This is a genomic window from Brevibacterium renqingii, from assembly GCF_017808095.1.
Classification (GTDB): Bacteria; Actinomycetota; Actinomycetes; order Actinomycetales; family Brevibacteriaceae; genus Brevibacterium; species Brevibacterium renqingii.
Map to the genome: position 1 here is coordinate 1 of NZ_JADBHG010000010.1, position 57,671 is coordinate 57,671.

Below are 57,671 nucleotides of genomic sequence, written 5' to 3' on the forward strand. Positions count from 1 at the left end.
GATTCGTCCGTGGTCTTACCGGGCTTGTTGCCGGCGTCGATTTCGGCTTGGCGAATCCATTTCGCGATGGTGCCTTCGTGGATGCCGAAGTCCTTGGCGATCTGGGCGATCGTGGTGTCCTTGTCCCGGCCAGTGCGACGCGGACTACGTCATCGCGGAACTCTTTCGGGTAGGGCTGTGGCATGGTGTCTATCCTTCCAGACTTGCTTGAGAACAAGCCAGATCAGATGTCACCAAACCCTGCATCAGTCCCGGCGCCGTGAGAACCGAGTGCCACGGTTCTAGTGTTCCAAAACATGGGTTCCCGCCTTACCTGACTTCTCCCCCCAGTAGTAGAAGCCATATCTGGCTAGAGCCACAACCCCAACGAATACCCGTCATGCACGCTCGTTGGAGGCTGTGTCCGCAGCGCACGATACGCTCTTCCACATGAACGCTATGAATATGCCGCAGGAGCCTTATGCGTCGGCTCGCGATCTCCCATCATTCCGGGAGATGGAGCAGAACATTGAAGGGATGCAACTGCTTCTCTCCTTCGCTCCGGCCTCCGAGCGAGTTCAGCTCAAGAGCGACTTGCGAGAGCTCAGTGCGCAGAGCAAACACCTTGTGTCTCTAGTTGATGCGTTCTACGATAAACTTGGAAATCGGAATTGGATATTTTCAACTGATCTCAGCCTAAAGGTCGTTGAAACGATCGTTGCAATTGATGACCCGCTCGAGGCAGAAAAAGCGCTTATTGAATATTATCGGTCAAACGACGGCGTACATTTCGCCATAAAGCGTTTGGCCCGGCTCGAGGCAATGAGGCCACGCTTGCCGCTGCTCCGGGCGGCACTCGAGGATTACAAGCACGCACGAAACTACAGCGTCGTGTTGGTGCTTATCGCCGTAATGGACGGCTTCGTGAACGACTTCGACAAGCAATCCCGCAAGGGGCTGCACGCGAGAGAGGCAGCGGAGATGTTCGCTTGGGACAACATTGTCGGACACCACATGGGCCTGACCAACGCGCACAAGGCGTTTACTAAAACGTTCAAGAAGACGGTAACTGAAGAAGTGTACGATCTGCATCGGCACGGCATAGTGCACGGCATGATCACGAACTTCGACAACTATTTCGTTTCTACGAAAGCGTGGAATCATCTGTTCGCAATTGGCGACTGGGCAGATGCGCAATTGATGAAAACCGAGAAGTCAGGTGCGCCGCCCGAGCCCTCACTAGATGAAGTTGTACAGCAATACCGGCAGCTTCAGGACGACAAAGCAAGACGCGACCGGTTCCAGCCTTACGATTGCATTCCGGGCAATGTCGATTGCGATGCTCTTCGAGCGGCGGACGATTTCTTCGCCCGATGGAGCAAGAGACAATGGGGCCCGCTCGGAGCGCACTTCATGCAATGCGCCAATAACCATTCATCCGCTGGACAACTTGCTCGAGAAGCCAGAGAACTTTACGAAGACTATTCACTCAATAAATCATCCATCCAGAGGATCGAGCACTGCGGTTCGATGGTAGCGCACGTACATGCGTCACTATCCGTGAATGGCCAGACTCATACTGTCGAAATGCGCTGGGTGCATGTGGATGACGAATTCAACATGGTTGACGAATGGGAGCAGGGCCACTGGGTGTTAGTACCGTACGGGCCTTTAACGTTCATCAAGAATGAAGTCTAAAACGCGCGGGGTCATTTGATGACGACCTTCTTTCCCGCTTGAGCCGTCAGTTTTCAGATCGAATGTGCTGGAACATGCCGTCGTCCCATTCCGGAGCCCAGGAGATGGCTGTCAGATCTGCTACCGGAGGCCGAAGAGTTTGCCGAGCGGCTTCTCGGACGGCTGGGCCTGGGAGGGCTGCTCAACCGGCTTGTCGACGGGTTTGACCGGCGGCGGGGGAGGCAGCTCCTCGTCGGCGGTCTCAGGCGCGGCGGTGGGAGCCGCCTCGGTGGCGGGGGCCGGCGGGAAGGTGGAGGTCTCTTCCTGATCGGCGGCCTCGGGAGAATCTGTGGGGGCCTCCTCGTCGACCTTCTTGATGAGGGAGAGTTCGAACTCCAAGCTGATCTTGTCGCTGACGAGCACGCCGCCGGAGTCGAGCTTCGTATTCCAGGTCACGCCCCAGTCCTTGCGGTCGATGCGCCGGGAGCCCTCGAGGCCGGCGCGGAGGTTTCCGAAGGGATCGGTATCGATGCCGATGAGCTCGAGCGGGACCGAGACGGTCTTCGTCATATCGCGGATCGTCAGCTCACCGGTGACGATGAAGGAGCCTTCGTCCACCTCGTCGATGGCGGAGGAGACGAACCGCATTTCCGGGTAGGTCTCGACGTCGAAGAAGTCCGCCGAACGCAGGTGGTTGTCGCGGTCCTCACTGCGGGTGTCGACGCTCGCGGTCTCGATGACGACCGTGGCGGTCGACTGCGAGAGGTCCTCGGCGATGTCGGCCGATCCGGACACCGTGTTGAAAGCTCCGCGCACCCGCGAGACCATCGCGTGGCGAGTGGAGAATCCCAGTCGAGAGTGGGTGGGGTCGATGTCCCAATGGCCGGTGATCCCAGGCGCTTCTGTCATGGGGTCGCTCCTTCGGTTCCGCCGCGCTCCCCGGAAGAAGCGCCCTAACATGTGTGATCGTTGAAATGGCAATCGCCTTCGTAGTCTGACACGCGAGGTCGGGTGTGTGCCACCTCGGTGCGCGTCAGCGGTCAACGTTGCCGGTGAGAACGCCGACCAGAGTCAGGGCCATGGCGATGGCCAGAGCGACCGCTGAAGCGATGAAGGCCGCGGCGATGTGCTCACTCAGGGCCGCTGCGACGAGGGCAGGACCGACGATCTGGCCGATGCTGTACCAAGACGTCAGCTTCGCCGAAGCGTTCGTGACGCCCATCTGCGTGCCGACGCCGATCGTCATCATGACGACTCCGATGAACGTGAATCCGAAGAGGGCCGCAGCAATGAATAGGACGATCGGGGTCGAGCCGAAGACGGCGAGCAGAGCGCCGAACACCTGAAGGCAATAGCAGAGAGTCAGGGACTTGACCGTGCCGATGCGGGCAGCGACTGCCGACCAGGTCAGGGGAGAAGCCGCTGTGGCGATCCCAGCGATAAGCCATGTCGAGGCGGCGGCAGTCTCGCCGAAGACGGGCCCGGCGAGGACCACGAGATAGGTGCCGATGATGATGTAGCCGCCGCCTTGGAAGAAGTAGCCGGTGGAGAGGATGGCCATGGCTCGGCGGCGGTTGGCGTCGAAGGGGGAATCCGCCTCGGCGAGGGCGGTGGTGGGTTCGGTTGCTGCGCCGGTGTCGGGATCGGGGACCGACGGCTTTGCGGCAGGGGAGGCGGGGACACGGGTCGGGATCGGCCAGGTCCACGCGATGATCGAGAAGACTGCGGACACGGCCGCGCAGATGAGCCACAGCTGACGCCAGTCGGCGAAGCCGCCGGCGGCGAGCACGATGGCGCCGGAGACGAGAATGCCGAAGCCCACCCCGCCGTAGGAGATGCCGCCGTCGCGGGGCTTCCGGGAGTTGGCGGGAATGCGTTGGGTCACGCACACGAAGATCAGCCCCGAGGCGATTCCCGCGATCGTGCGGATGCTGCCCTGCCACAGCAGGTTCGGTATGAGGGCGACCGCAGCCAACCCCACGGTGGAGATGATGAGACTGAGGCGGTAGACGAACCGGTTGGGTTCGATCCAGCCTCGGGCGATGACGAGAGTGCCGATGAAGTAGCCGACGTAGTTCAACGTGGCGATCCACGCCCCCGGGGCCGAACTCCAGTGCAGTGCCGCGACCATGAGCGGCAGCGCCGGGGTGTAGAAGAACCGGCCCATGCCCATCGCCACCGACAGGCCCAACGCTCCGCGGACGGGAGTGAGGGAGGAACTGCCGGAGCTTTCGGGCACAATCGTTCCTCTCATCGGGTGGCGTGATCTCCACCCCTACGATGCCATGCCTGCGGGCCGGCCGCCTCGGCGGGAGGAGATGCGGACACGGGTCTCCATCTTGGTGGGGCGGACGGCGTCTCAATTGCGACTGTGGAAGTTGTTGATTCCGGGGGAAGAGGGCAAAGTTATTGCAGTGAACATCAGAAGGAGTGTCCAGGGCGGCGTCGTGGCGCTCGCTCTCGTTTTGTCGGGATGCTCGTGGTTCGATTCAGATGATTCATCGCCCTCTCCAGATCCGAGTCCCACGCCGACTGAATTCGAACAGGCGATTGTCGACACTGCCTCGGGCGAATCTGCAACTGTCACCGCGACGGCTGACCGGACCGGCCCCGGGTTCACAGCCGACAACATCGGGGTCTCCTTCGAAGCCACCGACCTTGCCGATCCCCGGCTCGATCCGTCGAAATCCAACCTCGATGAGCAGCTGAAGGCGCTCGGGTCTCCGGCGCTGCGGTTCGCCGGCAATGCCCTCGACCGGAGGACGTTCTGGACGTCCAAGGGAGAGAAGCCGAAGCACGGCGAAAAGGTCACCATCACTCCTGATGACTTCAAGAGGCTGAAGAAGCTCGTTGACGCTACCGGTTCTACGGTGACCATCGGCGTTCCCCTGGGCACCTTTGATCCGGCACGCGGAGCAGACATGGCCGCGTACGCGATCGACATCCTCGGCGATTCCCTTGTCGGTCTTGGGGTCGGAAACGAACCGAACGGGTATACCGTCGACGATGTTCCCGGTGGCGCTGTGCGTGGTGATAGTTGGAACGAGGACAAATACGTTAAGCAGCTCGAATCGTACGCCAAAGCGATTCATGCGAAACGTCCCGAAGCGCCGATCATCGGCCCCGACGTCTATGACGGAGCATGGATGACGGCCTTCGCAGACTCTGGTGTGAAGAACAAAGCCGCGATCGCGCAGCATTGGTATCAGCTCTACGACTGTGACGCCACCCAGGTGCCCGGTCGCGGCCCGCAGGCGGCGAACCTCATTGACCCGCTGGCGAAGCAGGCGGCGAAGAAGAACCTCGGCATCGGCAAGGACAAAGCTGACGCCGCAGGCCTGCCGCTGTGGCTAGAGGAGACCGGGCCGACGAGCTGCTCCGGCACGAACGACACTTCACTGACGAACGCTTCGGCGCTGTGGGCGGCCGACTACACAATGTACGCGGCCACCCTGGGTGTCGAACGCATGGCCATGCACTCGATGCTCGGAGCCTGCAACGGGGGAGCCCCAATGTCGCTCATCTGCGATCCGGCCGACCACGGGCAGCAGTCGAATGGGTTCCAGGTGCGTCCGAATATGCTCGGGCTGCGGCTGCTCGTGCCCAGCCTCGGCGGGCAGTTCACGCGGACGTCAGTCTCTGGGGGTGGGAACATGAGCGCCTACACCGTGGTCAAGAACGACGGCCGCACCCTGGTGACGACGGTGATCAACGCGAACGACGCCGCCTCGGTGGGTGGGAATCCGGTGACGCTGTCGATGCCTTCGGGGTTCGCTGTCGATTCGGCCTCGCAGGTTTATGGAGCCTCGAACGACGTGAAGAGCGCGACGCAGGTCGTCCCCAGGAACCCGCTGCCTGCCGATGTTCCGTTCAGTGGGGAGGAAGCGTCTGGGGCTTCGGAGCCGGCTGGGGTTTCGGGTTCGACGAGTGCGTCTGCTGCGAGTACCGAGGCGGGGGACGGATCGCTGCGGATCGACCTCGCCGGGAGCTCGGTGACGGTGTTCGTGATGAGTAAGAGAAGTGAGCGTCACTAGATATTGAGGGGCACGCGGGTGGATGGCGCTGCGATGAGGAAGGTGTCGCCGACGGCGTTGTTGTCGTTTGCGATGCGCACACAGCGTATGTTCAAAAATACGCTATGTTCAAGTATTCTGAACATGTGAATGATTTGAACGTTGGCCGCGGCTTTGGGGGCATGAGTGGTGAAGCCTTTGCCGAAAACGAACTAGTTGAGCGCATAGTTGAGCGCATCTTGGCGTTGCACCCGGACATCGTGGCGACCACGAACGTCGTGGGGGACGCTTTCGAGGCCGATGTGAAACTCACGGTCCCGACTCGGGAAGGGCCACGCGACGTTGTGGTGGACATTTCATGGGGCACGCAGGGTGGGCTGGCTCGCAAATACTGGCGCATGAGGAGCCGAGTGCGCGGACCTGTGATGTTGGGTCTCCCATACGTGAACACATCGACAGCGAGACGCCTGCGTGCCGAAGGGATCCCGTTTATCGACGCGAGCGGTAATGCCTGGATCGACCTGCCCGGGTTCTACGTCGAGGTCGAGGGACGAAGATCGGTGATGGAGACGCCGGACCGACGCCGCGCCGGGATCGGCGAGCTTTCGGCTGCAGCATTGCGGGTCGCGTTCGTCGTCCTCATCGATCCGAGCCTTCTCCATCAACCAGTCCGGACGATTGCGCAAGCGGCTCGGGTGTCGACCGGCAGCGCACAGACCGCCCTTGCGTCAATGGCAGACGACGGGCTGATAGTCCGCGGACAGGCCGGGCGGTTGAAGGATCCGGAGGTCCTTGCCCGTACGTGGCTTTCTGGGTACTGGTCCCGACTTCTGCCCAAGCTCGAGGAGGAAACAGTGTTCGGACCCGAACCGGCATGGTGGACCGAAGGGGACGACGACCCGACTGCGATCATGGGCCGAGTCAGCGGAGATGCGGCACTCGCTGCGCTGACCGACCGAATCGTACCCGCGACGACGATCGTGTACGGCGAGCCGTCGTGGCAGTCTGTGCGCCGACGAGCCCGACTGAGTGCGGCGGGGACGGGCAGCCGGGTCATCCTCCGGGAGCGATTCTGGGAACCTGAGGTGCTCGCGGAAGCACTCGGGGAATCTGCGACGGTTCCACCGCTGCTCGTCTATGCCGATTGCAGAGTGAGCGATGATCCTCGAGTCCGGGAGATCGCTGAGGAGCTCGACTACCTGCCTGTCGCACAAGGGGCACAGCGGTGACTAGGGGATTGCCCTGTGGCGACGCATCCGGAGGTGCCCGGTGACACACGACATGTCCGAGTTTCCACTGACCAACCGCGAGTGGAACGTCATGGACTTCGCTGTAAAGCGTTTTCCTGGCGCATTCCTCCTCGGCTCTTATGCGCGAGACCTTCACGCGCACGGTTTGGCGCGTCTGCGACGGGGGCGGCGAACGGTCGACGCCGATTTCGCTGTAGAAGTAGCGACTGAACACAACTTCTCTGAGCTCGTCGAGGGGCTCACGCCGTTGAGCGGCACCGGCCTGTGCTTCACAGTCGACGGCTTCCGGCTTGACCTCATCCCGTTCGGCGGAGTTGAGTCCGGGGGAATCATCGAGCCGCAAAAAGGTGTCACGCTCGACGTCACGGGAATGAGCGAGGCCCATGAACACACTGTGAGGTTCGCTCTGCGGGATGGGCTCGTCGTACGGTGCCCCGACCTCACTGCGCTCATCGTGCTCAAGGTCATTGCCTGGGACTATCGACAGACCAGCACCACCAAAGACGGGGAGGATCTCGATCTGCTCCTCCAAGCGACCTACTCGGGAGAATATGCCGGGGAAGTCTGGGATGACGAAGAATCAGGGGATCTGCTCGGGTGGCGCCCGGAACTCGTCGGGCCGTTCCGCGTCGGCAGACGCGTTCCTGAGCGGTATGCGCCGGACGTCGTCGCCCGCGTTCGGGAAGTGGTAGACGGAGACTCTGCGGACGATATTGTCGCCAGCCTGCAGATCCAGCCTCATTTCGAGGAGCTCGCGTGTGAACGGATTCGTGCATTCGCCTCGGGGATCGATCACGCACTCGGAGGTCAAGACAGCTAACGAACCCAGCTCGAGACGCGTCCACCCAAAATCAAGGATCCGGGTTGTGCCTGCGAACCCGTTGCCACAATCTGTTCCGTTCAGTGGGGAACAGCCGACGGACTCGGCGAGTGCGTCGGCTGCGAGTACCGAGGCGGGGGAGGGGAAGCTGAGGATCGACCTCGCCGGGAGCTCGGTGACGGTGTTCGTTATGTCCAAGGGGTGAGGCTCGTGCGGGGTGTCTTCGTTCCCCGCGCTGCGCATGATAAGAGGACCGCACGACCATCTCGGCACTGACGAACCACCACGGTCGCCAGCGTCCTCACGATGAGGACATCGGCACCCGTGGTGGTTGTGATGCGGGAACGATCGGAGGTCAGCTCGCGGCGGCGATCTTCTCCTTCTCGCTCACTTCGGGAACAGTCGCCTCGACGTCTTCGGCCACCTCGCTGTCGGAAGGCGCACCATGCGCATCCGGCTCGAGCGAGAGCTCGTCGAACGGACTCTGGCCGGCCAGCGTCGCGCGCGCCTGGTCGAGGTCGATCTCTCCGGTCCACTTGCCGATGAGCAGGGTGGCCACTGCATTGCCGGTGAAGTTCGTCAGCGCACGGCACTCGGACATGAACTTGTCGATGCCGACGATGACGCCCATACCGTCGAGCAGCTCGGGGCGGTGTGACTGCAGACCGGCGGCCAACGTGGCCAGGCCCGCACCGGTGACACCAGCGGCGCCCTTGGAAGCGATGATCATGAACACCAGCAGCGAGATCTGCTCGGGGATCGACATCGGCATGCCCATAGCCGAGGACACGAACAGCGAGGCCATGGTCAGGTAGATGGCGGTGCCGTCGAGGTTGAACGAGTAGCCGGTGGGCACGGTGATGCCGACGACCGGCTTCGAGACTCCGGCATGCTCCATCTTCGCGATCAGGCGCGGCAGGGCCGACTCCGAGGACGAGGTGGAGAAGATGAGCAGGAACTCACGGGCCAGGTACTTCAGCAGCAGGAAGATGTTGAGGCCCGTGACGACCTTGAGCAGCCCGCCGAGGACGATGACGATGAACAGGGCGCAGGTGAGGTAGAAGGCTCCCATGAGGGTGGCCATCGCACCGATCGCGGCCCAACCGGTGGCACCGACGACCGCGGCGATGGCACCGAAGGCACCGACGGGGGCGGCCCACATGATCATCATCATGAGTTTGAAGACGACCGCCTGGATGTGTTTGATGCCGTTCAGCACCGGTTCGCCGGCCTTGCCCATCGACTGGAGTGCGAACCCGACGAGGAGGGCGAGCACGAGGGTCGGCAGGACCGGGATGTCGCCGGGGATGAGGCTCATGAGGAACTCGACGGTGGCATTGTCGCCGCCGCCGGCGGACTCCTCATAGGGGGTGATGTGCAGGCCGGAGCCGGGGTGGATGAGGTTGCCGACGACGAGGCCGATGACCAGGGCGAAGGTCGCCATGACGAGGAAGTAGATGAGCGCGAGACCCCCGACCTTGCCGACGGTGGCCGCCCTCGCCACGGACCCGACGCCGAGGACGATGGTGCAGAAGATGACCGGGGCGATGATCATCTTGATGAGCGCGACGAATGCCGTGCCCAGAGGTTTGAGGGCGATGCCGGCTTCGGGGGCGATGAGGCCGATGGCGGCACCGGCGATGACCGCGACGATGACCATGATGTAGAGCCAGTGCGTACGATCCTTCTTCCGCGGCGGCGTGCTTACCGCGGGTGTTGCTTCTTCGTTGTGTGGCGACGTTGCCATCGTTCCTCCATGCGATGCTCTGTCCGCAACCGACGCCCTGCGGTGGGCGCCGATCGCGCGCGGCGCTGGGCCGCGGGGGTGATTTACCCGACAAGATTGGCAGGAACTGTGACCGGTGTCTCGGTTGCGTTCATAGTGTTCACGACATGGCCGTGTCCGCCTCTTCGAGGGCCTTGCGCGCGATGGGGCAGGTGATGGTGAGCTTCAGTCGGCGGCTGCGCACATCGTCGAGTGCCCGGCGCATGAGCTCCCTGCGGTGGTCGTCCGCCGCGGACGCTTCGATGGCTTCGCAGTAGATGAACATGACTTCGTTGTCATCGGGTTCGAGCTTGTAGTGCAGCGCGGCGACGAGCTTGCCGGGCAGGTAGAGATCGTATTTCGAGGACATCTGGTTGTTGAGCATCGTGTACACAGTCGTCTCCTTGGGTAGGGGTGGTTTTGGGTGCTGGGTGGTCGGGAGGGTGATGAGAGTTCAGGGCGGCGCGGTGCCGTCGGTCGGCCGGTGTCAGGTCGGTGCGGGTGCTGCTTCGCGCAGGTCGTGGAGGAAGGCTCTGGCCCAGTGGTGGACGTCGAAGGCGGCGACGGTGTCGGCCATCGCATCCATACGTGTCCGGGCATCCTCTTCGTCGAGTGAGGCGGCGTGATGGATCGCCTTCTTCAAGCCGACTCTGTCGTGCGGGTTGACGATGACGGCCTGGTCGAGCTCGTCGGCGGCCCCGGCGAACTCCGAGAGCACGAGCGCGCCTCCTCTGCCGCGGCGAGCGGTGACGAATTCCTTGGCCACGAGGTTCATGCCGTCCCGCAGCGAGGTGACGAGCAGGATGTCGGCAGCCAGATACAGGGCCACGGCCGCCTCCGTCGAATACGAGTGGTGGGAGTAGTGGATGACATGACGCCCGAGGCTGGAGAACCGGCCGTTGATGCGCCCGACCGTGTGCTCGACCTCGTCGCGCAGCTCCCGGTAGGCGCGGACGCCTTCGCGTGAGGGGACGGCGATCTGTGCGAGGCAGGTCCTCTCCGCATCGAGCCGGCCGTCATCGAGCAGCTCCTCGAAGGCCCACAGTCGGTGCAGGATGCCCTTCGAATAGTCGAGCCGGTCGGCGCCGATGATGAGCGTGTCCGGATCGCCCAGGTCGCGACGGAAGCATCGCGCCATCTCCTGCACGGTCGGGGACTCGGCCGCTGCCCGGATCTCCTCGACATCGATCGAGATCGGGTAGGTGCCGACCCGGCAGTTGAGCTCCTCGGGGTCCCTGCCCAGCAGCTTCTGCGCGGCATGGCGGAAGTTCACGGCATCGGCCTCACGCTGGAAGCCGATGACATCAGCGCCGAGGAGGCCGCGGAGGATCTCGTCGCGCCAGGGCAGCTGGGCGATCTGCTCGAGAGGAGGGAAGGGAATGTGTTCGAAGAATCCGATCCGGACGTCCGGGCGCTGAGCGCGGATCATCTCGGGCACGAGTTCGAGATGATAGTCGTGGACCCAGATCGTCGCACCGGGGGCGGCGGCATCGACAGCCGCCTGAGCGAATCTCGCGTTGACGCTGCGGTAGGCGCGCCACCACGAGCGGTGATACTGCGGAGCGACGATGAGGCCATGGTGCAGCGGCCACAGCGTGGCATTGCAGAAGCCTTCGTAGTAGCTCCGATGCTCCTCGGCGCTGAGGGAGACGGGCACGAGGCTCATCCCATCGAAGTCGAACGGTGCGAAGTCGTCGTCATAGGTTCCGGCCCAGCCGACCCAGGCGCCGCTATGCTCGCGCACGACGGGGGCCACGGCCGAGACCAGCCCACCGGGGGAGGCCTCCCAGACCCCATCGCTGCGGTCCACCGGGAGGCGGTTGGCCACCGCGACGAAAGCATGGCGCTCAGTTCCCATCATCTCTCTTCTTCTCTCGTCGGCTCACAGGCCAGGCGCGTTCGTATGGGATCTGAAAGCATGGCCGAAGGGCGGAGACGGATGGTGCCCCGCCCTTCAACCGCGTCCCTCAGTCCTCGGATGAGTCCTTCGGACCCTTGAGCGAGTCCTTGACGCCCTTCAGCGAGTCTTTGACGTCGTCGCCGAACTGCTTGCTCTTGCCCTTGGCGGCATCGGTCTTGCCTTCGGCTTCGAGGCCCTTGTCATCGGTGGCTTTGCCGGCAGCGGCCTTGGCCTTGCCCTTGAGCTCTTCTGCCTTGTCAGAGGCCTTATTGTGAGAATCCATGTTGGTTCCTTTCGCAATCGCACTTATTCAGGTTTCGCGGAGACGCTTGAAGCGGCTCCCGATCCGCAGATCAATCGGCAGTGAATCTCAATGTCTCTCCTTATCTGCAGCCAGAATGGGTAGACTTCTGAATTCATTGTTCGTCATTGGCGTTTACGTTGTAAGCAACTTAGCAGATGGCTCTGAACAGGCGCAATGACGTATGGGTCAGAAATTCGGCCCATGGCCCGCACTGTCCCATTGTTACCGTGGAGTTCGCTGAGGGGTCGCTCCGTGCACTGTAAGGGGAGTGGTAGCTTAGGACACCATGAGATGTTTACGGTGTAATCGTCCTTCAAGAACTCCTCTCAGCTCGTTGACCCGACCAAGTAGACTGGCGGGATGTGCCGCGCATATTGCGACATGTTCGACGAGGGAAAGAAGGTGCACGTGGTTCAGCAGCGACTCGACCGAGCTCAGATCGTCGAAGCTGCGATCGCCTTCGTCGACGGCTGCGGTCTCGACGAGCTCACTATGCGCCGGCTCGGCACGGCGCTGGAAGTAGAGGCGATGGCTCTGTACCGTCACATCTCCGGGCGGGCGGATCTCCTCGAAGCTATGGTCGACGAACTCATTGACGGGCTCTTCGATGACGAGCTCATGACAGAGGACTCGCGCTCATGGGAGGAATACTTGCAGCGGGTCGCCAACGCGACTCGCAAGCTGGCCGTCGCCCATCCTCGGATCTTCCCACTCATCGCCACGCAGCCGCCGCAGGCCCCCTGGCTCCGTCCTCCGTTGCGCAGCATTCGTTGGGTCGAGGACTTCCTTTCGTCTTTGCAGGCCTTCGGCTTCTCCGACACGGAGGCCGTGGGCGCCTACAAGGCCTTCACGAGCTTCCTCGTCGGAGCCCTTCTGCTCCAGGCCTCGTCGATGACTCCAGAGGCCTTGGGGGAGGAGGACGGAGCGTCCTCGCAGACGGATCTGTCCGAGTACCCCACGGTCGAGCGCCTGCAGGACCTGCTCATGGAAGACCATGCCCAGCGTGAGTTCGACGACGCCCTCGACGATCTCATCGAGCGCATCCGCACGAGCACGGAGAAATAGTTCGACTCCGGGCTGTGGCGCACCCGCTTCGCTCACGGCTAGTCTTGAGGCCAGCGACAACACCACTAAGAAGGAGCAGGATATGAAACTCAGTACAGCACTTCTGCGCGCAGTTCCCGGCGCTTTCATCCTCAACTCGGGCATCGGCAAGCTCGGTATGGACGAGGAGACCGCCGGAGGCCTCCAGCAGATGGCCGCCAACGGTGTGCCCATGGTCGAGAAGATGTCCTCAGAGCAGTTCGGGAAGTTCCTCAGCTACGGCGAGATCGCCGTCGGCTCGGCCCTGCTGCTGCCCTTCGTTCCCACGCGCATCGCCGGTGCCGCACTGACGACGTTCGCAGCCGGCCTCGTCGCGAACTACTTCTCCATCGACTCGATGACCGAAAAGGACGGCGTCCGCCCGTCCCAGGACGGCATCCCCCTGGCGAAGGACACCTGGCTGGCCGCGATCGGCCTCGCCCTCGTGATCTCCGGCGGCAGCAAGAAGTGACAATGACTCCGGTGTCGGCTGACCTGCCGTGCCGGTAGCACCTGCGATCGGCGATTCGGCGGCCCCACCTCGGCGGGGTCGCCGCTTCCGTCCCGGGGGCGGGCCACTGGCCAGGCGGCTCTTCCTCGTCCAGCTCGTCCTCATCGTCATCGTCTGCACCGCTCTGTCGGTGACCAGCTACGTCACGACGAAGAACAACATCCGCCAGGCCACCGCTGACCGGGTCCTCAGCATCGCCGAGACCATCGCGCACGATCCGTTCGTGACCTCTGCCGTGAGCGGCGACGATCCTTCGGCGAGGCTGCAGCCCTTTGCGCTGACCGTGATCAAGACCGCCGAGGTCGACTTCGTCACGATCATGGACCGCGACGGCACCCGCTACACCCACCCGGACGCCGATCAGCTGGGCAGGCACTACCTCGGAACCATCGACCGAGCACAGGCCGGGCACAGCCGGATCGAGGAGTACGTGGGCACCTTGGGGCCCTCGGTGCGGGCGATCGTGCCGGTCGAGGACGCCGACGGCGAGGTCACCGCGATGGTCGCCGTGGGCGTGACGCTCGAGACCCTGTCCGTGGCGCAGGCGGCCTCCCTGCCGCAGATCATCATCGTTGCACTCGCCGCGATCGCCCTCGGTGGGCTCGGCTCCTGGCTGCTCAGTCGCTACCTGCGCGAAGTGACTCTCGGCTACGGGCCCGAGGAGCTCAAGCGGCTCTTCGCGTTCTACGACTCGGCCTTGCATTCGCTGCGCGAGGGGCTCATCCTCGCCGATGACTCCGGGCGCCTCGTCCTCTACAACGACGAGGCCGCCGCCCTGCTCGGCCTGCCCGAGCCCGATGAGTCCACCCTCATCGCCCTCGCCGAGGTGGCCCTGCCCGAATCCGTCCGTGACCTTCTGTCGTCCGGTCGGGTCGCCGTCGACGAAATCCACCTCACCGAGGACCGCGTGCTCGTCATCAGCCAGAAGAAGGCGAGCCAGCCGCGCAGCGGGCGCGGATCCGGACGTGGATTCGAACGTGGGGGCGGCGGCAGCTCCTCCTCCGGCGGCGAATCCGGGCGCGGGGGCGGCACGGTGGCCACTCTGCGCGACCGCACGGACATCCAGGAGCTCACCGGAGAGCTGGCGACGATGACGACCCTGTCCGAGGCGCTGCGGGCGCAGACGCACGAGCACGCGAACCGTCTGCACACCGTCTCCACGCTCATCGAACTCGGCCGCAGCCAGGAGGCCCTCGACTTCGCGGTCAAGGACAAGCAGGAGGCTCAGAGCCTCACCGACTCCTTCGTCGGCTCCCTCGACGAACCCTTCATCACCGCGCTGATGATCGGCAAGGCCGCGCAGGCTCACGAGCGCGGCATCGAACTCACGGTCACCGCGACCGGCGAACTGCCGCCCGGTGCCCTCGATGCGCGCGATCTCGTCACCGTCGCCGGCAACCTCCTCGACAACGCCATCGACGCGGCAGCCGACTCGGAGGAGAAGCACGTCTGGGCGGACTTCGTCGCCGCCGACGGGGAGCTCATCATCACCATCGCGGATTCCGGGCCCGGGATCGACGAGGATGAGATCGATGCGATCTTCCACCTCGGCGCTTCGAAGAAGTCCGGGACCGTCGGGGTGGGCGGGCACGGTTTCGGGCTCGTGCTCGTCCGGCAGGCGGTCGGCCGCCTCGGCGGGGATCTCGAGGTCGAATCCGATGGTGGGGCGATCTTCACGGTCACACTCCCGCTCGGGGAAGGAGATGCTGATGAGCGATGACGCCGCACTGCGCGTGCTCATCGTTGAGGACGATGCGCTGACGGCGCAGGCGCACGCGGATTTCGTGGCCAGGGTGCCCGGGTTCGACGTGGTCGGAACCTGTCTGAGCGGGCACGAGGCCATCGAGCGCTTCGACGAACTCGACGCGGGCGGCACTCCCGTCGAGCTCGTCCTGCTCGACATGAACCTCACGGACTCGCACGGGCTCGAAGTCGCGCAGCGGCTGAACTCGCGCGGCAAGGACGTCGACATCATCGCGATCACCGCGGTGCGGCATCTGCAGGTGATCCGTTCGGCGATCGCGACGGGCATCACCCAGTACCTCATCAAACCCTTCACCTTCGCCGTGTTCAGGGAGAAACTGGAGAATCAGCGGGAGTTCCGGCGCGGACTCACCGGTTCCGGTTCGCTGGCGACTCAGGCCTCGGTCGACAATGCGCTGTCGGCGCTGCGGTCGGTCTCGGCGACTCGACTGCCCAAGGGGCTGATCGCCGAGACGCTCGAGGCGGTCTCGGCCGAGGTGCGCGAAGCCGCCGTTCCGGTCTCGGCGACCGAGGTCGGGCAGGCGCTCGAACTCTCACGCGTGACCGTGCGCCGCTACCTCGAGCATCTGGTCGCGACGAAGCAGGCGATCAAACAGCCTCGCCACGGAACGCCGGGCCGACCGGAATATGAGTACCGGTGGACGTAAAGCGGGCGAAGGAATCGCTTCCTTCGCCCGCTTATGCAGGTCACGCGTTGTTTCAGCGCGAGACCGGTGTCTGAGCCGTCTCAGTCGTTGAGGTGCTCGATCGCGTAGTCGGCTTCCGAAGAGGTGAACTGTTCGCCGTACTCACTCGTGAGCTGTTCATGGATGGCATTGGGTGACATCGCCATATCGTCCTGGTAGGTCTTCGCCGTTTCCAGCGCGTTCTGGTTCCAGTCCGCCTTGATGTTGTCGATGGCATACTGGGCTGCTTCTTCGGAGAACTGGTCGCCGTATTCGCTCGTCAGCTGTTCGAAGATGCCCTGCTTGCTCATGTGCATCATGTCCGAGTAGGTTTCGGCAGACGTCAGGGCTGAGGTGTACTCGGCGGGAACGCTCGAATCGTCCTCCTCGTCAGCCGGTTCTTCAGCGGGCTCTTCCTCCGCAGGCTCTTCGGCGACCGGTTCTTCGGCCGGTTCCGCGGCGGGTTCTTCTTCCGCCGCGGGCTCCGCCTCGGCGGGCTCGTCAGCAGGCTCCTCCGCCGGTTCGGCCATGGGTGCCTCGTCGGCTGCCTCTTCGGCCTCCGAGACGATCGACGAGTCGTCGGTCTGCGGTGCCGGAGCAGAGACTGCAGCGACTCCGCCGATGATGAGTCCCAGAACGAAGAAGATGCCGGTGACGATCCAGGCGATCTTCTTGTTCTGGTCATAGCCCTGGAGGGGCAGACCGTGCTTGTCCTTCCGCGCACCGGCCAGGGTGAGGATCAGGTCGATCAGGGACCACAGGCCGAAGCCGCCGAGGGTGATGAGCTTGAGGATGCCCGTTCCGATCTTGCCCAGATAGAAGCGATCGGCGCCGAGCCCGCCGAGCAGCCACGCCAGCAGCCACGTAGCGAGGAACGATTTCTGCCCGGCGAGGGGCTGGTACTGCCCATATGCGGGCGGCGCGGGGTTCCACTGGCCTGAGTGGTTCATCGGGGCAGGCGGCTGCTGGGTCATTATCACTTCCGGATTCTCGAAGAGGGGTGTTCCACCATCCAATGATAGGTTAAAAGTTAAACTAAAAACGTCAGATGTTGTCTCGGTTGTGTAACGATCGAACTCTGCCATACTGTGAAACGCACGTCCCCTATCCCCGCAGCTCCCCGGCTGCCACCTCGGCCTGCGCCGAGACGAGAGAGAAGATCCCCAATCGTGAAAGCCAGACCTTCGAACCTTCCCGAGAAACCGGACGAGTCGACTCCTCAGGCCCCGTCATTCGATGCGCAATTCGGACCTCGTGCCGCCTCGGCGGCGGAATTCGCTGCAGCGATCGACCTCGACGAATCCCTGGCCGAGGCCGACCTCGACCAGCTGTTCCGTGCAAGCGGCGGCCGCACGCGCATCGCCGGCGGGCTTGTGCGGGCGCGCGTCGACGCCGGTGTCCCGGCGACCGACACGGATCCGGACCGGACGGTGGCGATGCTCGCCCCCGCGCTGACTCCTACGGTGTCCGGCACCTCGCGCGAGGCCGGGGCGCTCTACCTGCTCGCTCTGTTCGCGTGGACCCCGCAGATCACCTCGAACATGGTCGACCTGGTCCATGCCGCTTTCACCGCCGCCGAGGTGACGACCCCGGCCACGCCCGAGGACCTCACCTCGCTACTGACCGCAGAGGGCCTGCTCACCGCATCCGCCGACACCGATGCGGTGTTCGCGGTTCCGGACCTCATCCGCGCACTCATGCGCCGCGTCACCTCCGTCGACACGAGCCTGGCCGCGAAGAGCCCGCACAATGCTCTCGGGGCGGCCATCTCCAATGCCGTGGGTCGGCAGCGTTCGGACAGTCGGGACGGGCTCGCCGAACTCCTCGACCTCGTCCTCGAGATCAGGGGCTGGCGTGTGCTTGAACGGGCGTGGGCGCGCCGTTCGGTCAACGTCTTCATCGATGCGCCCAGTTCCATCGAGGCCTATCTCAGCGTCCCCGAGGATGTGCTGGCGACGAATCCGATCCTCACCTTGGCCCGCAGCGCGGCCCGCCGGATCGACTCCACGCGAACGCGGCTCGGCACCGATGACGCGGCCGAACTGCTGGCCGCTACCGACTTCGACAGCATCGTCCTGCCCGAACTGCACGGTCGGCTGTTCGCCGAACCCGCACCGGCGCTGACCGCGGACGAGGTGACCGTGCTGACCATGCTCGAAGCGCGCACGCACCGACTGAACCGGGAGAACGAAGCGGCATTGGACGTGATCGAGGTCGGCCGGGCACGGCTGCGCAGCCTCGGCGCGGCGGCACCTGGGCCCACGCTCATGCTGCAGGCCGAGCTCAACCTCGAGCACGGGCGGAACCTGGTCATCGCCGGGCGCTTCCCCGAAGCGATGGGGGTGCTCCAGCGGGTCGTCCAGTTCGCCGAGATCTACGCTCCGAACTCGCCGCACCCGCTGCTCGGCGGGCTGGTGGAGACGGCTCTGGCGGGAATGGGGCACGGGTACGGATCGGACATGGATCGCAGTCTGGAGCGGGCGCGGGACAGTGCCCGGAGGTTCGGAATGGAGGCGCTGCCGGAAGAGCGCACGGCAGTGTGCATCGAGATGATGCGCAGTCTCGACCGGCTCGACCTCGAAGCCGCCGGTCGTTTCCTGGCCGAGCTCGACGCGGCGAGGCCCGCTCAGTTCCTCGGGCCGATTCCCGACATCGCCCGCAGTCTCTACTATGTGTGCCGAGGGCGGGCCTCGATCGCGGCGAAGCTGCTGACGGAGAACTCGCAGCTCGCGTTCACGCCGATGGCGGGTGTCCCGAGCTCGCGGCTGTCAGCCCTCATCAACATCGCCGGTTTCGTTCTCGTGGCGGCCGGGGAGGCGAAGACTCTGCAGGATCTGGGCGATCACATGGGACCGCAGAGCCCCGGTTACTCGATCGTCAAGGCCCGGCAGGCCCTGGCCTTCGGACAGCACGACCGGCTGTGGTCGGAGACCGCGCAGATCCTGAATGGAGATCAGGGGCCCAGGCTCAAGAGCTGCGCCGTGGCTCTGCGTGCCGACATCCTCCATCACGAAGGCCGCGGCGACGAGGCTGTCGAGGCCTTCGCCCATGTGCTCGACTACTGTGCGATCTCCTCGTCGGCGTTCGCCCTCGTCCAGCTGTCGAAGACGGCCAGGGAAGCGCTCATCTCGGCCTCGGCCGAGCACCCCGGTTGGGACGCGCTGGCCAGGTCCTTCAGCGCCGATGAGGTGACGGCGGCGGAGCTGCAGAGACGACTGCTCGAACTTCCCGAGACCTCCCCGGCGCCGCCGACCACCCCGACCGACCTCACCCCGGCCGAGATGTCGCTGCTCTTCGCGATCGACTCCCCGAAGCCCGTGGCGCAGATCGCCAGTGAGTTCGGAGTCGTGTCCGGGACGCTGAAGAACCGCCTGTCCGCGCTCTACCGCAAACTCGGTGTGCGCAGCCGCGCCGGGGCCGTGGCTCACGCCCACCGGATCCGGCAGGGCTGAGCGGTTCCAAGGGGCCGATGTGCCTGACTCTAAGGACGCAGCTCCTGAGGGCAAGCTCCTACGAACACAGCTCCTGAGGGCACAGCGTTCCTGCCAGACGCAGAACCTCGTGGAGGGCAGGCCGGTCATCGTCCCTGCGCCAGGCCATGAGGAGGGGATAGGGTCCCTGTTCATCGTCGAGGGGGACGAATCTGACCTTGGGGAAGGTGACATTGCGGGGAACCGATGACACGGTGACCGAGCAGCCGAACTCGGCTCCGACGAGGGAGAGGATCGTCCACGTGTCCGGAGCCGTCTGAGCGACTCTCGGGCTGAACCCCGCGGCATGGGCCAAGGAGTGGAGTCTCTCGATGGTCAGCGAACCCGGGTTGTGCGGCAGAGTGACGAAGTCTTCGGCTTCGAGGTCCGCCATGGACACGGACTCTCTGTCCGCCAGAGCATGTTCGTGGGGCAGGGCGACGACGAGGGTCTCCTCGGAGATGGTGCTCGTTGCGATCGACTGCGGAACGAACGGCCAAAGGCCGAATGCGAGGTCGAAGGACCCGTCGGTGATGTGATCGAGTACGGGCATCGCGAATGACGCACTCTGCAGAGACAGCTGGATGCCGGGGTGGGTCCGTCGCACCTCCTGCGAGAGGCTGCCGACGAGCTCATGCGTGGCGATGCCCGTGAACGCCAATCGCAGATGCCCGATCTCGCCCTGGCCGGCGGACTTCACAGCAGAGGCGGCGAGTTCGAAGCTCGTGACGATCGCCCGAGCGGGCTCGACCAGTGCCTCACCGGCGGCTGTGAGGGTCACCGCTCGCGTCGTGCGTTGGAAGAGCTGGGTGCCGAGTGAGGTCTCCAGGCTGCGGATGAGTCGGCTCAGCGGCGGTTGGGACATGTGCAGCCGCACGGCGGCACGACCGAAGTGGAGTTCTTCCGCCATGACGAGGAATGCCCGGATCTGCCTGAGGTCCATGTGCCTGCGCCTCTCCCTTCGGTCCGGCCGGCTGCGCTCCGTCAGCTGAGGCCATGAGGACTCTCATGCTGAAACGGGAACAATCGCTCCATAGTTTGGTATTGGACTAGCATAAATGATCTTGCGAAGATGAGGTGGATCACAGCGGATCGGCGTTCGAGGAGGACCATGGTCGATAAGACAGCGAGTCTGTCAGAGGCAGTCAGCACACATCTGAACGATGGGGACACCGTGGCACTCGAAGGGTTCGGCCACCTCGTTCCCGTGGCCGCCGCCCACGAGATCATTCGGCAGCGGTTCTCCGGTCTCACTCTCGCGAGGATGTCCTGCGATGTCATCGTCGACCAACTGCTCGGAGCCGGCTGCCTGCAGGGGCTCATCTCATCGTTCGTGGCCAACAGCTCCGCCGGGTCCCTCTACGAACTCCGTCGCCGCGTCGAACACTGCGACCCGGAGCCCCTGTGGTTCGACGAGTACAGCCATGGCGGCATGGTCGCCCGCTATCAGGCCGGGGCTGCGAAGCTGCCGTTCCAGCCGATCGCCTCCTACCGCGGCAGCGACCTGGCGAAGAAGAACCCGCGGATCAGAACGGTCGACGACCCGTACGGAGGACCGTCGATCCATGTCGTTCCCGCGCTCAACCCCGACCTCACGATCGTTCACGCTCAACGAGCCGACAGCCAGGGCAATGTTCAGGCGTGGGGGATGCTCGGCATCCAGACGGAAGCCGCATTCGCCGGTCGTCGCCTCGTCGTCACCGTGGAGGAGATCGTCGATGAGGACATCGTCCGCTCCGATCCGAATCGCACGATCATTCCCGCGCACATCGTCGACGCCGTCGTACCGGTTCCGCGCGGTTCGCACCCGCACGCGGTGCAGGGCTGCTACGACCGGGACGACGAGTTCTCCCGCGCATGGTCGACGCTCGCACGCGAGGCCTCTGCGGTGAGCGCGTGGCTCGAGGAGAACATCCACGGCACCGCCGACCACGAAGAGTTCCTCTCCCGGATCGGGCTCGACCGCTTCGACCGGCTGAGCATCCGCGACACCTTTTCGACACCAGTGAATTACGGAGGCCGAGTATGACTGCGACCGCTCGCACAGAGAGCACCGCCGAAGTCACCATCGCCGAGGCGGAGGGACCGGAGTCCGTGACGAGCAGCGAGCTGCTGACCATCCATTCGGCCAGGGCATTGGCCGCTCGCCGTGTCGTCTTCGCCGGCCACGGACTGCCGACTCTCGCCGTCTCGCTTGCCCAGCACACTGTGGCGCCGGAGATCGAGATCGTCTACGAGTCCGGGGTGACCGGGGCGCGGCCGCCGGCGCTGCCGCGCAGCATCTCCGATTCCATCCTCGTCCCCGGGGCCGCCTCGGTGATGCCGATGACCCACCTCTTCGCCTACGTCCTCCAGGGACAGCGCATCGACGTGGGATTCCTCGGCGCCGCCCAGGTCGACAGGTACGGCAGCCTCAACTCCACCCTCATCGGCTCGGATTGGGAGCACCCGGATTCGCGACTGCCCGGCTCGGGAGGTGCCATCGAAGTCATGGCCGGCGCCGCCGAAGTATTCCTCGTCATGCGCCGCCACACCCCGCGCACCTTCGTCGAGACCCTCGACTTCGTGACCTCCCCGAGTCCGCACCAGGCGAAGAGCGCCGAGGCGGGGACGCCCCCGGCAGGCGCTGGGGTGACTCACGTGATCACCGACCTCGGCATCATGACCAGATCCGAGCCCGATGAAGAACTGACGCTGACCTCGATCCACCCGGGAGTCGAGGCCGCCGAGGTGGTCGCCCGGACCGGATGGGACCTCAAGGTCTCCGAGACCCTCACGACGACCGAACCACCGAGCCGGGAAGAGCTGCGCCTCCTGCGCGAAGAGCTCGATCCCAGCCGCATCTACCTGCGCTGATCCCGATACATCCACTGCGGTGCCGCTGCCGCTTCCGGCACTGCTGCCCGTTCCACCCACCGAACACTTCAGAAGAGAGAGCCGATGTCAACGACGACACCTACCACCAGAACTCAGGATCCCGACGTCACACCGACCGAACTGCGACGCGCAGCATGGTCATCGTGGTTGGGCAGCTCCCTGGAGTACATGGACTTCACCCTCTACACCCTGGCCACCGCACTGGTCTTCGGGCCGTTGTTCTTCCCGAACGAAACGCCTGCGGTCGCACTCATCTCCAGCCTCGGCGTCTATGGTTCGGGCTTCCTCGTCCGCCCCATCGGCGGATACGTCTTCGGCAGGGTCGGGGACAAGCACGGACGTCGCCTCGTCCTCATCATCACGCTCACGATCATGGGCATCGGAACCACGGGCATCGGTCTGCTGCCGACGTACGCGCAGATCGGGGTCTGGGCGCCTGCCCTCCTCGTGCTGCTGCGTCTGGTGCAGGGATTCGGAGCCGGCGCGGAGCTCGCCGGTGCCTCGGTGCTCCTCGTCGAGTCCTCACCTGTGAAGAAGCGCGGACTCTTCGGCGCGATCGTGGCCATGGGCACCAACAGCGGCGTCTTCCTCGCCACTGCACTGTGGTCGCTGCTCACTCTCATGCCCGATGAGCAATTCCTCAGCTGGGGCTGGCGCATCCCCTTCCTGCTCAGCATCGTCACGACCTTCGTCGCCCTGATGATCCGCACCCGGGTTCGGGAGTCGCCGGTCTTCGAGGAGGCGAAACAGCGTCGGGAGCAGCAGGAGGCGAAGAGGCAGCAGCCGAGCATCTGGGCCGAGGCGGCGAAGTCGAAGAAGTCGTTCCTCATCGCACTCGGCATCCGGATGGGCGAGAACGCGTCCGTCTACCTCGTCAAGGGCTTCATGGTCGGATGGGTCGTGTCCACTATCGGCGTCGACTCGTCCGTGGTGACGACCGGGCTGATGATCGGCACCGTCATCGGCTTCGCGACTGTGCCCTGGGTCGGCACTCTCACCGATCGGTACGGCCGACGTGCAGTCTTCATCACCATCACCCTCGTCCAGATCGGATTCGCCGTCCCGGCGATGCTGCTCATCGAGACGGGCAACCCGATCGTCATCGCCGGCGTCTTCGCGTTCTTCATCGCCGGTCCCGTACCGAACCTGTACGGGGTGGAGTCAAGCTGGCTGGTCGAACTGTTCGGCTCGAAGCACCGGTATACCTTCATGACGACGATCAAAGAGATCGGTTCGACGGTCTCCGGTGGCCTCGCGCCTGTCATCGCCGCCTCGCTCGTCGCCGCGATCACGGGAACCTGGTGGCCCGTCGCCCTCGTTCTCATCCTGTTCGCCGCCTGCGGACTCGTCGGAGCACTCGCAGCTCCGGAGACCCGCGGCCGAGACCTCAACTCGGAGATCGATGCGATCGACGAGGTGGCCGCGGATTCTCCTTCAGAGGTCCGTGAACCAGTCGGCGAATCGCGAATCGGCTGAGTCGAGCGTCCTCCGGGTGACTCAGTGGCAGTACTCCCACCAGCCGAAGTCGTGGCAGTGGAATCCGTCGGCCCCGTCTTCGCCATCGGCATCCGAAGCGTTTACACCATCGGCATCCGAAGCGTCGATTCCTTCTGCTTCCGAAGTGCCGGCCCCTTCTACTTCCGCGTCGGAATCCGGTCCGGGGCCGGGTGAGGGCGTGCTGCTCGGCTCGGGACTGTGCTCGTCCGAGTCCGTCGGCTCCGGTTCGGGATCACTCTCAGCTGTCGGCTCCTCGGCCGGGGTGGGCTCGGCAGCCTCGGTGGTCCTCGCAGGCGAGGGCTCATCCGGTTCCTCAGGCGGAGCCTCGGCGGGCTGATTCTCGTCGCCCTCCTTCGGAGTCTCATCCCGGTCACCCGGGGCAGCCGGCTGGCTGTCCGCCTCAGAGACGGGCGCATGAGCGTCCTCTGTCTCGGGGGACGATTCCTCTGCCTCGGGCGACGGATCCTCACGTTGGTTCGGCGACGATTCCTCCGTCTCCCGGGACGGCTCCTCACGTTGGTCCGGCGTTCGAGCCTCGTCGCGCGGATTGGAGCGTTCGGGGTCTGCCTTCTCAGGGCCTTCCTCTGCGCCCGCGCTCTTCCCACTGCCGTCTTCCGGCGCTGTCGCTTCCGGTGAAGACGTCGGCCGAGGTGTCGGCGGTGTCGAGGCGGCAGGCGCCGAGGAGGTCTCCGCCGCAGCGGCGGTCTGCGGGGCAGAGTCGTTCTGAAGATTCACGAGTGTGACAGCACCGGCCGCGATCGCCGCGGTCGCGGCGATGCTTACGACTGCGACCTTGACCGCCGAGGCCCCCGCTGCGATGCCGGCCGTGCTGCCGCCGGAGCTTCCCGCGGCCGCTGTGCCCGCGCTGCTCTTCGAGCTGCCGACGAGTGTGCTCGAGTGGGGTTCGGGAACGGCAGAGCCCGAGTGTGCTGCGGATGCGACGCTGATCGTGCTTCCTTCGGACAGCAGCAATGCCCCTTCGGGGAAGTGGCCGATCTCGATGAGCGCGGCGGCGAGAGCGGCAGGCGTGATCCACGCCTGGAACGTCGTGTTGAGGCTGCGGAGTCTGAAGGACTGACGGCGACAGTGACTGCAGTGGCTGAGGTGCGCCTCGATCGCCTCGGCGCGTTTCGGGCTCAGCTGCTGGCGGACGAAGCGTGCGAGTTCGGCGGAGTATTCCGCGCACTCGGGCGGACTCGGTTCGACGTGCTCCTGCAGGTAGGCGGCCCGGAGTCCCTCTCGGGCGCGGCGGAGGAGCGAGCTGAACGAGTTCGGAGACAGGTCCATGGACTCGGCCGCATCGGCGGTCGGTCTCCCGTCGATGTCGATCAGTGTGAGCGCGCTCTGCCATGTGTCGGGGAGTCCTCTGAACGCTCGGCCGAGCTGATCTCGTTCAGCCACCTCGGCGGCGTGGTCGCTCGGTTCACTGTCGGCGAGGAACGTCAGCACCTCGGGCTCGACGACCGTGGTGGCGCGGTTCGTCGCAGTGCGCCGGTACGACTCGGAGCGCACAGCGGCCATGAGGTAGGGCTTGAATGACTCCTCGGGGCCCGCGTTCTGTCCCCACGCGCGCCAGATCTTGGCGAAAGCCTCGGCGACGGCGTCCTCGGCTCGACTGCGGTCGCGGTTGAGGCGCAGCGCGAGATGGAGTGCGGGCAGCCGATGCCTGGCATAGAGCTCGCCGAACGCCGACCGCCCGGCAGAGGAATCGGGCCGGTGGCGCCGGATGCGGGCACAGAGCTCGGAGTCGCTGAGCTCGCTGCTCGTGCGCGGAAGTCCGAATGGGGAATGGGAATCGTCGGCCGAAGAGGACCATGCCTCGGTCATCGGCTCAGCGCCTCGGGGGAGGGGCACGGACGTCGCTGTTGAATATGCATGATGGGGACCTCAACTGTGATTCGGGGAACAGTTCGGGGCATTTCGGGGAGTGCTGAAACTCTACAGGAGAAGTTCTCGGCGTCCCAAACACTCGCGGCTCGAGCGACTCGGTGTTTCCGTGCTGTGGAGAAAAACTTTCGGAACTCGCGAACGAAAGCAGCCGCGCGCGGGTCTCAGTCTGTGGAGAGGTCACGACCCAAGGCCGCTCCATGCCCGAGCCGGCGGTTGCACAGCCGTCGGTTCGGGTCCCCTCCGAGTCCCGGACTCATCCGAGGCGGCCCTGCGGAACCACGTGGCTGCAGGGCCGCCTCAACCCGCCATCGTCAGTGCATCCCCTCGCCTGTCGTTCGACGAACGTGCAGTCGGTGGGCCCTTTCTGAAGGAGCATCCCCTTGTCCCTACCGCGACATCCTCTGACGAAGCACGGGGCGGCGATCCTCGCATCGTCCGTCCTTGCCTCGTTCGCCTTCCTCGGCGCTGCCGTCGCACCTGCGCAGGCGGCGCCCGAACCCCAGCCGAACCCCTCATTGGCAGACAAGTGCGGCCTCGATATCGGCGTCGTCCTCGACCTGTCGAACTCCCTGTCCGATCGCGATGTCGCTGATTCGAAGGCGGCCGCGAAGGCCGTCGCCGGCGGTCTTGCCGGAACCCCCAGCAGGGTCTCGGTCAACTCCTTTGCAACCTTCGGCCCTGATGGCACCAACGAGCCGATCGCCGGTACGTCCGTCGCCACCACCGATTCCGTGAACGCGCTCACCGAGCGGATCGACTCGCTCCGGCGAGTTCCGCAGGACTCAGGCGGCACGAACTGGGACCGCGGACTCGGACAGCTCGACGGAGCGGACCACGATCTGGTCCTGTTCGTCACCGACGGCAAACCCACGGCTTACGGGGTGCCGGGGTCCGAGCGGGGCAACACGGACCGCGGTACGCGGACCGACCAGATCGACATCGACAAGGCCATCGAGTCGGCGAACGCGCTGAAGTCGCAGGGAACGAAGATCGTCGGCTTGGGGGTGGGCAGCGAGATCAACGAGGCCAACATCAAGCGGGTCTCCGGTCAGACCGCAGGCGAGGACTACTACGTGGTCTCCGACTACTCCGCGCTGACCGAACAGCTCCGCGAGATCGCCACGAAGAGCTGCCGCGGAACTCTCAACGTCACGAAACTCATCGACCCCGGAGTCGGGGAGCACGGAAAGACGACTGCGAAGTTCCCGGGTGAGGGCTGGACGATCTCGTCCCCGGACTCTGTGGACGGAGTCGAGAAGACCACCAGCGCTGACGGGACGGTGAGCTTCAAACTGAAGACGCCGGCCGAAGGCGTGCAGGCCACGGAGAAGCAGCAGGAAGGCTACCGGCTGCAGCAGCAGGCCGGATCGAACGCGGTGTGCACCGCGGATGGACGCAAAGTCGGCACCAGGAACATCGCCGATGGGTTCGAACTCACCGAGGCGGTCGACACCGACGCGATCATCGCCTGCCGGATCGTCAATGAGCAGATTCCTGGGGCGCTGAGCTGGAAGAAGGTCGACGAAGACGGGAAGGCGCTCGCCGGTGCGGAGTTCACGCTGACGGGGCCGGACGGCGAAGACTTCGTCGTGGCCGACAACGGAGAGCATGACGCCGATGAGGCTGCCGGCCGGTTCGAAGTCACGGATCTGGCCTGGGGCGATTACACCGTGAAGGAGACCAGCGCTCCCGATGGATACGTGCTCTCGGACGAGTCGCAGACCGTGACGATCAACGGTGAGAAGCGGAAGGCGACGTTCTCCGACGTGGTCAACAAGAAGGACGTCGGTGCAGGTGATCCGGATGGCGACGCCTCGGCGGATCCTGAGGGCGAAGATGATGCCTCGAAGGATTCCGAGGGCGACGACGACGCCTCGACCGATCCGAACGGCGAAGACGATGCTTCGAAGGATTCCGAGGGCAACGACGTCACGGCCGATCCGACTGGAGAGGACGACGCGTCGAAGGACTCGGACGTAGGCTCCTCGGCTGACCCTGACGCGGACTCTTCGAAGGATCCTGACGCGGACTCGTCGACGAATCCGGATGCCACTAGCTCAACCTCGGCGAACTTGAACGGCAATGACTCCGCGACCACGGATTCGGATGCTGATCACTCGAACGGGTCGGCTGCGACGAGCTCCGATGCGGATGATGCTGCGTCGGGCACGATCGATGCGAATGACGGCGCGTCAGGCACGATCGACGCGGATACTGCTGCGTCGAGCGCGACCGCCGGCGACGGCACCTCAGCCGCTGGATCTGCGAGCGACACCGACGGAAACGATCGCGGCAGTGACGGCGATCGACTGCCGAGGACAGGCGCCGCGGGGACGGTGACGTTCGGCCTCCTCGGCGTGGTCCTGATCATTGGTGGAATCGCTGCTGTCCTCGTGTCGCGGCGGCGGAAGACCGCCCAGATGTGATGATGCGCGAGCGTGAGACTTAAACAGAGGCGGAGCCGAACCATATCGACTCCGCCTCTGGCGTCTGTCGACAGTGGCGCCGAAAATCAACGACGCAGGTCGGCCAGGCGGATCGGCGAAGCAGGCTCACCGGTACGTGACGTCTGCCGGCGGAAGGTGCCCGTGGTCGTTGAAGGAGATGAGGCTGGTGCCGTTGCGCCCGGTGATGATCTTCGTGATGCCGGTGTTGATGGTCACCCGGTTGAACGCCATCCACTGGTCGAAGCCCCCGCCGAGCAGCCGAGCCGCCGTCCAGGAGATCGCTCCGGCGCTCGAGACGACGATCGTCGCCTCACCCGAGCTCATCGTCGAGAATGCCTTGTCGAGCGCGCCGTCGACTCGATCGGTGAACTCAGAGAACGTCTCCCCGTACTCCGTATCGAAGTCACCGCTGGCCCAACGGGCGCAGCCGCGCTCCAGCACGGTCTGGAAGATCTTCGAATCGTGCTTCGCACGAGGATCCGTCTCGCCCAGCGCGCCCGTGAGCTCCCAGGCGTTGAACTCGTTCCACCCGGGGTCGATATCGGTCTCCAGCTGAAGACCGAGGCCCTCGATGACGCCTGCAGCCGTCTGTCGTTGACGCAGCATCTGACCGTGGACGACGCGAACGGGATGCACACTCTGCGCGCCGAGGTGGCTGCCGGTGATGCGGCTCTGCTCTTTGCCGAGGTCGGACAGGCGGTCGTAGTCGTCGGTGCCGAATGAGGCCTGTCCGTGTCGGACCAGAAAGAGCACGCCCATATTCCACTCCTGCTGAGGAAAAACATAAGAGAAGGCGGGCTGCGCCCGCTCCATCAGCGAGCCTAACCCGTTTCGACGATCAGTGCTGGATTGTCCGGAGAACGTCGGGCGGCGGGAGAGGAAAGCGCGGTTTTCGGAGGGTTATGTGCTCCGGCAAGCGATGCACGGTCCGAGAAGGGGAAGGGCGGTCGGTCGGATTCGTATACGTGATCAGAACGGCGGGGGATCGACTTCGAGATCGCGATCCCAGTTCGCTTGGTTACCGGTGTAACGGGCGTCCCCGGGGATCAGTCGCTCCCGCGCCGATTTGCCTGCTAGTGCGGCGGGTATTGCCATCTTGATTCCCGGCTCTCCGCGAGTCACCTTGATGAGCGACCGACTATGCACCGGTCCAATAACGAATTGAGCACTAAGGAGGTAGTGCCACGCGGCAGCGGCTTGGGACGACATAAGATTCGATCATGCCGAAAACTTTCCTTGCCACACTTGCGTCCGCGACTCTCCTCATCACAGCATGCTCGCCGTCCGAATCGACCGAAGCAGATACCTCGCCAGCTGAAGAAACGACAGCACAATCAGCATCAGCCACATCGTCGCCTACGCCCACAAAAACAGTCCACCAGCTAGGCGACACAGTGGAGCGACCGCAAGATGGAAGCGTTACGGCCTACGAATACCGGGTAGTTGATGATGTTGCCGACCATCGGATCGGCGCTATCGACGTTGAAGTCTGCGTCGGCAACGGGGACCCTTCCACTGGCGCGTACGTGACCACTGAGTTCTGGTCAGCTGTGTCGGACGACCATCGCCGCTACGGCCCCGCAAGCACATTGTGGGGAAACGACGAGATCGCTCCGATTCTGAGTTCCGAAACCGACGTGTCTTGGGGCGACTGCATTCGAGGATGGGTAGTAACAGACGCTACCGACGATTCGAACGTCACCCAGGTTCGGTACTTCAATAGCCAGTCAGAGGACCCAAACGACGAGGAAATCATCTGGGAAGTGTCCTGACCTCACGGCCGCTTCCCCAGTCACACACATCGACGGACAACAACCAGGCCCCGATGGTCGAGCACCGCCGGTCGTGGCGCTGCACGGTGACACTGAGGATCGCGGAACCGTGACCGTAGCTGGCGCGAGATGAGTGTTTCCAGCCAATGTTCTTGACGAACTTATCGGGCATGGGTTCGCTCCTTTGAGTATGAGAAAGCACCCGGCAGGAGTCTCCCGTCGGGTTGGCTGGATGGGCGCAGATTTGGGATAGAGTCAGTGCATGGATGATGCAATGAAGCACAATGCCAGAGTTCAAATCGAGGTCGAGTTCGAAATCGTCGACCCGACGGCCCTACGAACTCACACCGTCACGGAAGACAGCGACGGCGAGCTCACGGTATGGAATCAGACCGACGAAGAAGCCGCCTTGCGAGTATTGACTGACCTTGCGGTGAAGGCGTGGACCTCAAGGGCCGGCGCGGTCGGCCTTGGGCACGGTTTTGGGCTCCAGACTCGAGTGCTCCCTTACGACGAGCACTGACACCGGTGCGTCATCAGGAAGTCGGGCTGCGCCCGCTCTGTCAGCGAGCCTAACCCGTTTCGGCGAAAAGCGCTGGAGTGTCCGGAGAGCGTCGGGCGGCGGGAGAGGAAAGCGCCGTTTTCGAAGGGTTATGTGGTCCAGGAAGCGATGCGCGGTCCGAGAAGAGGAAGAGCGGTCTGTCGGGTTCGTATACGTGATCAGAACGGCGGGGGATCGACTTCGAGGTCGCGGTCCCAGTTCACTTGGTTACCGGTGTAACGAGCGTCCCAGGGGTCGTTGGCTCCTGAGCCGACGCCTCGGCGGGAGCGGCTGTTGTCTCCTTCGCGAGCGCCGCCTTCACGGTCGGCGGTTGTGGGTTTGTCGGACGTGCCTGTGACAGTCGTGCTGCTGTCGGTTGAGAGGTCTCGGGCTGCGGACTTGGCAGACGCAGATATGCCAGTCTTGTTTCGGCTCTTGCGACGCATGCGTTCGGTGAACTCGGCGAAGTAGCGGTTGCCGGTCAGCTGTTTCATTGATGACGCATCGGAACCGGGTGGGAGGCAGGGCTGGAATACGGCATTCTCCCAATCGAGAGATCGCTGCACCATCCTCCGCTGTCGGGCTGCGCGCTGATCCTGGAGCGCCTGTGACAGTCGTCGATTCCGGGCTTCCCGTTCCTCCGCGAGGCGCTTGGCCTCGTCGCGCTGGCGAATCAACGATTCACCAGGCATGAGTTCGAGCACCATCGGGGGAGGCGGGGCCATCTGCTCGGGCAGCCGCCAACGCTCAGGGCGCATGTCGGCCAGGGCTGCGAATTCCAGAGCTTGAGCGATATTGATCGGCTGGTCGGGAGGCGACACTGTGGTGGAGATCCCGTGCCGGAAGTCGTAGTCGAGCTGCCAGGAATCGGGCATAGTGACCCCCAGACGCCCGGCAGTCTTGAGCGCATGATGCTTTTTGCACAGCGGGTGGAGGTTGCCGAACCGAGTGAGCCCTCCTTTGAGAGGGTCGAGGTGGAAGAACGGGATGACATGGTCCATCTCAGACTTCTCCGCTGTGCGCTGGCAACCGGGAACGGTGCAGTTGTTCCACTGCTCTACCAAAGTCTTCCGCAGATCTTTCGGAACCGGATAGCTCGTGGCCTTCGCATCGATCGGGGTTCCGGTGGCGGGATCGGTGAGGATCCTCTGGATGGTCTTCGAACGACCGGCGATCGTGCGGGCCACCTCGGCGGGAATCGGCGAGCCGTCGGCCAAAGTGCCCGGCAGCTCCGAGTCACCGGTCAGAGTGAGGAACGGAACGGTTGCGACGGTGGCGGCTTGCTGCGACAGCCACCACTGACTGGTCGGCATCCGCAGCTTCACCCAATACTCCACGGGACCGAGGTTGTCCTCGGAGTCCGGGCGGAACGCAGAGCCGGCAGCGCAGTCGTCGGACTGTTCGACGTCCGCCGGGTGCTGCCTGGGCATTCCGCCCGGACTCGTGGGTGCGACTGGGGGCGTTCCTGGACTCGTGGGTGCAACCCGAGGCGATCCTGAGCTCGTCGGCGAGCCACCAGCCGATCCCGAACTCGTTGATTTCCTTGCCACTGTTTCGGCGAAGTCCTCAAGACCGGCGTCGGAATCGACTCCGGGAACCATTTCCCCGTCGGCATCGAGCAGTGGAGCTTCGTGGGTGGTTCGGATGCCTGTGATCGGGTCGACCGAGAGGACTTTGACGCTCAGTTCGGGGACCGGCCTGATCAGCAGGTCGTACTGGAGCTGGTCGATGGTCCGATCGTCGTTCAGCTCCATCCCGGACGGCAGATTGAACGTCGTCGTGTTCTTCCCATGGACAGCGTGTGCCATGGCGCGGATGCGGTTGTAGCAGGAGTAGATCTCCGCCGAGGGGCCGCTTACGATGAGGCAGGCCGAGCCGTCTTTGCTGCCTTCGACATCGACCCGACGACGCTTCGTGGCGATCTCGGTCAGGTCGGTCGGAGGTACGAGCAGGCTGATCATCTTCTGCAGTGCCCTGCGCAGAGTCTCGCAGGTGATATCGGCCCGCTTAGTGGCCAGGAACGAGTCGACGTCGGGAAGGTGCTGGAACGCAAGATTGCGGCACAGTTGGGAGACGACGTCGATATGAGCCTGAGTGAATTGGCCACGACGGACACGGTCGGCGAAACGGGGGAGGCCGTAGAGGATCGTCATCGCCGCTGACAGCTGCCGATAGGTGCGAGGGGTGTTGGTGCCGAGCGCGGTCGAGATCTCGACCAGGTCTTCGGATTCGACGTTGTCGTAGACCCACGTCGCAAAACACGTGTGGGGATCGAACTCGGGAAACTCCGGAAGCAAGCGTCGAGCGGACTCTGCGGCCTCCTTCTTCTGGGCACGAGCGAACTCTTCGTCGTATGGCACGAGAGACGAGGAAGTCGTCTCGGCAGTCTGACTGACGGTTCGGCCGCTGCCGGCCGGACGGTCGCTGGCGGCTTGACGGTCGGTTCCGCTGCGACGGGCCTCGATGTCTCCCTCTGCTTCCCCGTCTCGACGGGCCAGAGTTCCTGCGATCGTCTCGCAACGGAAAGGTTCGGAGCCCTCGGGCACTGAGAACTCGAGGTTGAGGAAGATCTGCTCGAGCACCACTCCGGCAGCTGACTCGAGGACCGCGAAATGGGCACGATCCGAAGCTGTCGCGACCTCCGCGAATCGGGTCATGCTCGATTCGAAGCGGATGGCATAGCGCGGTGACGGCTTCGTCGCTCCCGGCTTGCCGGCCCGCGGCGGAGCCGACCGGGTAGTGGTGCCCTTCATGTTGTTCTCACCTGCCTCGGACCTCGTTGTCGGAGTAGTGTGGCTGATTTGAAAAGCTCTTAGCATCATGATACACGATCAAAACGCCAGTTGCCATAGGAAATATAAAATAGATTCGAATATTTCTCGATTTCGTATGAACTGTGCTTTCGTTCTCTGATCATCATCGCATCCGCCACTGACACAGGGACTGACTCAGGAACCGACGCCGGAACCGACACAAAGACCGACACGGGGAACTGCCACGGGGAACGGGAAAGGGGGAGCCGCCTCGGCGAAAGGTCTGCAGAACATGCCACCTCAGCGGACCTGAGGCCTCGATTTAAGCGAATTTTCGCGTGAAATGGGGGAGGTCATCGGTTATGCTGATCGGGTTGCCGGATGCGACCCATGAGGTCGGTACTCGCCCCATGCGAGCCGTATCCGCACAGCGCGCAACCGCGGCGCCCTTCACCTAGGGTCTGCACCACGGGACGCGCAGACGTCACCGATCATCCTTCACTGGTGACCAGTTCTTCGTTCCGACCGCCGTCGACGAACTCATTCCGGTTCGTCACCGTCGACGAGCTCATTCGAGTTCATTCGAGCTCATTCGAGCTCTGCTGTCGACGCACCCACACGGGCCTCGGCGCTTCGACGATCACTGCCGATGGCACCGGCACCGCCCTGCCGTCGCACAACCACGAGGATCAACCATGACGACCACCGCCCATAACTCCACCGCCTCCGATCAGAACTCGCAGTCTCCGATCACCGATGAGGAGATCTTCGCCGCGCACGAAGGTGGCAAGCTGTCCGCCGAGCTCACGAGCCCGCTGCAGACTCAGCGCGATCTCTCGATCGCCTATACGCCGGGCGTGGCCAAGGTCTGCACCGCGATCAAGGACGAGCCGCAGCTGGCACGCACCCATACCTGGACGGGCCGCCTCGTCGCGGTCATCTCCGACGGTTCGGCCGTGCTCGGCCTCGGCGACATCGGGCCGCAGGCGTCCCTGCCGGTGATGGAGGGCAAGTGCGCCCTGTTCAAGAGCTTCTCGGGTCTCAACGCGATCCCGATCGTGCTCGACACCAACGACACCGACGAGATCGTCGAGACCATCATTCGCATGGCCCCGACCTTCGGCGCGATCAATCTCGAGGACATCTCGGCCCCGCGCTGCTTCGAGATCGAGGATCGGGTCAAGGCCGCGCTCGACATCCCGGTCATGCATGATGACCAGCACGGCACCGCCGTCGTCGTCCTCGCGGCGCTGACGAACGCGCTGCGCGTGGTCGACAAGTCCTTCGACTCGATCAAGGTCGTCGTCTCCGGCGCAGGTGCCGCAGGCGTCGCAGTGGCGAAGATCCTCGCCGACGCCGGCGTCACCGATGTCGTCGTCCTCGACTCCAAGGGCATCGTCGAATCCGGCCGATCCGACCTGTCCGAGACCAAGCAGGCCATCGCCTCCGCCACGAACCCGCGCGGCATCTCCGGCGGGATCGGCGAGGCCCTCGACGGAGCCGATGCCTTCATCGGCGTCTCCGGCGGCACCATCGACGAGGCGCACCTGGCGAAGATGGCCGACGAAGCGATCATCTTCGGCCTGTCGAACCCCACCCCCGAGGTGGCCCCCGACATCGCCGCGAAGTATGCGACCGTGGTGGCCACCGGGCGCAGCGACTTCCCGAACCAGATCAACAATGTGCTCGCGTTCCCCGGGATCTTCCGCGGCGCTCTCGACGCCGATGCCGACGAGATCACCGATGACATGAAGCTCGTCGCGGCACGTGCGATCGCCGACCTCGTCGGTGATGACCTGGCTCCCGGCTACATCGTGCCCGGCGCGCTCGATTCCCGGGTGGCGCCGGCCGTCGCCGAGGCGGTCGAACGCTCCGCGCTGGAGGCGATGACCGAGCGCTGACGGTCAGTCAGTCCGCACACGGCTGAGGGGAGGGTGAAGAGAGTTCTTCACCCTCCCCTCAGCCGTGCTGTCTGCCGACCCTTCAGCTGCGGGGCCCGAGCTCAATCGTCGGTGACGTTGATGGTGACGTCGATGTTGCCGCGGGTGGCGTTGGAGTACGGGCATACCTTGTGGGCTTTGTCGGCCAATGCCTGAGCCTCGGCCTTGTCGAGGTGCGGGAGGGTGACCTCGAGCTCGACGGCGAGCTGGAAGCCGCCCTCGTTGTCCTTGCCGAGGCTCACGCGGGAGCCGACCGAAGAATCCTCGATATTCGCCTTGGTCTGGCCCGCCACGAGACGCAGCGCCGAGTGATAGCAGGCCGCGTAGCCGACCGCGAAGAGCTGCTCGGGATTCGTGCCGTTGCCGCTGCCGCCCATCTCCGTGGGGGTGGCGAGATCGACATCGACCTGTCCGTCGCTCGTGCGACCGTGGCCATCGCGGCCTTCGCCGGTGGCCAGTGCTTCTGCGGTGTAGAGGGCCCTCATGGTTTGTCCTTTCGTCGGTGGTGCGTTGCGGGGGCCGGGTGCTGGCCGGCGTTCGTCGGGCGACTGTCCGGCGTTCGTCCCGCGGCTGCCCCTCGGCTGTCTCGCGGCTGTCTCGCGACTGTTCCGCGGCTGACCCGCGATGCGGGCTCAGCGGTCGATCATTGCTGTGGATCCTGCGGAGGCCGCTGTGGGCTCGTCCACTGCTGGGCGATCGACTGTGCTCTCGACTTCAGCGACTGTGCACTCGGCTGATCGGCCCCGCCCGAGCTCGGCGGCGTCGTCGGCTGCGGCGGGACATCGTCGCGATCCGAGCGGTGACTAGAGGTATACCGGCTGCCCGGAGCACTCAGCGTGGCGCCGTCCTCGGCGGCGTTGGCGGCGAACAGGGCGTTGCGGATCTCCTGACCCATCTCGCCCAGACCGCCCGGGTTCGAGGGCATGAACAGCACGTTCGACCGCCCTTCCTGGGCCACGTTCTGCATGGTGTCGAAGTACTGGGTCATCATCAGCAGCTGCTCGGCGGTCTTGTCGATGCCGACCTCCTTGAGCTTGGCGTACTGCTCGGCGATGCCGTTCGCGATGGCCTTGCGCTGCGAGGCCACACCCTCACCGTGCAGGCGCATCGCCTCGGATTCGGCCTCCGCCTGGGTGACGCGCTTGATCTTGTCGGCCTCGGCCAGGGACTGTGCGGCGACCCGGTCGCGCTGAGCGGCGTTGATCGAGTTCATCGAGTCGCGCACCTTCGGATCCGGGGTGATGTCGGTGACGAGTGTGCTCACGATCTTGAAGCCGTAGCGCTTCATCGACTCCGAGAGCCGGCGCTCGACGTTCTCCGCGATGTCGTCCTTCGATTCGAATGCCGTATCGAGAGTCAGCCCCGACAGCGCAGAGCGGACGGTGTCGAAGACGTAGGATCGGATCTGCTCCTCCGAGTTCGCCAGCCGGTAGTAGGCGTCGGCGACGTTGTCCTCTTCGACGACGTACTGGACCGCGACCGGCACGGTGACGAAGACGTTGTCCTTGGTCTTCGACTCGATGTTGACCTCGAGCTGCTGGACGCGCAGAGAGATCGGCTTGCTAGTCGTCTCGACGAGCGGCATCTTGAAGTTCAGCCCCGGCTTCGCGACCTTCTTGAACTTCCCGAACCGTTCGACGATGACGTTCTCCTGCGTCTTCACCGTGAAGAACATGCTCGTGCGCAGCTTGCCGAACAGCAGAGCGGCGATGACGAGAATGACGATGACTACAACTATGGTGACCGCGAATCCAGTCATGATGCTCCAATGCGTCGTAATGTCGGCCGCGACGCGACCGCTGTTGCCTACCACCCTAGTAGTCGAACACCGCCGGAGCATATGACAAGGGCGCTTTTTCGACCGCGCGACCGGGCGGCGACCGAGCCGCGACTGAGCCGCGCCCCAGGTGAGCGAAGTTCGGAGCGCTTGGGTGAGGCGACGCGATCACGGCGCGGCGCACTCATACAATGGAACGCAGAACGGACGTCGAGGTGGAAGCCGACCAGGGCCGAGACGTCACCGTGCGGTCATCGGGCGTGGCACGGACGACGACGCCGAGGCAGTGCAGACGGGAGATCCCATGGAAGTTGTCATCGCCGATGACCAGACGCTGGCGATGCTGGCAGCCGACGCCATCGAACGGCTGCTGCGCACCGAGGCGGCCCCCGTCCTCGGGCTGGCGACCGGATCGAGCCCGCTGCGCATCTACGATGAGCTGACCCGCAGACACGAGCAGGACGGCCTGTCCTTCTCCCATGCGCAGGCCTTCATGCTCGACGAATACGTCGGACTGGCCGCCGATCATCCCGAGCGCTACCGCAATGTCATCGAGACGGAGATCGGCTCCCGCGTCGACTTCGGCCCCGGCGCCGTGCATGGCCCGGACGGCCTCGCCGAAGACCTTGACGCCGCGTCAGCAGACTACGAGCGAGCGATCGCCGAGGCGGGCGGAATCGACCTGCAGATCCTGGGCATCGGCACCGACGGGCACGTGGCCTTCAACGAGCCGGGGTCGTCCCTGTCCTCTCGCACGCGCGTGAAGACCCTGACCGAGCAGACCCGCGTCGACAACGCCCGCTTCTTCGACGGCGACCTCGAGCAGGTGCCGACGCTGTGCCTGACCCAGGGGATGGGCACGATCATGGAGGCCGGCCACCTCATGCTCGTGGCCACGGGTGCGAACAAGGCCGAGGCCGTGCACCAGATGGTCGAGGGACCGATCTCGGCGATGTGGCCGGCGACGGTGTTGCAGATGCACCGGCACGTCACCATCTTGGTCGACGATGCGGCGGCGTCGCGCCTGCAGCTCGGCGACTACTACCGGCACGCCTACGCGAACAAGCCGGAGTGGCAGAACCTCTGAGCGGGCGGCGTTCGAGCCGACCCCCGCGCACATGACTCACCTGGCCAACTGCACATGGCCAGCACTTTCAACCGGACACGTGACCCGCACCTTTGAGGAGAGACGATGGATGATCGGCAGCCGCTTGACGGAGTGACAGTGATCTCGCTGTCCGGCAATCTGCCCGGGCCGCTGGCCGCGGCGCGATTGACTGCCCTCGGGGCGCGTGTGATCAAGGTCGAGCCGCCGGCCGGCGATGCCCTCGCCGCTGCCGTCCCCGCCTATTACGAGGAGCTGACCGCAGGTCAGGAGATCCTCACGATCGACCTCAAGGACCCTGCGGGGCGCGGCCGGCTGAGCGAGCTCGCCGCGGACGCCGACATCCTGCTCACCGCCATGCGCCCGAAGGCCGCGGCCGCGCTGGGCGTGCCCGAACTCGTCGAGGAGAACGCTCTCGTCCACGTCGAGATCGTCGGTTTCGCAGGCGACCGCGCCGATGTCCCCGGACATGACCTCACCTATCAGGCCGCGCACGCCACTCTCGTGCCCGAAAGCATGCCGACAGTGCCCGTCGCCGACGTCCTCGGCGGTGAGCACGCCGCGCTCGAGGCCGTGGCCGGTCTGCGCCGGAAGGAACAGCGCGGAAGCGGGGAAACGGGCGGAATCGTCAGACGTGTCGTCCTCGACGAGGCGGCCGCCTGGGCGGCAGGACCGGCCCGGCACGGTCTGAGTTCACCGGGCAGCCACCTCGGCGGGGGTTCGCCCTTCTACCGCACCTACGCCACACAGGACGGGCACGTGGCCGTCGCCTGTCTCGAGCCGCACTTCGCGAAATCACTGGCCGCGAACCTCGGATCCGAGCACGAGGCGCTCGAACGCGCCTTCGCCGCCGAGCCCACCGCGCACTGGACCGAGTTCGCCCGCACGCACGATCTGCCGATCGAGGCCGTCGTCGCGGGCTGATCGGCCGCGAGGTCGTCGTCGTCACCTCGGACCGCAGATCGCCGACCGGCACCTCGAGTCCTCGCAGGTCGCCGACGCAGGTCGCCGACGCAGGCTCCACCAGGCTGTGTGACCCCTCAAGGCCGCGCCCGCGCACATGTGGGAAGATTGAAAGCGTGTCGAAAGCAATTGAGATCCTGACCCCGGAGGGCCTGCCGCCGCTGGCCGAGAGACCCGGAGTCTCCTACATCATGCCGGTGCTCAACGAGGCCGAGCACATCGAGCAGGCGATCACCACGATCCTCGCCCAGGACTACGACGGGGACAAGGAAGTCGTTCTCGCCCTCGGCCCCTCGACCGACGACACGAACCGCATCATCGCCGACATGGCGGCCGCCGATGCGCGGATCCAGACGGTCGACAACCCGGAGGCCGCGACCCCGATCGGGCTCAACCTCGCCTTCGCCGCGACCCGTCACCCGGTCATCATCCGCGTCGACGCCCACTCCGGACTCAACCCCGAATACACGCAGCAGGCCATCGACACCCTCCGCGAGACCAAGGCCGCGAACTGCGGGGGACTCATGCTCGCGAAGGGCAGGACCGCGTTCCAGAAGGCCGTCGCCCGCGCCTACATGTCCCCGGTCGGCCTCGGCGGCCCCGCCTATCACTCCGGCGACGAGGCGCAGGAAGCCGAATCGGCCTACCTCGGCGTCTACCGACGCGAGGTCTTCGAAACCCTCGACGGCTTCGACGAAGGCATCCGACGCGGACAGGACTGGGAGCTCAACCTGCGCATCCGCACCGCCGGCGGCCGCATCTGGTTCAACCCCGACATGGAGGTCACCTACTGGCCGCGCGGAACGTGGTCGAAGATCGCCCGCCAGTTCTGGGCGACCGGCATCTGGCGCGCCGAGCTCATCCGCCGCTACGGCGGGCAGAACTCCATCCGCTACTTCGCCCCACCGCTGCTCGTGCTCGGCATGAGCGCCGCCGTCATCGAGACCCTGCTGCAGCTGACGGGCCGGACGAAGACGTGGCCGAAGCTCCTCCGCCGATTCACCTCACTCGTCCACGTGCCCAGCTTCGGCTACATCGCCGGGATCCTCGCGACCGCCTCGGCGGCGAAGGACTGCGGGAGACGGGAACGGTTCTGGTTCGGCATCGTGCTGCCGACCATGCATCTGTGCTGGGGCGCCGGATTCCTCAGGGGCCTGGTGACCGGAGCGGGAACGACGAAGGACGGAAGCCGATGAGCAAGCGGAAGCCAGGCCGCGTCGACAGAGACCGCTATGGGCGCGGAGTCAACGACCCTCTGCCGGCGGTCGAACCCGAATCCCATGAGCGTCTCCCGGTGCCCGAGCGTCCGGAGCCGAAGAAGTTCAACGCACCCCTGTGGGCCGGTGCGATCGTCCTCGTCGCCCTCGTCGGCGTGCTGCTGTTCAACATCTTCGGCAGCAAGGACCAGCTGACCGTCGATTCGCTCAATCCGCCGGCCGTCGCCGCACTCGACGGCGGTTCCGCCGTGTACCCGGCCAATTCGAAGCTCGCCTTCACGGAGAACGTGAAGTTCGGCTACCTCCCGGCGCCCACCCTGAGCGCTCTGAAGGACGGCACGATCGTCGCCGCCGACCCCGAGACCGCGGCGAAGTCGATGGGCCTGAAGAAGGGCCTCGACGAGGTCACCGCCGACGAGTTCGACGACGCATCGATCTCGCCTCCGCGCAAGGACACGAAGGCCGGTGAGCCCATCACCTGGGACGAACTCGTCGACGAGCTCGGCGGCGACACCGTCTTCCTGCCCGAGATCGATTCCGCTAAGGTCGCCGGTCCCGCCCTGCAGACCATCACCGAGGCGGAGCTGACGGATTCGACGATCGTGCGCACCGCCGACGCCGAGGTGGCCCGTGCCGCCGCCGATGCCGGCGTCGACGCGATGTTCACCGGGGACTATGCGACGTCGTCTCCCGAGGACCTTGCACAGTCCGGCTACACCGCGGTGGCAGTGCGCGCTGACGCCGTGTCGACCTGGGCCGATTCGGACCTCGATGTGTGGGCCACCGGCGTCAAGGACGAGAAGCAGCTCGACAAGCTCGCCGATGCGGGCGCCTTCGGCGCACTGAGCACGAACCCGTATGAGGTGCTGCCCTCCGAAGTGAAGACCGATTGAACGTGACTCGGAGGCGGGGAGCCGCCTCGGCGAGCAGATGACGATACTGATCAGGAAGGAACTGATCAAGAAGGAGAAGCAATGACCCAGCCCATCGGCAGCCCATCGCACATCGGCGACCTGGACGCGAGCCAGCTCGGGCCGCAGCCGACCTACCTGCCCGACGACCACCCGGACGTGGAGGCCAAGACGCGCATCGACGCCGGCGAGGAGCCCGTCGACGTCGTCGCCGCCCTCCCCGCCTCGTCGCTGGCCTGGGCCGAGCTCGCCGATGAGGCGCACAAGGAGGGCCGTCTCGTCGACGCCTATGCCTACGCCCGCGTCGGCTACCACCGCGGTCTCGACGCTCTGCGCGCCGCCGGCTGGCGCGGGGCCGGGCCGATCCCGTACTCGCACGAGGTCAACCGCGGATTCCTCCGCGCCCTCTACGCGCTCGGCCGGGCCGCCGGCGCCATCGGCGAGGGTGAGGAAGCCGCCCGCATCGAGGAGTTCCTGCGCTCGTCGGACCCGACCGCCGCCGAGGCGATCGGCAAGGGGGAGTAGGCCCGCTCTGACGGGACGGCTTCCTTGCGGCCCTGTCTGCGACAGAAAGCACTGGTTGCGAACAGGGCTTTCTGTCGCAGACAGGGCCGTTTGCAGTTGATAAGGAGAAGCAGCCCTCGAGGTGCGTGAGCAATCGCACCACGGTCACCGATTGTGCTTGTGAGCGCGGGGGAGTAGAACAATACGAATGAGTGATACTTCCGAGACGGTCATGACCGCCGAGCAGCGCAAGATCCTTGCGGTGATGCTCGTCCCGATGTTCATGTCGCTGCTGAGCGTCTCGATCGTCAATGTCATCCTCCCTGACATGCAGCGCTCGATCGGGGCGTCGAACTCGGCGATCCAATGGGTGCTCTCGGGCTATACGCTCGCCTTCGGCGTGCTCCTCGTCGCAGCCGGGCGCGCCGGCGATCTCTTCGGTCGGGGCCGCCTCTTCATCATCGGCGTCAGCGTCTTCGCCCTCGGCTCCCTCATCTCCGGGCTGTCCCCGGATCCGCTCGTGCTCAACATCGCCCGCGTCGTCATGGGCCTCGGCTCCGGTCTGCTCAGCCCCCAGGGCGTGGGGATGCTCCAACAGTACTTCCACGGCAAGGTGCGCGGTCGCGCCTTCGGGATGTTCGGCACGATCGTCGGCGTCTCCGTGGGCATCGGGCCCGTCCTCGGCGGCGGGCTCATCGCCGTGCTCGGCGAGGAGTGGGGATGGCGTTCGGCGTTCCTCATCAACGTGCCGATCGCCCTGGCAGCGATCATCCTCGGCCGGTTCTGGCTCCCGAAGAGCGCCTGGGTCGGCACCGACTCCGAGTCCGACACTGAGCCCGAGTCCGACACTGAGCCCGAGCCCGGCACTGAGCCGCACGACCGGCAGCGCGCCGACTTCGATCCGGTCGGACTCGTCCTGCTCGCCGTGGGCACGCTGCTGATCATGCTGCCCTTCCTCGAACGCAGCGCAGGGGCCTGGATCTACGCGCTCGTCCCGGTCGGCGCCGTCGTCATCTGGCTGTGGGTGCGGTGGGAGAACCGCTACTCCCGCCGAGGCAGATCGCCGATGGTCGACATGCAGCTGTTCCGGACCCGCAGCTTCGCCTACGGGGCATCGCTGACGTCCATGTACTTCGTCGGCATGCCCGGCATCTGGGTCATCGTGGCCCTCTACCTGCAGAACGGCCTCGGGTTCTCCGCCCTCCATGCGGGCCTCGTCGGTCTGCCCTCGGCGCTGCTCTCGGCCCTCGCCGCGCAGGCGGCCGGCCGCGTCGTGCTCACCTTCGGACGCAAGATGGTCGTCCTCGGGGTCGGAATCGGCCTGGCCGGGGTCGTCGCCTCGGCGCTCCTGGTGCTGGCCCATGAGGCCTGGGGCATCAGCATCTGGTGGCTGCTCCTCACGCTCGGGATCACCGGTCTCGGGCAGGGCATGGCGATCAGCCCGAACCAGACGCTCACCCTCGCCGAGGTGCCCGTCGACTACGCGGGAAGCTCCGGCGGCGTGATGCAGACCGGACAGCGCGTGGGCACGGCCATCGGCATCGCGATCGTCACCGCAGTCTTCTTCATCGTCCAGCCGATGGCCGGCTACGGCGCGGCCATCGTCGCAGGCTTCGGGTTCATCGCGCTCGTCATCGTCTTCGCCGGAATCATCGGACTGGTCGACCTCGCCCGCGGGCGGAAGAAGACACAGCCCCGGTCGGAATACACGCACTCCTGAGCGTCCGCGCACGACGGTGCCGGGGCTCCGGCTCAGCAGGGCCGACCTCACCGGAAGTACCGGCGGATCGTCCTCTCCCAGGGGTTGCTCGGCAGCTGCGGGTAGAGCAGTGCGGCCGAGACGCAGTACTTGCTCACCTTGTGCGGCCGGACGCCGACCTGCTTGAGCAGACCGTCCCAGATCCCGCCGCCACCGGGGGACTTGGTCTCGACGAGGACGTCGCTCGGCCCGGCGTGCTGCTCATCGCCGCTGATCGCGCGGATGTCGAGATCACAGGTCAGACGCTGGTCCGCATGGCAGAGGGTGATGCGGTCGTAGACGGTCTCGACGACGGGTTCGAGGTCCGCGGCCCGCAGCCGGCCACGGGCGCTCGCTCTGCGGTCGACGCTCGCACTGCGGCCGGCGCTCGCTCTGCGGCCGGCTGAGCCACGACCGTCAGCGTCAGCCGGTGCCCCGTCGAGGACGGAGTCGATGAACTCCCGGTCCCCGGGCGTGAGCGTCAGCGGAGACTCGATGGGATGGGCGATGCGCTCCTTGACCGTCTGACCGCGGTAGCCCTTCGACTTCACCTCGAGATGACAGGTCCCCGTATCGACATAGGTGCGGGTGCGGACCTTGAACCGGTGCCGACGCTCCTGGACATGGTCGCGGTAGAACCGGAAATCGGGCGTATCGAAATAGGTGGTGCGGTACTCGAAGCGGTGCTTGCCGCCGATCTCGAGGACACGGAAATCGTCCCGGGTCGCCGCGAGCAGATCGATGAAGAGCCCGCGCGGAAGGAAGTACTTCCGATCGACTCGGGTCATCAGCCTCGCCTGCGCGTTGATCTCGTCGAGCGAGATCGGTGCCAGCCGCTGCAGCTGCGTCTCGAGGGCGAGCCCGCTCGCGGTGGCGGCCTCGGCGCTGTCGGCGATCGCCGGCCCACCTGTCAGGGCGGGGTTCATGCCCTCGTCGGGGACCGCCTCGGCGATGGTGGCGTCCCGCATCATCGGGCCTCGGTGTCGAGCATTCCCGGCATATGGTCGGCAGCGGCGCGGCTGCCGGGCTGCGCGGCCTCGGCGGCACCGGAGCGGCGGCGGGGATTGGCCCGGTAGCGGACGTCGACGAGCGTCGTGTCGCGGACGAGGTCGATGTCGAGGACCTCGACGCGGACGGTGTCGGCGGCGAACATCTCGGTCAGGTGCGCCATCAGCGCGTCCCGATCTGTGATCGCGCGGTCGAGGGTCAGGGTGTGACGGTGCGTCGAGGCGGCGATGAGCGGGCTGTCGAGGACCGCGATGGCCAGGATGACGAGCGCGGAGAGCACGGGGGTCAGCCACATCGGCTCCGGGTGGAGTCCGGCGAGCAGGCCGAGCGCCAGGGCCGTGAAGTAGTAGGCGATCTCCTGCTGCGTGATCTGGTCCGAGCGCAGACGGATGATCGAGAGGATGCCGAACAGACCCATGCCCAGCCCGACGCCGACCTCGACCGATCCCAACGCCGAGGTGACCGCGACGACTCCGATGTTGAGCGCGACATAGGACAGCAGCAGATCGCGCCGACGGTGACGGCGGAAGTACAGGACGTAGGCGAGTACGACGATGGCGACCAGATCGGTGCCCACGGCGATGGCGAATGGCATGGTTCCTCCTTTTGACGTTCACCATCCACTCTGGTGGGCGAGGTTAAGACCACGATGAGGTGAAGATGAGAGCTTTCACATCTTCGTCACCCGGAGCCGATAGCCGGCACCGCGGACGGTCTCGAAGGTCTCATGGCCGAGCTTCTCCCGCAGATAGCGCACGTAGACGTCGACGACATTCGAGCCGGGATCGAAGTCGAGGCCCCACACCCGGCTGAGCAGCTGAGCGCGGCTGAGGACCTGGTCGGGGTGTTTGACGAAGACCTCGAGGAGGGTGAATTCGCGGGAGCTGAGCTCGACGGTGGTGTCCCCGATATGGGCACGGCGGGTGCGGACGTCGAGGGCGATGTCGCCGGCCCGCAGCACCGTCGCCTCCTGCGGGTCGGCGGCGCGCAGGCGCAGCCGGATGCGGGCGAGGAGCTCATCGAAGGCGAACGGCTTGCGCATATAGTCATCGGCGCCGCTCGACAGTCCGGCGACGGTGTCCTCGATCGACTCCCGGGCGGTGAGGATGATGACGGGCAGCTCATGGCGTTCGCTGCGGATCATCCGCAGCACGCTGAAGCCGTCGAGGCCGGGCAGGCCGAGGTCGAGGACGACGAGGTCGTAGCGGCCGGTGCGCACGAGCTCGATCGCCTCGTGGCCGTCCTCGACGACATCGGGGGAGAACCCCTCGGCCCGCAGCCCCTTGGCCACGAAGGAGGCGATGCGGTCCTCGTCCTCGACGATGAGTATGCGGGTCAACTGGTCTCTCCTTCTTCCCGGTGCCAGGGCAGTCGCAGCAGGAACGTCGCCCCTTCGCCCTCGACGGAGCTGACGGTGACGGAGCCGCCGTGGGCCTTGGCGATGCGGTCGACGATCGTCAGCCCCAGGCCCGTGCCCTGGCGACCGTGCCTGGTCTTCTTCGAGCGGGCGAAGCGTTCGAAGATCCGGCTCTGATCCTCGGCGGCGACGCCGGTGCCCGTATCGCGGACCCACAGCTCGATCATCCTCTCGGAATCCTCGTCTGCGATCCGGCCGCCGAAGGCGATGGTGTCGGACTCGTCGGTGTAGTCGACGCTGTTGGCCGCCAGCTGCAGCAGCGCCTGCGTCAGCCGCTGTTCGTCGACGACGCCGAACGCCTCAGGGGTTGTGTCGATGATCCACCGGCGCGGGGCCAGTGCGCTCGCCTTCGAGAAGCTCTCGAGCACGAGGTCGGTGAGGTCCGCCTCGGCGAGGACGAGGAAATCGGGGCGCTCGCTGCGGGCGAGCATGATGAGCTCGTCGACGAGGCGGGACATGCGTTTGAGCTCGTCGCCGACGAGTTCGAGCGTGTGCCGCCGGTCCTCGGGATCGTCGCCCATGACGTCGAGGTGTCCGCGCACGACCGTGATCGGCGTGCGCAGCTCGTGACCGGCGTCGTCGAGGAACTGCCGCTGCCCGTCGAAGGCGGATTCGAGCCGGTCGAGCATCCGGTTGAAGGTGTCGCCGAGGTGGGCGACGTCATCGTTGCCCGTGACCTCGATCCTCCGGGTGAGGTCGTCCTCGCCGATTCCCGAGGCGGTCTCGCTGAGTTCGCGGATCGGAGCGAGGACGCGGCCGGCCACGAGCCAGCCGAAGAATCCCGCGGCGATGAGGGCGATGACCGCGATCCCGGTCATCGTCCAGATCGTCGCCCACGCCTCCTCGTACTGTCCGGCGAGGAATTCGACGATGACCAGCTGCGCCGTCTGGGACTGTCCTTCGACCTCGACGGGCATGACCGCATAGGCGACCCGCCCGGAGTCGGTGCTCAGCTCGCCGGTCTGCGGCGTGGTCACCTTCGCGGCCTCGGCGACGAATCCGGGATCCTTGTCGAGACGGACCGGGGGATTGTCGACGCTGCGCTGGTCCTCCTTGCCGTCGATGATGCTGAAGAAGGTCTCGGACTGCTCGGGCAGGTTGGTCTGCAGGTGGCTGGTCATGAGCTTCTGCACCGAAGCGTAGGGGCGACCGTGGGTGGGGTCGGGCTTCGAGGCGAAGTCGCGGAACTTGTCGACTTCGTGCTGCAGCTCAGCATCGGCCTGGATCCTCACCCGGGACAGCTCGGCCCGGGCGGTCGAGAGGACGATGACGAAGACCGCGATCGTGAGCACGAGCATGATCCATGCGAGGATGCGCGTGCGGGCGGTCACGCCGCGGCGCTGATCAGTCGTCATCGTCGTCCTCGTCGTCATCCTCCGCGTCGTCATGATCGTCGTGGTCGTCGTCTTCATCGTAGGCGTCGTGACGGTCGTCATCGTCGCGGTCGTCGTCCGCGTCGTCGCGGTCGGCATCATCGGAGTCATGATCGTCATCGTCGCGATCATCGTCGCGCTCGTCGTCTCCGGCATGGCGCGGCGGGGCCGGGGCGATGCGTTCAGCGCCGGTGGCATCGCCGTCCGCGGATCCGGGCGGGGGAGAGCTCGGCGACTTCGGGGCGCGGGACTCTTCGAGCGTCGGTTCGCTCTGCGGCGCCGTCGTCGAGGTGGCCGAGGGGATGACGATCGGGGGACCGAGCTTCGTCTCATCATCGGCCAGCGACTTCCCGACGACGATCCAGGCGAGGACGCAGAGCAGGACGGCGCCGATGCCGAGAATCCAACCGTAGCGCCTCATGCCCCCAGTATGGACGAGGGGCGGGAGAGTTTCAGCGCCGCGGCGATGAGAGTTCTCTCATCCCCGGTCTCACACCATCCCGCCGAGCCACAGGCCCAGACCCGCGGCACCGGTGGCGAGCACGAGCGGGCCGAGGGCGTTGACCAGGCTGGCCGCCCATCTGCGCTCCTGCACCAGCCGCACCGTCTCCACACTGGCGGTCGAGAAGGTCGTATAGCCGCCGAGGAATCCCGTGCCGATGACGAGATGCCAGGCCTCCGGCAGCAGGTGATGCGCGGTGAGTCCGGTGAGGAAGCCGAGGGCGAGCGAGCCCGAGACGTTGATGAGGATCGTCCCCCACGGCACGGCTCCGGCCAGGCGGGCCTTGATGAGTCCGTCGAGCAGCATGCGGACGGCCGCGCCGAAGCCGCCGGCGACGGCGATGCCTGAGAACACGATCCACGTCATCGCTGTCCTCCGTTCCGGGGCTCGGGAGCCGCCTCGGCGAGGTCGGGATCGACGGGCACCTGCTGCGCCCCCGGTCGGCGGTGCGTGGCGGCTCCGACGGCGATGCCGGCCCAGGTGGTCAGACCGCCGAGGACGACCGTGGCCAGGCCATAGCCGATCCCCGCTGCCGCGGCGCCTCGGCCGAGCAGCTGTGCCGCATCCGCGGCCAGGGCGCTGTAGGTGGTGAAACCGCCCATGAAGCCGGTGCCGATGAGGATGCGCATCGTCCTCCGCACGCCTTCGTCGGGTCCGCTGCGGGCGAGGGCTTCGAGGAGGAGGCCGAGGAGGAAGGCGCCGAGGACGTTGATGGCGAAGATCGCGACCGGAATGCCGTTGACCGCGGGCACGGCGAGGCTGATCGCCTCACGGGCCGCGGTGCCGCCGATGCCGCCGACGAAGGCGAGACCGAGGAAGGAAGCGCGCAGGTGGGTGGGACGATGCATGTTCTCTCCTACCTTTCGGGCATGCCGGTGCCGACTGAGGTAGGGACTGTTGTCGAGGACCGTGAACGGGAACCCGAGGTTGGGTACGGCGAGCCCCACCGCCGCGGCGCATGCGATCATGCGTCGTGAGTCATTGTGTCATATCGCTTGGCGTCGCTGCTCAGGCTCAGCCCGGTCGAGGCAGACTCTCAGCATCGCCGGGGACAGCCGCAGCACCGTCGGGGTCAGCCCTCGGTATGATGCACCGTCGCCGGGGCGCGCACTAGCATGAAGCACATGAGCGATCGACCGTCCGAGACCCCGAGGAGCCTGCCAGATCCCGCACGAGCCGAACCCGACCGGCTGGAGCGCCTGCGCATCTTCCTCGCCTCCCGTCCCTGGATCTTCGACTCCATCGTCTGGGCGCTGCCGGTCACCTTCATCGGTGTGAGCACCGAACTCGCTACCGCCGAGGCCAGCGACCTGTCCTCCCTGCCGGTGCCCATCCACGTCCTCATCGCCCTGCTCCAAACGGTCCCCTTGGCCCTGCGCCGCATAAGACCGCTGATGAGTTCGACCGTCATCGCAGTCGGCTGCCTGCTCAGCGTGATCACGATGATCGGCCCGAACCTCGGGATCGTGGCCGTGCCGCTGACCATCTATTCGACGACGGCCTTCGGCACCCGGGCCCACGGCCGCATCGTGCTCGTGTTCGGCCTCGTCGGAGCGCTGCTGCTCGGCGGGTGGCTGTATCTCGTATCGCTGCAGGCCACGATCGGGCCCGATTCGCGGCCATTGCAGGCCGGCGAGTACCTGCTGCTCGCCACGATGGTCGCCCTGTGTGCGGCGATCGTCCTCATCGCCTGGCTGCTCGGCGGGGTCGTCTTTCGCAGGCGGCGTGAGATCGAAGGCGTCCGGGAGCGCAACCGCCTCCTCGAACGCGAACGCGAATCCGAGACCCGCCTGGCCGCCGATGCCGAGCGCATGCGCATCGCCCGGGAGATGCACGATGTCATCGCCCATTCGCTCTCCGTCGTCATCGCCCAGGCCGACGGCGGCCGCTATGTCGCCAAGACCGATCCGAGCGCGGCCGTCGGCGTCCTCGAGACGATCTCCCAGACGGGACGCGAAGCCCTCGCCCAGACCCGCTCACTGCTCGGCTTCCTCCGCTCGGACGAGGACGACAGCCGGTCCAAGGCTCCGCTGCCGGGCATCGGCGACATCGAATCGCTCATCGCCGATGTCCGTTCGGCAGGTCTGCCGGTCTCGACTTCGGGGATCTCCGGCTTCGACGAGGAGCAGCTGCCCGACGGGGCGGCGCTCGCGGTGTACCGGATCGTGCAGGAGGCGCTGACGAATGTGCTCAAGCACGCCGGCAGCAGCGCGCGCGGACATGTCAGCCTGCAGGTCGAAGGCCGTGAGCTCGTGATCCGCATCAGCGACGACGGGGCCGGGGAGGCGCCGGAGAAGGACCGCGCCGGAAACGAACGCGCCCACGGCCACGGGATCATCGGCATGAAGGAGCGGGCAGCCCTCTACGGAGGCACGTTGAGCGCGCGGACGATCCACTCGACGGGGATCTCCGATTCCCCCGATGCTCCCGGTTCGGCCGGAACGTCCGGCGCCTCCTGTGTCTCGGGGGCCGAGCCCGCGTTCACCTCGGGCAATATGCCAGGCAGTGCCTTCGGGACCGCGACCGGGTTCCTCGTCGAGGCCCGGTTCCCTCTCAAACGCGGTGCCGAGGCGAATGGGAAGGACCCCGACGACGAAGGTGCGAACGACGTCGGCGCGGCAGGCACGGATAATGCCGGGGAAGCGGGGGCGAACGCCACAGGCGCGACCGCGCTCGGCACGACGTCCGGCACGACGTTGCCGGGCACGGCGCTGCCGGGCACGACGACGCCGGGCGACGAGAACGGGGGCAGGCGATGACCGAGCAGGCAGCGGATCCCGACACCCTGCGCGTCGTCCTCGTCGACGACCAGGCCCTCGTGCGGGCCGGCTTCGCCATGGTCATCGACTCCCAACCCGATATGCACGTGGCCGGTCAGGCCGGCGACGGGGCGGCCGGCATCGACATCGTCGGCCGCGAACAGCCCGATGTCGTGCTCATGGACGTGCGCATGCCCCGCGTCGACGGGATCGAGGCGACCGAGCGGATCCTCGCGCTCGCCGACAGCGGTCGGATCCGCACCCCGAAGATCATCGTGCTCACGACCTTCGACGATGACGAGTACGCTCTGCACGCCCTGCGGGCCGGAGCCTCCGGCTTCCTCCTCAAGGACACCCTCCCCGAGATGCTCCTCGACTCGATCCGCACCGTCATCGACGGGGGAGCCGTCATCGCCCCCACGACCACCAGGCGCCTGCTCGACAACGAACTGCTGCCCCGCCTCGGCGCCGGCGGACGGGGCACCGATCACGCGGCAGGCGGCGGGCCGGGCGAAGCGGCACCGAAAGCCGAAGCGGCGCCAACGCAGCCGAGCCTGCTCGACGATGCCGCGGCCCGTCGCCTCGACTCGCTGACCCCGCGCGAGCGGGAAGTGCTCGTGCTCATCGCGCAGGGACTGAGCAACACGGAGATCGGGCAGCGCCTCTTCCTCGCCCAGCCGACGGTCAAGACCCACGTCGGACGCATCCTCATGAAGCTCCAGGCCCGCGACCGCGTCCAAGCCGTCGTGCTCGCCTACGAAGCCGGACTCGTCGGCGGGCACTGAGGCAGGGGCCCAGATCCCGAGGGCAGGCACCCTCAGCGTCTGAGCCTGTCGGCCCGCTGTCATCCCCTGGTATGACTCGAGGCCGCCGAGGCGACCGCGGCCGCCCGCGAAGACCATCCTCCGGTCCGATGCCTCCTCCGCCCGCAGCGACGAGACTGGAGGCATGAACTCATCACATGCAGACTCCCATCCGTCCTCCGGTCCGGCCACCGCGCCGGCCCCGGCAATCCGCGCCATCGGACTGCGCAAGACCTACGGAGACGGCGACGCCATGGTCCGCCCCCTCGATGACCTCAGCCTCGACATCGAGGCCGGACGCTTCACCGCCATCATGGGGCCCTCCGGTTCGGGCAAGTCGACGCTGCTGAATATGCTCGCCGGCCTCGACACCCCTGATTCGGGCGAGGTCATCATCGGTGGGACCGCGCTGTCGGGACTCAGCGACCGCAAGCTCACCGCGCTGCGCCGCGACCGCATCGGCTTCGTCTTCCAGTCCTTCAACCTCGTGCCCGCGATGGATGCGGAGGAGAACATCCTCCTGCCCTCGCAGCTGGCGGGGAAGAAGACGGATCGGCGCGTCTTCCGCCGCATGGTCGACCTCCTCGGGCTGAGCGAACGGCTCCACCATCGCCCGCACGAGCTCTCCGGAGGCCAGCAGCAGCGCGTCGCCGTCGCCCGTGCCCTCGTCTCGCAGCCGGACGTCATCGTCGCCGACGAACCCACCGGCAACCTAGATTCGAACTCCGGCGAAGAGGTGCTGAGCATCCTGCGCTCCTCCGTCGACGAACTCGGACAGACCGTCGTCATGGTCACCCACGACCCGCGTGCCGCCGCTCGCGCCGATCGGGTCGTGCTCCTCGCCGACGGCCGCCTCGCCGGAGAGCTGATCGACCCGGATCCCGAATCCGTGGCCACCGCACTGATGAACGTCACCGCGACCACCGGTGCCGCGGCCGCCGGAACTTCGCGCGCAGGAGCTTCGCACTCCGGCGTCTCACACGCAGGGGGTGGACGATGATCCGCATCGCCTGGTCCAATCTCCGCAGCGCCTCCGGTCGGCTCTTCGCAGCGACGATCGCGATCGCCGTGTCCGTGGCCTTCATCGTCGCCGCGCTCCTGTTCTCGCAGGCCTTCGGCGACACCCTCCGCGATCAGGTGCGCGCCCAATGGGCGGGCGCCGACGTCGCGGTCACCGCCTCCCAATCCGATCCGAGCGCCTCCGGCGACTCGCCCCTGACCGAGTCCCTGGCTAAGTCCGTGGCCGGTGTCGACGGCGCCGAGAGCGCGCAGCTGACCGAAACCGGCTTCGTCTCGGTGGCCGCGGGCGGTGCCACCGTCTCGGCCATGCCCACGAACGTCCCGCAGAACCAGGACGAGACGATCGCGGGCTCGGCGCCGGGCTCGGACGACGAGCTCATGCTCCACGAAGCCGATGCGACGACCCTCGACGTCGGCGTCGGCGATGAGCTGACCATGAAGGCGTTCAACGGCGCCGGCGGCAGCGGTTCGAAGGAGCGGACGTACACGGTCTCCGGCATCATGCCGGGCTCGTCCGCCTCGGCGCTGGCCCTCTACCTCACCGATTCGGGCCTGCAGACGGTGCCGAGCGAACTCACAGCCGATTCCGTGCGCGTCGTCGCCGCGAACGGAACCGATCGAGCCGAACTCGCCGAGGAGGTCCGCGCAGTCGTCGCCGAGGCGGGGGAGAAGGACGCGCTCACCGTCCAGACCGTCGACCAGGTCGTCGACGCACAGCTCGAAGCGATGTCGGATTCCACGAACGTCCTCAACACGGTCGGCCTGGCCTTCGGGCTGCTGGCCGCCGGAGTCGCCGCGCTCGTCATCTCGAACACGTTCAACGTCCTCGTCGCCTCCCGCACCCGAGTGCTCGCGCTCGTCCGCGCCGTCGGCGCCTCCAAACGGCAGGTGCGCGGTGCCGCGGTGATCGAGAGCCTCAGCCTCGGGGTGATCGGCTCCGTGATCGGCGTCGGGCTCGGACTCCTGCTCGGCTGGGGACTCGCGGCCGCCGCCCGCGCGTTCTGGATGCCCGAGTTCGCACAGATGTCCCTGACACCTCTGGCCCTCGTGGCCGGGCCGGCCGTCGGCATCCTCGTCACGGTCGCCGCCGGACTCATCCCCGCGCTGCGGTCCTCCCGCGTCTCGCCCATCGAGGCGCTGCGTCCCGTCGACGTGCCCGCCGCGGCTCCCCGCTTCCGGTGGATCCGCACGAGCATCGCGCTCGTCCTCGGCATCGCCGGAATCGCCCTGTGCCTGCTCGGGGCGAGCTCGCAGTCCGTGCTCTTCGGCATCCTCGGCTGCTTCGGCCTCTTCGTCGCACTCCTCATCGGAGCCAGGGTCTTCGTGCCGCCGCTCGTGGCCCTGCTCGCCCGGATGATCGCCCTGGTCACCAGGCGCTCGCCCACGGTCAAACTGGCCGGACGCTCGGCGAGCACCGCCGGCGGACGGACCGCCTCGACGACGGGTGCCCTGCTCATCGGGATCACCCTGGTCACAGCCGTGGTCGTCGGTTCGGCGAGCCTGCAGCGCACCCTCGAACTCGCCACCGCCGAGGACACTCCCGTCGACCTCGTCGTCGCCGACAGCGGACACGACGTCGATACGGTCCTCGACGACTCGACCGTGGTCGAGGACCGAGTGGAAGTTCCTGCCACGGCCGCCTCGGTGAGCATTGAGGGCTCCGAGGGCTCGCACGACCTCACGATCGCCAGCGCCGCCGAGGCGGGGGATTCCCCCGTCGTGCGCAGCGGCGGCTACGAGGCCGAGCAGGGGACGGTGCTCATCTCCCCGGACGAGCTCGGTGTCGACGGTCTCACCTCCGACATCGACGGCAAGCCCGTGACCGTGGCGGTCGGCGGTGAGACGCTTAAGCTCGAGGCCGTCGGCTCACGGGACGTCCCGGCCGGCACGGCGCTCGTCAGCGGTGCTGATGCGAAGACCGTCGAACAGGCCGCAGGCGACGCCGTGGCGGAGCAGACCTGGGTGAAGATCGCCGATGACGCCTCGAGCTCTCAGATCGAGGCGCTGACCTCGGAACTCGACGGGATCGGCGTCGACTCCGATGCGGAACCGGCACTCAACCGGGCGGAGTACGCCTCGATGTTCCAGGTCGCGCTCACGGTGGTGCTCGGTCTCCTGGCGGCGGCGGTGATCATCGCGGTGATCGGCGTGAGCAACACGCTGACGCTCTCGGTCATCGACCGGCGGCGAGAGGGAGCGCTGCTGCGCGCACTCGGGTTCACACGACGGTCGATGTCGCGGATGATCACGGTCGAATCGCTGCTGATGACGGTCATCGCCCTGGTCGTCGGAACCGCGGTGGGAACGTTCTTCGGCTGGGTGGGCACCGCCTCGATCACCCCGGACGCGACCGACCCGGTGCTGTCGGTGCCGCCGCTGCAGCTCGGGCTGATCGGAGTGGCCGCGGTGCTGGCCGCCGTGCTCGCCTCGGCGATTCCGGCTCGGACCATGTCGCGGATCGCCCCGGCCAAGGGCATGAGCATGGAATGAGCGCCGAATGCACTGCGCGCCGCGACCTCGAGGAGTTCGAGGTCGCGGCGCGCAGTGTGTGGGAGCTGTCTCAGTCCTCCCAGTCGGTGCAGGTCATGGTTCCGTCGAGCGTGGCCGAGCCGAGCTTGGTCCCGTCGAAGGTCACGCTCTCGTCGCCGACGTCGACGCCCTTGGGGTTGTTGGCCTTAAAGGGGCGGCCCTGACCGATCTTGGCCATGACGAAGTCTGTGCCCTCGGCCTTGACCAGCGGCAGTTCGTTGTCCGTCTTGCCGATGATGTGCTGGAGGCTGCCCGGTTCCCCGGAGCAGTAGACATCGGTGGGTTCGATCGTGACGGTCTTCTCACCGGTGTCGAGAGTCAGCTTCGAGTCCGCGGAGTCGTCGGCGGACTCGGAGTCCTTCTCCTGATCGGACGAATCGTCCGAGTCCTCGTTCTCGTCCGAGTCCTCGGGCGGGGCCTGCTCGCTGGGGGTCTCCTCGGCGGCCTCCGGGCTCTGGGACTGCGTGTCTTCGCTCTGGGGCTGCTCGGAGTCGTCCGAGGCGGAGCCGGAGCATCCGCTGAGAGCGAGGAGACCGGCGAGGGCAACAGTTGAAATCGATCTGATACGCATAGGTCCATTATCGCCGAGAAATCAGGCTGCGTCCCCCGAAACCCGGGTCCGGAGTACGTGCGATTGTGCACATCTGGGACTCAGAGTCATTTCTGGCGAGAGCGCTTCTCCCCCTCACGCGCTTCGCGATCGGAGGCGACGTCGTCGACGATGACAGCGATGTGGCGCACGCTGGTGATGAGCGCGCCGTAGAGCGGCCAGGTCTGCGAGGGCAGCTCGCCCTGCACGAGCCGGCTCGAGAGTTCGTTGAGTCGATCGTGGATCGGTGCCACGTCCGCATCGGGATCGGCGACGGACTTCCCGGCGTCGGTGACGATATCGGCCCACTCGACCCGGAACCGGTCATCCCACTTCCCCTCGCCGTAGGAGGCCTCGGACAGGGTGCGCGTGAGATTGCGCAGGTGGGACACGCCCTCGTCGACCCGCTCGAGGATGTCCTCATAGCCGACCTTCGCCGAGGAGGAGCCGCTGCTCCCATGCGAGGCGGAACGGCGTGCTCGGAGGTAGTCGCGGGGATTGACCCGCCGGCTCTCCCGCGCGAAGCGCACGGACGCCCAGGCGGAGTTGAGCTCCTCGCTCATCGACAGGGTCTCCTGCAGCCAGCTGTCCGACTGGTCGGTGTCCCAGGACTCGCGGAACTCCCGGCCCATGCTGCACAGGACGTCGCCCATCCTGCGGTTGATGCTGTCGACGTACCGGGCCGCCTGCTGATCCCGCAGCGGTGGGATGACGATGAGGTTGACGGCCAAGCCGATCGCCACTCCGAGAGCGAGCTCGCCGATGCGCTCGCCGAGGAGGGGCTGCTGACTGCTGAATCCGCTGCCGAGGATGAAGATCGAGGTCGTGGCGATGGCGACGCCCTCGTCGCGGATCCAACTCAGACGGGCACCGGCCAGTCCCACGAGCAGCGCCAGGGCGAAGGTCCAGAGGCTGACACCGAGGAAGTTGCCGATGAGGAAGGAGATCCCGACCCCGATGGTCGAGGCCACCGTCGTCTGGATTCCGCGTGAGAAAGAGCGGTGGACCGTGGCGTGGACTGTCAGCAGCGCCGTCCACGGAGCGAGGAACGGCATCTGCGAGTCGAGTACGTATCCCGAGAGCCACCAGGCGGCTGTGGCGGCGATGACGCTCTTGCCGATCTGCAGCAGATCGGTGGAGACCTCGGGTTCGCGCAGCCATGCGAGCACTCGTGTGAACGGCTGATCCGGCACGGGCGTCTCCTCCTGATGGAAATCGGTCAGGCGATCAGCCTATCTGCGCGCTCACCAGGTGGGAAGCCACCTTATGCCCGGTGACGGCCGACGGCTCCGCGCAGGCGCTCCAATCCCTCGTCGATGCGTTCGGGGGTGTTCGAGGCGAAGCACAGACGCAGCGCATTCGAGAACTTCCCCGCGGGGGAGAAGGCGGGGCCGGGAATGTAGGCGACGCCGTCCTCCAGGGCGGTGGGCAAGAGCTCCTCGGTGTTGATCGTCTCGTCGTCGAAGGTCACCCACAGGAAGAACCCGCCGTCGGGGTCGGTGGCGCTGACTTCGCCCGGGAAATGGCGTTCGAGTCCGGCCGCCATCGTCAGCTTGCGCTCGCGGTAGGCCGCGCGCAGGCCCTCGACGTGAGAAGCGGCGCCGCCCTCGGACAGCCAGCGAGCGACGAGGTGCTGGTTCGGCACAGGCGCGCAGGTGTCCATCGTCTGTTTCGCGTTGACCGCGAGGTCGCGGACTTCAGGGTCGACGTCGATCCAGCCCAGTCGCAGCCCGGGAGCGACGAACTTCGAGAACGTGCGGACACCGAAGATGAGGGGATCGTTCGGGCTGAGATCGCTCAGCGCCGGCAGGGACTCGCCCGAGAAGCGCAGCATGCCGTACGGATTGTCCTCGATGATGACCGAGCGGTGGCGGTGGGCGAAGGACAGCAGCCGTTCGCGTCGCGGCAGGGACATCGTCACGCCTGCCGGGTTCTGGAAGGTGGGGACCGTGTAGATGACCTTCGGGGCCCGGCCGGTGCGGGCGACGTGGTCCTCGAGCGCCTCGACCTGCATGCCGTCCTCGTCGACGGGGATCTCGAGGATCTCCGCCTCGTAGCTCATCGCGGTGGCCGAACCGTTGGTGTAGGTGGGGGATTCGCAGGCGACGAGGTCGCCGGGACTGACGAAGAGCTTGAACCCGAGGTCGAGGCCCTGCATGCCGCCGGAGGTGATGAGGAGGCGGTCGGGGTCCCCCTGCTGCTCGACGGGGATCTGGTTCGTTGAGGAGAGGTAATCGTGCAGCGCATCGAGGAGGACCGGCTCGCCCTTCGTCTCCCCGTAGGTGAAGTTCGCCGGATCGAAGACTTCCCCCGCGATGCGCGCGAAGTCCTTGGCCGGCAGCATGTCCGGGGCGGGAGCGCCCATGCCGAACTTCACGATGTCATGGTCATAGGAGGCCAGCAGCGTGGTGGAGGCGTCGATGACGGATCCGACGAGCTGATCGGCGCGGCTGGCGAATGGCAGCGAGGGGTTCTGCGAAGAACTCGTGGTCGCATTCATTGAGGTGGTGGACATGAGCAACCTCCTACGAGCGGTGA

General features: G+C 65.9%; 49 protein-coding genes. 26 read left to right on the top strand and 23 right to left on the bottom strand.

Going from position 1 to position 57,671, the window contains the following annotated elements; genetic code table 11:
• The first annotated feature begins 429 nt into the window (after positions 1-429).
• The gene (locus tag IIE29_RS15225) at positions 430-1,677 is read left to right on the top strand and encodes a hypothetical protein (protein ID WP_209326156.1); all 1,248 of its coding nucleotides are present in this window, start codon (positions 430-432) and stop codon (positions 1,675-1,677) included.
• A gap of 120 nt (positions 1,678-1,797) precedes the next feature.
• Here IIE29_RS15225 and IIE29_RS15230 read toward each other — a convergent pair whose 3' ends face one another.
• Complete coding sequence (locus IIE29_RS15230) at positions 1,798-2,565, bottom strand: YceI family protein (RefSeq protein ID WP_209326157.1); 768 nt, start codon at positions 2,563-2,565, stop codon at positions 1,798-1,800.
• Positions 2,566-2,689: 124 nt separating this feature from the next.
• Positions 2,690-3,895: a YbfB/YjiJ family MFS transporter gene (locus tag IIE29_RS15235; RefSeq protein ID WP_209326158.1), complete on the bottom strand. Its 1,206-nt coding sequence runs from the start codon at positions 3,893-3,895 to the stop codon at positions 2,690-2,692.
• A gap of 175 nt (positions 3,896-4,070) precedes the next feature.
• Here IIE29_RS15235 and IIE29_RS15240 point away from each other — a divergent pair, with 175 nt between their 5' ends.
• The 3 genes from IIE29_RS15240 to IIE29_RS15250 all read left to right on the top strand — a co-directional run bounded on the left by IIE29_RS15240 (position 4,071) and on the right by IIE29_RS15250 (position 7,739).
• Positions 4,071-5,690, top strand: a complete 1,620-nt coding sequence (locus tag IIE29_RS15240; RefSeq protein ID WP_343071927.1) for a hypothetical protein — start codon at positions 4,071-4,073, stop codon at positions 5,688-5,690.
• Between the two features lie 125 nt (positions 5,691-5,815).
• Positions 5,816-6,898: a type IV toxin-antitoxin system AbiEi family antitoxin gene (locus IIE29_RS15245; RefSeq protein ID WP_209326159.1), complete on the top strand. Its 1,083-nt coding sequence runs from the start codon at positions 5,816-5,818 to the stop codon at positions 6,896-6,898.
• A 40-nt stretch (positions 6,899-6,938) separates the two neighbouring features.
• The gene (locus IIE29_RS15250) at positions 6,939-7,739 is read left to right on the top strand and encodes a hypothetical protein (RefSeq protein WP_209326160.1); all 801 of its coding nucleotides are present in this window, start codon (positions 6,939-6,941) and stop codon (positions 7,737-7,739) included.
• A 355-nt stretch (positions 7,740-8,094) separates the two neighbouring features.
• Here IIE29_RS15250 and IIE29_RS15255 read toward each other — a convergent pair whose 3' ends face one another.
• The 4 genes from IIE29_RS15255 to IIE29_RS15270 all read right to left on the bottom strand — a co-directional run bounded on the left by IIE29_RS15255 (position 8,095) and on the right by IIE29_RS15270 (position 11,687).
• The gene (locus IIE29_RS15255) at positions 8,095-9,486 is read right to left on the bottom strand and encodes a cation:dicarboxylate symporter family transporter (RefSeq protein WP_246475988.1); all 1,392 of its coding nucleotides are present in this window, start codon (positions 9,484-9,486) and stop codon (positions 8,095-8,097) included.
• Between the two features lie 139 nt (positions 9,487-9,625).
• Complete coding sequence (locus IIE29_RS15260; protein WP_209326161.1) at positions 9,626-9,898, bottom strand: GNAT family protein; 273 nt, start codon at positions 9,896-9,898, stop codon at positions 9,626-9,628.
• A 93-nt stretch (positions 9,899-9,991) separates the two neighbouring features.
• Positions 9,992-11,362, bottom strand: a complete 1,371-nt coding sequence (locus tag IIE29_RS15265) for an alpha,alpha-trehalose-phosphate synthase (UDP-forming) (protein WP_209326162.1) — start codon at positions 11,360-11,362, stop codon at positions 9,992-9,994.
• A gap of 109 nt (positions 11,363-11,471) precedes the next feature.
• A complete protein-coding gene (locus IIE29_RS15270) occupies positions 11,472-11,687 on the bottom strand; it encodes a CsbD family protein (protein WP_209326163.1) in 216 nt (71 codons plus the stop codon).
• Between the two features lie 429 nt (positions 11,688-12,116).
• Between IIE29_RS15270 and IIE29_RS15275 the strand changes: the two genes are divergently transcribed.
• The 4 genes from IIE29_RS15275 (at position 12,117) to IIE29_RS15290 (ending at position 15,713) form a co-directional block, all read left to right on the top strand.
• Positions 12,117-12,773 (top strand): TetR/AcrR family transcriptional regulator, encoded by a 657-nt coding sequence (locus IIE29_RS15275; RefSeq protein ID WP_209326164.1) that lies wholly within the window; start codon positions 12,117-12,119, stop codon positions 12,771-12,773.
• An 82-nt stretch (positions 12,774-12,855) separates the two neighbouring features.
• Positions 12,856-13,263, top strand: a complete 408-nt coding sequence (locus tag IIE29_RS15280; protein ID WP_209326165.1) for a hypothetical protein — start codon at positions 12,856-12,858, stop codon at positions 13,261-13,263.
• Between the two features lie 28 nt (positions 13,264-13,291).
• Complete coding sequence (locus IIE29_RS15285) at positions 13,292-15,022, top strand: ATP-binding protein (protein ID WP_343071929.1); 1,731 nt, start codon at positions 13,292-13,294, stop codon at positions 15,020-15,022.
• Positions 15,012-15,713 carry a response regulator gene (locus IIE29_RS15290; protein WP_209326166.1) on the top strand — a complete coding sequence of 234 codons (702 nt, stop codon included), beginning with the start codon at positions 15,012-15,014 and terminating at the stop codon, positions 15,711-15,713. Before IIE29_RS15285 ends, IIE29_RS15290 begins: the two co-directional genes overlap by 11 nt.
• 80 nt (positions 15,714-15,793) lie before the next feature.
• Here the strand turns inward: IIE29_RS15290 and IIE29_RS15295 are convergent, their stop codons facing one another.
• On the bottom strand, positions 15,794-16,705 hold the full coding sequence (locus IIE29_RS15295) for an Ltp family lipoprotein (RefSeq protein ID WP_246475989.1): 912 nt from the start codon (positions 16,703-16,705) through the stop codon (positions 15,794-15,796).
• Between the two features lie 195 nt (positions 16,706-16,900).
• Here IIE29_RS15295 and IIE29_RS17180 point away from each other — a divergent pair, with 195 nt between their 5' ends.
• On the top strand, positions 16,901-19,183 hold the full coding sequence (locus tag IIE29_RS17180) for a LuxR C-terminal-related transcriptional regulator (protein ID WP_209326167.1): 2,283 nt from the start codon (positions 16,901-16,903) through the stop codon (positions 19,181-19,183).
• 58 nt (positions 19,184-19,241) lie between these two features.
• Here the strand turns inward: IIE29_RS17180 and IIE29_RS15305 are convergent, their stop codons facing one another.
• Positions 19,242-20,144, bottom strand: a complete 903-nt coding sequence (locus IIE29_RS15305; RefSeq protein WP_209326168.1) for a LysR substrate-binding domain-containing protein — start codon at positions 20,142-20,144, stop codon at positions 19,242-19,244.
• A gap of 168 nt (positions 20,145-20,312) precedes the next feature.
• Here IIE29_RS15305 and IIE29_RS15310 point away from each other — a divergent pair, with 168 nt between their 5' ends.
• The 3 genes from IIE29_RS15310 (at position 20,313) to IIE29_RS15320 (ending at position 23,554) form a co-directional block, all read left to right on the top strand.
• Entirely contained in the window at positions 20,313-21,230 is a 918-nt protein-coding gene (locus IIE29_RS15310) for a CoA transferase subunit A (RefSeq protein ID WP_209326169.1), read from the top strand.
• On the top strand, positions 21,227-22,057 hold the full coding sequence (locus IIE29_RS15315) for a CoA-transferase subunit beta (RefSeq protein ID WP_209326170.1): 831 nt from the start codon (positions 21,227-21,229) through the stop codon (positions 22,055-22,057). Before IIE29_RS15310 ends, IIE29_RS15315 begins: the two co-directional genes overlap by 4 nt.
• Before the next feature lie 84 nt (positions 22,058-22,141).
• Positions 22,142-23,554, top strand: a complete 1,413-nt coding sequence (locus tag IIE29_RS15320; protein WP_209326171.1) for an MFS transporter — start codon at positions 22,142-22,144, stop codon at positions 23,552-23,554.
• A gap of 21 nt (positions 23,555-23,575) precedes the next feature.
• Here IIE29_RS15320 and IIE29_RS15325 read toward each other — a convergent pair whose 3' ends face one another.
• Positions 23,576-25,402 (bottom strand): sigma-70 family RNA polymerase sigma factor, encoded by a 1,827-nt coding sequence (locus tag IIE29_RS15325; RefSeq protein WP_209326172.1) that lies wholly within the window; start codon positions 25,400-25,402, stop codon positions 23,576-23,578.
• 443 nt (positions 25,403-25,845) lie between these two features.
• On the opposite strand from IIE29_RS15325, the gene IIE29_RS15330 reads away from it, so the two are divergent.
• The gene (locus IIE29_RS15330) at positions 25,846-27,891 is read left to right on the top strand and encodes a SpaA isopeptide-forming pilin-related protein (RefSeq protein WP_209326173.1); all 2,046 of its coding nucleotides are present in this window, start codon (positions 25,846-25,848) and stop codon (positions 27,889-27,891) included.
• A gap of 126 nt (positions 27,892-28,017) precedes the next feature.
• Here IIE29_RS15330 and IIE29_RS15335 read toward each other — a convergent pair whose 3' ends face one another.
• Positions 28,018-28,671, bottom strand: a complete 654-nt coding sequence (locus IIE29_RS15335; RefSeq protein ID WP_209326174.1) for a histidine phosphatase family protein — start codon at positions 28,669-28,671, stop codon at positions 28,018-28,020.
• Between the two features lie 461 nt (positions 28,672-29,132).
• Between IIE29_RS15335 and IIE29_RS15340 the strand changes: the two genes are divergently transcribed.
• Both IIE29_RS15340 and IIE29_RS15345 read left to right on the top strand, forming a co-directional pair.
• Positions 29,133-29,684: a hypothetical protein gene (locus IIE29_RS15340; RefSeq protein WP_209326175.1), complete on the top strand. Its 552-nt coding sequence runs from the start codon at positions 29,133-29,135 to the stop codon at positions 29,682-29,684.
• Between the two features lie 262 nt (positions 29,685-29,946).
• Complete coding sequence (locus tag IIE29_RS15345) at positions 29,947-30,207, top strand: hypothetical protein (protein WP_209326176.1); 261 nt, start codon at positions 29,947-29,949, stop codon at positions 30,205-30,207.
• A 197-nt stretch (positions 30,208-30,404) separates the two neighbouring features.
• Here IIE29_RS15345 and IIE29_RS15350 read toward each other — a convergent pair whose 3' ends face one another.
• Positions 30,405-32,978 (bottom strand): HNH endonuclease signature motif containing protein, encoded by a 2,574-nt coding sequence (locus tag IIE29_RS15350; RefSeq protein WP_209326177.1) that lies wholly within the window; start codon positions 32,976-32,978, stop codon positions 30,405-30,407.
• A gap of 695 nt (positions 32,979-33,673) precedes the next feature.
• On the opposite strand from IIE29_RS15350, the gene IIE29_RS15355 reads away from it, so the two are divergent.
• On the top strand, positions 33,674-34,879 hold the full coding sequence (locus IIE29_RS15355) for an NAD(P)-dependent malic enzyme (protein ID WP_209326178.1): 1,206 nt from the start codon (positions 33,674-33,676) through the stop codon (positions 34,877-34,879).
• Positions 34,880-34,980: 101 nt separating this feature from the next.
• Here the strand turns inward: IIE29_RS15355 and IIE29_RS15360 are convergent, their stop codons facing one another.
• Both IIE29_RS15360 and IIE29_RS15365 read right to left on the bottom strand, forming a co-directional pair.
• Positions 34,981-35,403, bottom strand: a complete 423-nt coding sequence (locus IIE29_RS15360) for an organic hydroperoxide resistance protein (protein ID WP_209326179.1) — start codon at positions 35,401-35,403, stop codon at positions 34,981-34,983.
• 158 nt (positions 35,404-35,561) lie between these two features.
• Complete coding sequence (locus tag IIE29_RS15365) at positions 35,562-36,677, bottom strand: SPFH domain-containing protein (protein ID WP_209326180.1); 1,116 nt, start codon at positions 36,675-36,677, stop codon at positions 35,562-35,564.
• A gap of 322 nt (positions 36,678-36,999) precedes the next feature.
• Between IIE29_RS15365 and nagB the strand changes: the two genes are divergently transcribed.
• From nagB to IIE29_RS15395, 6 genes are all read left to right on the top strand, one after another.
• Complete coding sequence (nagB, locus tag IIE29_RS15370) at positions 37,000-37,782, top strand: glucosamine-6-phosphate deaminase (protein ID WP_209326181.1); 783 nt, start codon at positions 37,000-37,002, stop codon at positions 37,780-37,782.
• 105 nt (positions 37,783-37,887) lie between these two features.
• Positions 37,888-38,724, top strand: coding sequence for a CoA transferase (locus tag IIE29_RS15375; RefSeq protein WP_209326182.1), 837 nt, complete (start codon positions 37,888-37,890; stop codon positions 38,722-38,724).
• A 155-nt stretch (positions 38,725-38,879) separates the two neighbouring features.
• Positions 38,880-39,959 carry a glycosyltransferase family 2 protein gene (locus IIE29_RS15380; RefSeq protein WP_209326183.1) on the top strand — a complete coding sequence of 360 codons (1,080 nt, stop codon included), beginning with the start codon at positions 38,880-38,882 and terminating at the stop codon, positions 39,957-39,959.
• Positions 39,956-40,873, top strand: coding sequence for a hypothetical protein (locus tag IIE29_RS15385; protein ID WP_209326184.1), 918 nt, complete (start codon positions 39,956-39,958; stop codon positions 40,871-40,873). The genes IIE29_RS15380 and IIE29_RS15385 overlap by 4 nt, the downstream gene beginning before the upstream one ends.
• 81 nt (positions 40,874-40,954) lie before the next feature.
• A complete protein-coding gene (locus tag IIE29_RS15390; protein WP_209326185.1) occupies positions 40,955-41,416 on the top strand; it encodes a DUF3151 domain-containing protein in 462 nt (153 codons plus the stop codon).
• A 187-nt stretch (positions 41,417-41,603) separates the two neighbouring features.
• A complete protein-coding gene (locus tag IIE29_RS15395; protein ID WP_209326186.1) occupies positions 41,604-43,115 on the top strand; it encodes an MFS transporter in 1,512 nt (503 codons plus the stop codon).
• A 47-nt stretch (positions 43,116-43,162) separates the two neighbouring features.
• Here IIE29_RS15395 and IIE29_RS15400 read toward each other — a convergent pair whose 3' ends face one another.
• The 7 genes from IIE29_RS15400 to IIE29_RS15430 all read right to left on the bottom strand — a co-directional run bounded on the left by IIE29_RS15400 (position 43,163) and on the right by IIE29_RS15430 (position 48,401).
• Positions 43,163-44,104: a polyphosphate polymerase domain-containing protein gene (locus IIE29_RS15400; RefSeq protein WP_209326187.1), complete on the bottom strand. Its 942-nt coding sequence runs from the start codon at positions 44,102-44,104 to the stop codon at positions 43,163-43,165.
• The gene (locus IIE29_RS15405) at positions 44,101-44,736 is read right to left on the bottom strand and encodes a DUF4956 domain-containing protein (protein ID WP_209326188.1); all 636 of its coding nucleotides are present in this window, start codon (positions 44,734-44,736) and stop codon (positions 44,101-44,103) included. Before IIE29_RS15405 ends, IIE29_RS15400 begins: the two co-directional genes overlap by 4 nt.
• Positions 44,737-44,811: 75 nt before the next feature.
• On the bottom strand, positions 44,812-45,480 hold the full coding sequence (locus tag IIE29_RS15410; RefSeq protein ID WP_209326189.1) for a response regulator transcription factor: 669 nt from the start codon (positions 45,478-45,480) through the stop codon (positions 44,812-44,814).
• The gene (locus IIE29_RS15415; RefSeq protein WP_209326190.1) at positions 45,477-46,913 is read right to left on the bottom strand and encodes a sensor histidine kinase; all 1,437 of its coding nucleotides are present in this window, start codon (positions 46,911-46,913) and stop codon (positions 45,477-45,479) included. The genes IIE29_RS15410 and IIE29_RS15415 overlap by 4 nt, the downstream gene beginning before the upstream one ends.
• A complete protein-coding gene (locus IIE29_RS15420; protein WP_209326191.1) occupies positions 46,903-47,352 on the bottom strand; it encodes a hypothetical protein in 450 nt (149 codons plus the stop codon). The genes IIE29_RS15415 and IIE29_RS15420 overlap by 11 nt, the downstream gene beginning before the upstream one ends.
• 69 nt (positions 47,353-47,421) lie before the next feature.
• Complete coding sequence (gene crcB / locus IIE29_RS15425) at positions 47,422-47,799, bottom strand: fluoride efflux transporter CrcB (RefSeq protein ID WP_209326192.1); 378 nt, start codon at positions 47,797-47,799, stop codon at positions 47,422-47,424.
• Complete coding sequence (locus IIE29_RS15430; RefSeq protein ID WP_246475990.1) at positions 47,796-48,401, bottom strand: fluoride efflux transporter FluC; 606 nt, start codon at positions 48,399-48,401, stop codon at positions 47,796-47,798. The genes crcB and IIE29_RS15430 overlap by 4 nt, the downstream gene beginning before the upstream one ends.
• 156 nt (positions 48,402-48,557) lie before the next feature.
• Between IIE29_RS15430 and IIE29_RS15435 the strand changes: the two genes are divergently transcribed.
• The 4 genes from IIE29_RS15435 to IIE29_RS15450 all read left to right on the top strand — a co-directional run bounded on the left by IIE29_RS15435 (position 48,558) and on the right by IIE29_RS15450 (position 54,505).
• Positions 48,558-50,192 (top strand): sensor histidine kinase, encoded by a 1,635-nt coding sequence (locus tag IIE29_RS15435; protein ID WP_209326193.1) that lies wholly within the window; start codon positions 48,558-48,560, stop codon positions 50,190-50,192.
• The gene (locus IIE29_RS15440; protein ID WP_209326194.1) at positions 50,189-50,977 is read left to right on the top strand and encodes a response regulator; all 789 of its coding nucleotides are present in this window, start codon (positions 50,189-50,191) and stop codon (positions 50,975-50,977) included. Before IIE29_RS15435 ends, IIE29_RS15440 begins: the two co-directional genes overlap by 4 nt.
• Before the next feature lie 163 nt (positions 50,978-51,140).
• The gene (locus IIE29_RS15445; RefSeq protein WP_209326195.1) at positions 51,141-51,995 is read left to right on the top strand and encodes an ABC transporter ATP-binding protein; all 855 of its coding nucleotides are present in this window, start codon (positions 51,141-51,143) and stop codon (positions 51,993-51,995) included.
• Positions 51,992-54,505, top strand: a complete 2,514-nt coding sequence (locus IIE29_RS15450; RefSeq protein WP_209326196.1) for an ABC transporter permease — start codon at positions 51,992-51,994, stop codon at positions 54,503-54,505. Before IIE29_RS15445 ends, IIE29_RS15450 begins: the two co-directional genes overlap by 4 nt.
• Positions 54,506-54,575: 70 nt before the next feature.
• Here IIE29_RS15450 and IIE29_RS15455 read toward each other — a convergent pair whose 3' ends face one another.
• The 3 genes from IIE29_RS15455 to IIE29_RS15465 form a co-directional block, all read right to left on the bottom strand.
• Positions 54,576-55,115, bottom strand: coding sequence for a hypothetical protein (locus IIE29_RS15455; protein ID WP_209326197.1), 540 nt, complete (start codon positions 55,113-55,115; stop codon positions 54,576-54,578).
• Between the two features lie 86 nt (positions 55,116-55,201).
• Positions 55,202-56,326 (bottom strand): FUSC family protein, encoded by a 1,125-nt coding sequence (locus tag IIE29_RS15460; protein WP_343071930.1) that lies wholly within the window; start codon positions 56,324-56,326, stop codon positions 55,202-55,204.
• Between the two features lie 71 nt (positions 56,327-56,397).
• Positions 56,398-57,648 carry an aminotransferase-like domain-containing protein gene (locus IIE29_RS15465; RefSeq protein WP_209326198.1) on the bottom strand — a complete coding sequence of 417 codons (1,251 nt, stop codon included), beginning with the start codon at positions 57,646-57,648 and terminating at the stop codon, positions 56,398-56,400.
• Between the last annotated feature and the right edge of the window lie 23 nt (positions 57,649-57,671).

Coding starts and splice junctions, on each gene's coding strand:
- IIE29_RS15420 (WP_209326191.1), bottom strand. CDS start 47,352: ATGAGGCGCTACGGTTGGATTCTCGGCATCGGCGCCGTCCTGCTCTGC.
- IIE29_RS15400 (WP_209326187.1), bottom strand. CDS start 44,104: ATGATGCGGGACGCCACCATCGCCGAGGCGGTCCCCGACGAGGGCATG.
- IIE29_RS15385 (WP_209326184.1), top strand. CDS start 39,956: ATGAGCAAGCGGAAGCCAGGCCGCGTCGACAGAGACCGCTATGGGCGC.
- IIE29_RS15315 (WP_209326170.1), top strand. CDS start 21,227: ATGACTGCGACCGCTCGCACAGAGAGCACCGCCGAAGTCACCATCGCC.
- IIE29_RS15440 (WP_209326194.1), top strand. CDS start 50,189: ATGACCGAGCAGGCAGCGGATCCCGACACCCTGCGCGTCGTCCTCGTC.
- IIE29_RS15390 (WP_209326185.1), top strand. CDS start 40,955: ATGACCCAGCCCATCGGCAGCCCATCGCACATCGGCGACCTGGACGCG.
- IIE29_RS15230 (WP_209326157.1), bottom strand. CDS start 2,565: ATGACAGAAGCGCCTGGGATCACCGGCCATTGGGACATCGACCCCACC.
- IIE29_RS15430 (WP_246475990.1), bottom strand. CDS start 48,401: ATGATCGCATGCGCCGCGGCGGTGGGGCTCGCCGTACCCAACCTCGGG.
- IIE29_RS15325 (WP_209326172.1), bottom strand. CDS start 25,402: ATGACCGAGGCATGGTCCTCTTCGGCCGACGATTCCCATTCCCCATTC.
- IIE29_RS15375 (WP_209326182.1), top strand. CDS start 37,888: ATGGATGATCGGCAGCCGCTTGACGGAGTGACAGTGATCTCGCTGTCC.
- IIE29_RS15270 (WP_209326163.1), bottom strand. CDS start 11,687: ATGGATTCTCACAATAAGGCCTCTGACAAGGCAGAAGAGCTCAAGGGC.
- IIE29_RS15335 (WP_209326174.1), bottom strand. CDS start 28,671: ATGGGCGTGCTCTTTCTGGTCCGACACGGACAGGCCTCATTCGGCACC.
- IIE29_RS15405 (WP_209326188.1), bottom strand. CDS start 44,736: ATGCCATTCGCCATCGCCGTGGGCACCGATCTGGTCGCCATCGTCGTA.
- IIE29_RS15255 (WP_246475988.1), bottom strand. CDS start 9,486: ATGGCAACGTCGCCACACAACGAAGAAGCAACACCCGCGGTAAGCACG.
- IIE29_RS15415 (WP_209326190.1), bottom strand. CDS start 46,913: ATGACGACTGATCAGCGCCGCGGCGTGACCGCCCGCACGCGCATCCTC.
- IIE29_RS15290 (WP_209326166.1), top strand. CDS start 15,012: ATGAGCGATGACGCCGCACTGCGCGTGCTCATCGTTGAGGACGATGCG.
- IIE29_RS15225 (WP_209326156.1), top strand. CDS start 430: ATGAACGCTATGAATATGCCGCAGGAGCCTTATGCGTCGGCTCGCGAT.
- IIE29_RS15445 (WP_209326195.1), top strand. CDS start 51,141: ATGAACTCATCACATGCAGACTCCCATCCGTCCTCCGGTCCGGCCACC.
- IIE29_RS15395 (WP_209326186.1), top strand. CDS start 41,604: ATGAGTGATACTTCCGAGACGGTCATGACCGCCGAGCAGCGCAAGATC.
- IIE29_RS15435 (WP_209326193.1), top strand. CDS start 48,558: ATGAGCGATCGACCGTCCGAGACCCCGAGGAGCCTGCCAGATCCCGCA.
- IIE29_RS15350 (WP_209326177.1), bottom strand. CDS start 32,978: ATGAAGGGCACCACTACCCGGTCGGCTCCGCCGCGGGCCGGCAAGCCG.
- IIE29_RS15360 (WP_209326179.1), bottom strand. CDS start 35,403: ATGAGGGCCCTCTACACCGCAGAAGCACTGGCCACCGGCGAAGGCCGC.
- crcB (WP_209326192.1), bottom strand. CDS start 47,799: ATGACGTGGATCGTGTTCTCAGGCATCGCCGTCGCCGGCGGCTTCGGC.
- IIE29_RS15265 (WP_209326162.1), bottom strand. CDS start 11,362: ATGGGAACTGAGCGCCATGCTTTCGTCGCGGTGGCCAACCGCCTCCCG.
- IIE29_RS15310 (WP_209326169.1), top strand. CDS start 20,313: ATGGTCGATAAGACAGCGAGTCTGTCAGAGGCAGTCAGCACACATCTG.
- IIE29_RS15295 (WP_246475989.1), bottom strand. CDS start 16,705: ATGACCCAGCAGCCGCCTGCCCCGATGAACCACTCAGGCCAGTGGAAC.
- IIE29_RS15465 (WP_209326198.1), bottom strand. CDS start 57,648: ATGTCCACCACCTCAATGAATGCGACCACGAGTTCTTCGCAGAACCCC.
- IIE29_RS15345 (WP_209326176.1), top strand. CDS start 29,947: ATGGATGATGCAATGAAGCACAATGCCAGAGTTCAAATCGAGGTCGAG.
- IIE29_RS15305 (WP_209326168.1), bottom strand. CDS start 20,144: ATGGACCTCAGGCAGATCCGGGCATTCCTCGTCATGGCGGAAGAACTC.
- IIE29_RS15320 (WP_209326171.1), top strand. CDS start 22,142: ATGTCAACGACGACACCTACCACCAGAACTCAGGATCCCGACGTCACA.
- IIE29_RS15365 (WP_209326180.1), bottom strand. CDS start 36,677: ATGACTGGATTCGCGGTCACCATAGTTGTAGTCATCGTCATTCTCGTC.
- nagB (WP_209326181.1), top strand. CDS start 37,000: ATGGAAGTTGTCATCGCCGATGACCAGACGCTGGCGATGCTGGCAGCC.
- IIE29_RS15280 (WP_209326165.1), top strand. CDS start 12,856: ATGAAACTCAGTACAGCACTTCTGCGCGCAGTTCCCGGCGCTTTCATC.
- IIE29_RS15455 (WP_209326197.1), bottom strand. CDS start 55,115: ATGCGTATCAGATCGATTTCAACTGTTGCCCTCGCCGGTCTCCTCGCT.
- IIE29_RS15355 (WP_209326178.1), top strand. CDS start 33,674: ATGACGACCACCGCCCATAACTCCACCGCCTCCGATCAGAACTCGCAG.
- IIE29_RS15340 (WP_209326175.1), top strand. CDS start 29,133: ATGCCGAAAACTTTCCTTGCCACACTTGCGTCCGCGACTCTCCTCATC.
- IIE29_RS15450 (WP_209326196.1), top strand. CDS start 51,992: ATGATCCGCATCGCCTGGTCCAATCTCCGCAGCGCCTCCGGTCGGCTC.